Genomic DNA, 55397 nt, shown 5'->3' on the forward strand with positions numbered 1-55397 from the left:
CGCCCTGCCGCAGTGGCATGGGAGCGGCGGAGAGGCCGGCATTGCCCGGAACAGGGCGTAGGGCGCGTGCATTCATGGCGTTCCGACTCCAGACGGCGGTGCGCGTCGCGCGATGACTCCTCCTATGCGGGTGCCCTGCGGCGGTGGATCGGCGTCTTGATGGCAGGAATGGGGCCTGAAGGCGTGACCCATCCCGGGCGAGGGGCTAGAACCGCCGCTTGCACCCCCAACGGAGACCGCCCCGCCATGGGTATCGCCATCGAGATCGGCGTGATTTTGCTGCTCGTCCTGCTGAATGGCGTCTTCGCGATGAGCGAGCTGGCGATCGTCTCCTCGCGCCGCGTGCGGCTGCTTGGCCTGCAGCGGAGCGGACGGGCCGGCGCCAGCACGGCGCTGGAACTGGCGGAGGATCCGCAGCGCTTCCTGCCCACGGTGCAGGTCGGCATCACGCTGGTCGGCGTGCTGGCGGGCGCCTTCGCCGGGCAGGGGCTGGCGCAGCGGCTGGGCGGGCTGCTGGCGCAGATCCCGGGGCTCGAGACCTATGCCAGCCAGATCGCCCTCGGACTGGTGGTGCTGGGCATCACCTATCTCTCGCTGATCCTGGGCGAGCTGGTGCCGAAGCAGCTGGCGCTGCGCAACCCGGAGGCGGTGGCGGTGCTGGTGGCGCGGCCGATGTCGCTGCTCTCCCGCGTCGCGGCGCCGATGGTTTGGCTGCTCTCCCGCTCCTCGGCGCTGGTGCTGGGGCTGCTCGGCGCCAGCAAGCCGGTCTCCACCACCATCACGGAGGAGGAGGTGCGCGCCGCCGTGGCCGAGGGGGCCGAGGCCGGCGCGCTGGAGCGCGAGGAGCACCACATGATCGAGCGCGTGCTGCGGCTGGCCGACAAGCCGGTACGCGCGTTGATGACGCCGCGCACCGAGGTGGAGTGGATCGACCGCAATGCCGGCCCCGAGGAGGTTGCGGCGCGGCTGCGCGCCAGCACGGTGACGCGCTTCGTGGTGGCGGACGGGCGGATCGACAACGTGGTGGGCGTGGTGGCGGCGAAGGACCTGCTGGACCAGATCCTCACCGGCGCGCCGCTGGACCTGAAGGCCGCGCTGCGCCAGGCCTCCGTGCTGCCCGACGGCCTTTCGGCGCTGGACGGGCTGGCCCGGCTGCGCAAGGACCCGCTCGGCATCGCGCTGGTGATGGACGAGTATGGCAGCTTCGAGGGCGTGGTGACCGCGTCCGACCTGCTGGAGGCGATCGTGGGCGAGCTGGGCCCGGCGCCGGCGCCGCAGGCCGGCGGCGTGGTGGAGCGCCACGATGGCAGCCTGCTGCTCGACGGCATGATGGCCAGCGACGAGCTGCGCGCCCGCCTTGACCTGCCCGGCCTGCCGGGCGAGGGCAGCTACCACACCGTAGCCGGGCTGGTGCTGGCGCTGCTGCAGCGCGTGCCGCGCGAGGGCGACCGCATCGCCTGGGCCGGCTGGCGCTTCGAGATCATCGACATGGACGGGCGGCGGATCGACAAGGTGCTGGTCAGCCAGGACCCCTCCAGCACCGGCTGATCCAGCACCGGCTGATCCAGCACCGGCTGATCCAGCACCGGCTGATTCAGCGCCGGCTGATCCAGCTCTGGCTGATCCAGCACTGGCTGAGCGGGCACTGGCTGAGCGGGCACTGGCTGAGCGGGCACTGGCTGAGCGGGCATGAAAAAGCCCGCGCCTCCCGGGGGAGGCGCGGGCCGGGCCGTGGCCCCTCCGCCCGCGGGCGGAGGGGCGGGCCGGCTGTCAGAGGCCGGCCTGGGTGACGAACTTGGTGTTCAGGTAGGCCTCGATCGCCTCGGAGCCGCCCTCGGAGCCGTAGCCGCTGTCCTTGATGCCGCCGAACGGCACTTCCGGCAGGGCCAGGCCGAGGTGGTTGATCGTCATCATGCCGGTCTCGACCTGGCTGGCGATGGCGTTCGCCGTCTTGGCCGAGCGGGTGAAGGCATAGGCGGCGAGGCCGAAGGGAAGGCGGTTGCTCTCCTCCACCACCTCGTCGAAGTCCTTGAAGGGCACCATCAGCGCCAGCGGGCCGAACGGCTCCTCGTTCATGGCGCGCATCTCGCGCGTCAGGCCGGTGATCACCGTCGGCTCGTAGAAATAGCCCTTGTTGCCGATGCGGTTGCCGCCGGTGCGGACCTCGGCGCCCTTCTGCCGGGCATCGGCCACCAGCGCCTCCATGGCGGGGATGCGGCGGTCATTGGCCAGCGGGCCCATCTGCACGCCATCCTCCAGCCCGTTGCCAACCTTCAGCGACTTGGCATAGGCGGTGAACTTGTCGACGAACTGGTCGAACACCTTCTCCTGCACCAGGAAGCGGGTCGGCGAGACGCAGACCTGGCCGGCATTGCGGAACTTGCTGCCGGCGAGGGTCTTGCTGGCGTGGTCCACATCGGCGTCGTCGAACACGATGGCGGGGGCGTGGCCGCCCAGCTCCATCGTCGCGCGCTTCATGTACTTGCCGGCCATCTCGGCCAGATGCTTGCCCACCGGGGTGGAGCCCGTGAAGGTCACCTTGCGGATGGTGGGGTGCGGGATGAGGTAGGAGGAGATCTCCGCCGGCACGCCATAGACGAGGCCGACCACGCCCTTCGGCAGCCCGGCATCGATGAAGCAGCGGATCAGCTCGGCCGGCGAGGCCGGTGTCTCCTCCGGCGCCTTGACGATGATCGAGCAGCCGGTGGCCAGCGCCGCGGAGAGCTTGCGCACCACCTGGTTGATCGGGAAGTTCCACGGCGTGAAGGCGGCCACGGGGCCGACCGGCTCCTTGATGACGAGCTGGTACACGCCCTCGGCGCGCGCCGGCACCACGCGGCCATAGGCGCGGCGGGCTTCCTCGGCGAACCAGTCGATGGTGTCGGCGCCGGCCATCACCTCCATCTTCGCCTCGGGCAGGGGCTTGCCCTGCTCCAGCGTCATCAGGCGGGCGATGCTGTCGGCGCGCGAGCGCAGCAGGTCGGCGGCCTTGCGCATCAGTTTGGAGCGGTCGAAGGCGGAGACCTTCTTCCAGGTGGCGAAGCCCCGCTCGGCGGCGGCCAGCGCCTCGTCGAGGTCGCTCTCATTGGCGTGCGGAACGGTGCCGATCTGTTCCTCGGTGGCCGGGTTCAGCACGGGGATGGTGCGGCCGCCGGTCGCGGCGCGCCACTGGCCGTCGATATGGAGCAGGACGTCCTGGTACATCTACAGCGTCTCCTCAACTGGTCGGGGTTGGGGCGAATGTGGACCCGCGAAACGCGAAGCACCACCCCTTGACCCGGAGTTTTCGGCCGCTCGTCGGATGATCCTGCAACGGGGTATCGAGGGGCGATCAAAAAAGGCCGGGACTTCCGCCCCGGCCTTCGTTCCGTCCGCCGAGCCGTGGCTCAGCCTTCCTGCAGCACCGCCACGCCCGGCAGCGTCTTGCCTTCCAGCCACTCCAGGAAGGCACCGCCGGCGGAGGAGACATAGGTCATCCGCTCCGCCACCCCGGCATGGCGCAGCGCCGAGACGGTGTCGCCGCCGCCGCCGATCGTCTTCAGCCCGGCCGAGGTGGTGAGCCCCGCGGCCATCTGCGCCACCTGCACGGTGGCGGTGTCGAAGGGCGGGATCTCGAAGGCGCCGAAGGGGCCGTTCCACACCAGGGTGGAGGCGCGCTTCAGGCGGCTCTCGACCGCGGCCACCGTGCCGGGGCCGACATCGAGCGCCATCATGCCCTCGGGCACCTTGTCCGCCGCGACGGTGCGGTGCGGGGCGTTGGCGGCGAAGGCCTCGGCGACGACGAGATCCTCCGGCAGCAGCACCTCGCAATTGGCGGCCTTGGCCTCGTCGAGGATGCGGAGCGCCGTCTCGTGCATCTCCGCTTCCTGCAGCGACTTGCCCATGGACATGCCCTTGGCCGCCAGGAAGGTGTTGGCCATGGCACCGCCGATCACCAGCACGTCCACCTTGCGCGACAGGTTGCCGAGCAGGTCGAGCTTGGTGGAGACCTTGGCGCCGCCGACGATGGCCACCACCGGCCGCGCCGGGGTGCCGAGCGCCGCGTCCAGCGCCTCCAGCTCGGCCTGCATCAGCCGGCCGGCATAGCTGGGCAGCCTGTGCGCCACGCCCTCGGTCGAGGCATGGGCGCGGTGGGCGGCGGAGAAGGCGTCGTTGACGAAGACGTCGCCGAGCTTGGCCAGCGCCTCCGCCATCGCCGGGTCGTTCTTCTCCTCGCCGGCGTGGTAGCGGGTGTTCTCCAGCACCAGCACCTCGCCATCCTTCAGGGCGGTGACGGCGGCCTCGGCCACGGGGCCGATGCAGTCATCGGCGAAGGCGACGGGGCGGCCGAGCGAGCCAGCGAGCGCCTCCGCCATCGGCTTCAGCGACATCTCCGGCACCCGCTTGCCCTTCGGCCGGTCGAAATGGCTGCACACGATGACGCGCGCACCCTTCTCCGCCAGCTCGCGGATGGTGGGGGAGAGGCGCTCGATGCGCGTGCGGTCGGTGATCTGACCGTCGCGCACCGGCAGGTTGAGGTCGGCGCGCAGCAGGACCCGCTTGCCGGCGGGGTCGAGCTGATCGAGCGTCCGGAAACGGGCCATCGCCGCGCCCTCCCTCAGAGCTTGCCGAGATAGGCGGCGGTGTCCGACATGCGATTGGAGAAGCCCCACTCGTTGTCGTACCAGCTCATCACCCGCACCAGCCCGCCATCGACCACCTGGGTCTGGGTGGCATCGAAGGTGGAGGAGTGCGGGTCATGGTTGAAGTCGATGCTGACCAGCGGCGCGGTGTTGTAGCCGAGGATGCCCTTCAGCGGGCCGTTCTCGGCCGCCTCCTTCATCACGGCGTTGATCGCCTCCTTGGTCAGGCCCTCGGTGCGCTCCGGCACGAAGTCGAGGCTGACGAGCGAGACGTTCGGCGTCGGGATGCGGATGGCGGTGCCGTCCAGCTTGCCCTTCAGCTCCGGCATCACCAGGCCCACGGCCTTGGCGGCGCCCGTCGAGGTCGGGATGGCCGAGACCGCCGCGGCGCGGGCGCGGTGCAGGTCCTTGTGCAGCGTGTCGACGGTGTTCTGGTCGCCCGTGTAGGCGTGGATGGTGACCATGTAGCCGCGCAGGATGCCGAACTTCTCGTGCAGCACCTTGGCGACGGGCGCCAGGCAGTTGGTGGTGCAGGAGGCGTTCGAGACGATCTTGTCCTCGGCCGTCAGCGTCGTGTGGTTCACGCCGTAGACGATGGTCTTGTCCGAGTTCTCGCCGGGGGCCGAGATCAGCACCTTGCGCGCGCCGGTGCCGAGCAGCACCTGCGCCTTCTCGCGCGCGGTGAAGATGCCGGTGCACTCGGCGGCGATGTCGACGCCGTCCCACTTCAGCTTCGTCGGGTCGCGCTCGGCCGTCACCTTGATCGGGCCCCAGGTCTTGCCGTGGGCCTTGATGGTGATGCTGTCGCCCTCGACGATCACCTCGCCGGGGAAGCGGCCATGCACGCTGTCGTAGCGGAAGAGATGCGCGTTCGCCTCGACCGAGCCCAGGTCGTTGATGGCAACGAACTCGACATCGTCGCGCCCGCTCTCGCAGGCGGCGCGCAGCACCAGGCGGCCGATGCGCCCGAACCCGTTGATCGCGACCTTAACAGCCATGGTGTCTTCCCTTGTCTTTCCCGATTGGTCTTGAAGCGTCTTAGCCCAGCTTGCGCCGGACTGCCGTCACAACCGCCTCGGCCGTGATGCCGAAGTGGCGGTAGAGATCCTCGGCCGGTGCCGAAGCGCCGAAACCCGTCATGCCGATGAAGGTTGCATCACGGCCAAGCCAGCGCTCCCAGCCGAAGCCGAGCGCCGCCTCGATGCCGATGCGCAGGCCATCGCCCAGCACGGCGGCGCGGTAGCTCTCGTCCTGCAGCGCGAACAGCTCCCAGCAGGGCAGGGAGACGACGGCGGTGGGGATGCCCTCCGCCTCCAGCGTGGCGCGCGCCGTCATGGCGAGTTGCACCTCGGAGCCGGTGGCGATCAGGGTCGCCTTGCGGGCGCCGGAGGCCTCGGCCAGCACGTAGCCGCCGCGGGCGGAGCGGTTCTCGCCCGCCTCCTCGCGCAGGGCGGGGAGGTTCTGGCGGGAGAGCGCCAGCACCGAAGGGCCGTCGGCGCGGGCCACCGCCAGCTCCCAGCACTCCGCCGTCTCCATCGCGTCCGCCGGGCGGAACACATGGAGGTTGGGGATGACGCGCAGGCTGGCCAGCGTCTCCACCGGCTGGTGGGTCGGCCCGTCCTCGCCGAGGCCGATGCTGTCATGCGTCAGCACATGCACCACACGGGCGCGCATCAGCGCGGCGAGGCGGATGGAGGGGCGCATGTAGTCGGCGAAGACGAGGAAGGTGCCGCCATAGGGGATGACGCCGCCATGCAGCGCCATGCCGTTCATGGCGGCGGCCATGCCGTGCTCGCGGATGCCCCAGTGCACGTAGCGCCCGCCCATGTTGGACGGCGAGAGCACGGGGATGCCCTTGACGTTGGTGTTGTTGGAGCCGGTGAGGTCGGCCGAGCCGCCGATCATCTCGGGGATGGCCGGCACCAGCACCTCCAGCGCGCGCTGCGAGGCGACGCGGGTGGCGATCTTCGGCTTGTCCTCGGCGAGCTTGGCGCGGTAGGCGGCGGCGGCCTCGTGCCAGCCCTCCGGCAGCTTGCCGGCCATGGCGCGCTCGAACTCGGCCTTCTGCGGGTGGTTGGCCAGGCGCTTCAGCCAGGAGCGGCGGGCGCCGGCGCAGCGGCGTCCGGCGGCCTCCCAGGCGGCCTTGATGTCCTCCGGCACCTCGAAGGGGCCGCTGGTCCAGCCCAGCGCCTGCTTGGCGGCGGCGGCCTCGGGGCCGCCCAGCGGGCTGCCATGGCTGCCGGCCGTGCCGGCCTTGGTGGGGGCGGCGAAGCCGATGATGGTGCGGCAGGCGATGATGGTCGGGCGGGTGCTGCGGGTGGCGCCTTCCAGCGCCTTCTCCACCGCCGCCGCGTCATGCCCGTCCACCCGCTTCACCGCCCAGCCATAGGCGGCGAAGCGCTTCAGCACGTCGTCGGAGCTGGCCATGTCGACCGCGCCGTCGATGCAAATGCCGTTGTCGTCCCACAGCACCGTCAGCTTGTTCAGCTTGAAGTGGCCGGCGATGGAGGCGGCCTCGTGGCTGATCCCCTCCATCAGGCAGCCATCGCCGGCGATCACCCAGGTGCGGTGGTCCACCAGGCTCTTGCCGAAGCGGGTGGCGAGGTGCCGCTCGGCCAGCGCCATGCCGACGGCGTTGGCCAGCCCCTGGCCGAGCGGGCCGGTGGTGGTCTCGATCGCCGGGTGCTCGCCATATTCCGGATGGCCGGCGGCCACCGAATGCAGCTGGCGGAACTTCCGCAGGTCGTCCATCGCCATGCCGGCATGGCCGGAGAGATGCAGCCAGGCGTAGAGCAGCATCGAGCCGTGGCCGGCCGAGAGCACGAAGCGGTCGCGGTCCGCCCAGCGCGGGTCGGCGGCGTCGTGCTTGAGGAACTTGCTGAACAGCACGGTCGCGGCGTCGGCCATGCCCATCGGCATGCCGGGATGGCCGGACTTGGCCTGCTCGACGGCGTCGATGGCCAGGGCCCGGATCGCATCGGCCATCCGCCGCGTCTCGGTCACCGGCAGAGCCAGGATCTTCTGCTGCGCCGCGATGGCGGGGTTGGCGGAAGCGTCGGGAAGGGGGGCGATACTGGCCAAGGTCAAGAACCTCTCTGGCGTCGGGACGGCTATAGAGGGGCGGGGAAAAAGCGGCAACCCAACGGGCCTTCACGCCCGCATAAGCCCTGCCGGATCATAAATGATGCGCTCCCTTAGCCCGGCGGCGCCCCGCAGGCCAGCCCCGGATCACGCGGGCCAGCCCCGCTGGAGGTGCCACCGGGCGCCGGAAAAAGCTTCGCCCGAGGATCGTTCCGGCGGCAGGTTCCTGTTGCGGCGCAGCGCGGGGCGCGCCAGATGTTCGGCGCCATGAAGCTCCCTCTCGCCCTGCCGCGCCACCGTCCCGGCTTCCGGGAGACGGCGCTGTTCCGCCCGCAATCGGTGGTGCTGCTGGCCGACCCGGCCTTGCCGGAATCCGGCATCCTCGCCCGCAACCTCGCCACGGGCGGCTTCGCCGGGCCGATTCACGCCATCGGCCTCGCCGCCGAGGGGCTGCTGCCGGCGGAGGCTCTGGAGGCGCTGCCCGCGCCGCCCGACCTCGCCGTGCTCTGCCTGCCGCCCGGGGCGCAGGAGGCGGCGATGCGGGCGCTGGCGGCGCGGGGCTGCTTCGCCGCCATCGTCCCGGTGGCCGGGCCGGACCTCGCCGCTTTGTCGGAGAGGACAGGCGTGCGGGTGCTGGGGGCGCACAGCTTCGGCCTCTGCCTGCCGCGCATCGGGCTGAATGCCAGCCTGTCGCACATCGCGCCGCGCCCGGGGCGGCTGGCGCTGCTCTGCCAGTCCGGCGCCATGGCGCGCGCCGTCATCGACTGGGCGGAGGGGGAGGAGCTGGGCTTCAGCCACATCGTCGGCATCGGCACCAACCAGGGGCTGGGCTTCGCCCTCGCCCTGGACTGGATCGCGCGCGACCCGGAGGCGGGCGCCGTGCTGCTCGACCTGCGGCGGATCAAGAACCGCCGCCTGTTCATCTCCGCCGCCCGCGCCACGGCCCGCACGCGCCCCGTGGTGGCGATCCGCCCCGGCGGGCGGCAGGCCGATGCCTCCGGCCTCGCCGATGCGGTGATGGAGGCGGCGCTGCGCCGCGCCGGCGTGCTGCGCGTGGGCGGGCTGGAGGACCTGCTGGCGGCGGCCGAGACGCTGGCGCGGGTGCGCCCGGCGCCGCGCGGCGGGCTGGACGCGCTGGCCGGCGACCGGGTGGCGATCGTCGCCAACGGCCAGGGGCCGGCGCAGCTGGCGGCCGATGCCGTGCTGCAATCCGGCGGCCGCCTGGCCGCCTGGAGCCCGGCGGCGCAGGAGGCGTTCTCGCTGGCGCTGCCGCAGGCGGCCCCCGGCAACCCGCTGCTGCTGCCGCCGCAGGAGGGGCACCGCCTGGCCGAGGCCGCCAGCCTGCTGGCCGCCCTGCCGGAGGTGGATTCGGTGGTGGCGGTGCACGCGCCCGCGCCGGGGCAGGACCAGGAGGTGGCGGCCAGCGCCCTCGCCGCCGCCGCGCGGGCGACGCGCGGCGCCCCGGTGCTGGTGGGCTGGCTGGGCCAGGCGCCGGCCGCCGCCGCCGCGCGCCGCCGTCTGGCGCTGGCCGGCCATGCCGTCTTCGCCACGCCGGAGGCCGCGGTGCGCGGCGCCCTGCATCTGGCGACCGACCGCCGCAACCGCGCCGCCGCCGCCGAGCTGCCGCCGCGCGACATGCTGGAGCTGGCGCCGGACCGCGCCGCCGTGCGCGCCGTGATCGACGCCCTGCGCGCCGAGGGGCGGCTCGGCTTCACCGAGGCGGAGGCGCTGCGCATCCTGGAGGCCTACGGGCTGCCGGCGGTGCCGGGGCAGGCGGTGCCGGATGTCGATGCCGCCATCGCCGCCGCCATGCGCCTCGGCTTCCCCGTGGTGCTGAAGGTCCTGAGCCCCGACCTGCCGCGCAAGACCGAGGTGGGGGGCGTGGTGCTGGGGCTGAAGGACGTGGCCGGGCTGCGCGCGGCGGCGGCGGCCATGGTGGCGCAGGTGCGCGCCGCCCGCCCGCAGGCGCGGATCGACGGCTTCCTGGTGCAGCGCCAGGCCGGCGCCACCGGTCCGCTGCGCCCCCATGAGCTGCGCCTGCGGCTGGGCGACGACCCGATGTTCGGCCCCTGGATCGGCTATGGCCGTGGCGGGACCGCCTCCGACTTCGAGCCGGACGTGGCCTTCGACCTGCCGCCGCTGAACCGCACCCTGGCCCTGGCGCTGATCCGCCGCACCCGCGGGGTGCGGCTGCTGGAAGGCTTCCGCGACCACGCGCCGGTAGACCTGACCCTGCTGGCCGACGCGCTGGTGCGCCTCTCCCAGATCGCCATCGACTTCCCCGAGATCGAGGGGCTGATCGTCAACCCGCTGCTGGCGGACGGGAAGGGGCTGCTGGCGCTGGATGCCTCGGGCGGGCTGCGGCCGCCGGGGCAGCGCTCCATGCTCTCCGTGCCGCCCTATCCGGCCGAGCTGGCGCGGGAATGGACGGCGCGGGATGGCCGCCGGCTGCTGGTGCGCCCGATCCGCCCGGAGGACGCCGCCGCCCATGCCGAGGCCTTCCGCAACCTGGCGCCGGAGGATGTGCGCTGGCGCTTCTTCAGCCAGATCAAGGAGCTGCCGCCGGCGCAGCTCGCCCGCATGACGCAGATCGACTACGACCGGGAGATGGCCTTCGTGGCGGTGGACAGCAGCGGCGAGGGGCCGCCGCGCACCGTGGGCGTGGCGCGGCTGATCCGCGAGCCGGGCGGCGCCCCCGGCGACCCGGCGGTGGGCGAGTTCGCGGTGGTGACGCTGCCGGGCTGGAAGGGCCAGGGCCTGGCCCGGCACCTGATGGAGCGGCTGCTGGAGTGGGGCCGGGGGCAGGGGCTGGAGCAGGTTGTCGGCCAGGTGCTGGCCGACAACCAGCCGATGCTGGGCTTCGTCCGCTCCCTTGGCTTCACCCTGCGCCGCTCGCCGGAGGATGACGAGGTGATGGAGGCGCGGCTGGCGCTGTAGGGCGCGTCCGCGCCGCGCCTCAGCGCGGCGCGGCCTCCTGCAGCAGCTCCCGCAGGCGGCTGGCGGCGGCGGGGCCCTTCAGCGCGTTGCGCCAGGCAGCCTCGGCCACGCGCTGGTGCACCGACACCGCCTCGTCCGCCGCCGTGATGGTGCCGACGCCGATGGCCGGGCTGGCGGTGAGGTCGGCGGGGAAGGGGCTGGTGCAGACATGCGCCCGCTCCCGCCCGCGCAGCACCATGAAGCTGCCCGCCGGCTCGGTCGGCAGCAGGCCGATCTGCAGCCCGATGGGCACGCTCTCCATCAGTGTGGCGATGCTCTCCACCTCGTCGCGCGCCGCCTGCCGGCACCGGTTGCGGGTGCGCTCCGAGAGGGCGAGGCTGCCCGCCACGCCTTCGGCCAGGAAGCCGCGCAGCGCGGTCTCCGACAGCATGGCGATGATGTTGGCGCGGCGCGACTGGTGCAGCTTCTTGCGTGCCGTCAGCAGGCCCATCGCCTGGTCGGCGGCGGCACGGGCGGGGATGCGCTCGGGCGCCGCATCGGCCGCCTCGGCCCAGGCCTCCGCCAGGGCGCCGTCGAAGGCCTCCGTGGTGGTCTGGTAGCAGAAGGCGCCGCCGACCTGCAGGATCTGGTCGGACTGCTCCTCGACCTGGCGCAGCCGCTCCTGGAAGGCGATGGGGCGGGAGAAATACTCCACCCCGATCCCGAGCAGGGAAAGGGGCGAGATCTTCAGCAACTCAGCCAGCCGCCGGATCGTGTCCAGCTTGATGACCTCGCCCTTCTCGTAGCGATACAACGCGGCCCGGGACACGCCCAGCCGCGCCGCGATCTCCTCGGCCCGCAGGCCGGACTCAAGACGGTAGGCCCGCAATTGCTGGCCGATATCGGCGAAACGCATGACACCTCTTGTCGATATCAACCGGTTCATATTCGTCTGCGGCGAAAAATCTCGCCGGACGGCGCTAGGACAGAAAATGCGGCCGGGGCGGCCTTCTGGCAACGGATAATCGCGAGATGATAAGAATCTTTCTCAAAACGAAGTGCCCTGGCGGGCCGGAATCGGCCCGCCAGGGGCCGGCCAAGCCTCAGCTTCCGGAGACTTTATGCGCCGCAAGCATTTCAAGAGCCTGAACCAAACCGGAGTGATCCCACTGCCCCCCGCCAGCGGCCGCGCAGGCCGAGAATAGCTGCTGAGTCGAGGCTGTGTTGGGCAGCGCGACCCCGAGCTCCTTCGCCGACTGCAACGCGAGGTTGAGATCCTTCTGGTGCAGGGCGATGCGGAAGCCGGGCTCGAAGGTGCGCTTGATCATGCGCTCCCCGTGCAGTTCAAGGATGCGCGAGGTCGCCAATCCGCCCATCAGGGCCTGCCGCACCTTGGCGGGATCGGCCCCGGCCTTGCTGGCGAAGACCAGCGCCTCGCCCACCGCCTCGATGGTCAGGGCGACGACGATCTGGTTGGCCACCTTGCAGGTCTGCCCGGCGCCATTGGCCTCGCCCACCAGGGTGATGTTCTTGCCCATCGCCTGGAACAGCGGCAGGGCGCGGTCGAAGGCTGCCTGCGGGCCGCCCACCATGATGGTCAGGCTGGCCTGCTTGGCGCCCACCTCGCCGCCGGAGACGGGGGCGTCGAGATAGTCGCAGCCCTTCTCGTTGACGCGGCGGGCGAAATCCTTGGTGGCGGTCGGGCTGATCGAGCTCATGTCGATCACCAGCTTGCCGGGGGAGAGGCCCTCGGCCACGCCCTTCGGGCCGAACAGCACGGCCTCCACATCCGGCGTGTCCGGCACCATCAGGATGACCACCTCGGCCGCGGCGGCGATGGCGGCCGGGTCGGGCAGCACCTCGGCCTGGGCGCGGATCTCCTCCTTCAGGCTGGCGCGGTCGGGCACCAGCAGCGTATGGCCCGCCGACTTCAGGTGCAGCGCCATGGGATGGCCCATGATGCCGAGGCCGATAAAACCGATTTTCATCTTTGGACGTCTCCTCCGGGAAGTGCGGGCCTGGTCAGGCGGCCTTGTAGGGGGCGAACCAGCCGAGGCCGGCCACCGTCTCGCCCGCCGGCCGGTACTCGCAGCCGATCCAGCCACGGTAGCCCAGCGCGTCGATGCGATCGAACACGAAAGCCCAGTTCACCTCGCCGGTGCCCGGCTCGTTGCGCCCCGGCACGTCCGCCACCTGCATGTGGGCGATGATGGCCAGGTGCTTCTCCACGCGCTTGACGATGTCGCCCTCGCTCACCTGGCAGTGGTAGAGGTCGAACTGCAGGCCGAGCCTGTCCTCGCCCACGGCGGCGATGATGTCGGCGCCCTGCTGCATGGTGGTCATGAAGATGCCGGGGATGTCGCGCTGGTTGATCGGCTCGATCACCGCCTTCACTCCCGCCTTGGCGCATTCCTCGGCCGCCCAGGCCAGGTTGGCGCCATAGACGGCCGTCAGCGTGTCATGCGCCACGCCGGCGGGGCGCAGGCCCGGCATGATGTGCAGGCGCGGGCAGGAGAGGGCGGCGGCGTAGTCCAGGGCCTGCTTCAGCGCCTCGCGGAACTCGGCCTGGCGGCCGGGGATGCAGGCCATGCCGCGCTCGCCCGCCGCCCAGTCGCCGGGCGGGGCGTTGAACAGCACCTGCTGCAGCCCGTTGTCCTTGAGGCGGGTGGCGATCTCGGCGGCGGGGAAGTCGTAGGGAAAGAGGAACTCCACCGCCTCGAACCCCGCCGCGCGGGCGGCGGCGAAGCGGTCCAGGAAGGGCAGTTCCTGGAACATCATGGACAGGTTGGCGGCGAAGCGCGGCATGCGGGATCTCCGGATATCGGTGGGAGCGCGGCCTCGCGCCCCGGTGCTGGCGCGGCACGCTAGAGGGCTGGGCGCGGAGTGCAAGCCCTTGTCCGACAAGCTGCCGTGCGCATCCGGCGCGCCGCTGGCGGCGGCGCCGCGGCTCAGGCACATTCCCTGCCATGAGCTCCTCCTCCTCCCCGGGTGACCGGGCGTTGCGGCCGGCCCGGATTCTGGGGCTGGCGGCCCTCTCCGCGCTGCTGCTCGGCTGTCTGCTGGTATTGCGCCCGTTCATCTCGGCGCTGCTGTGGGCGGCCATCCTGGCCTTCTGCACCTGGCCCGCCTACCGCACCCTGCGGGACCGGCTGCGCCTCTCCCCCGGCCTCGCCGCCCTGGTGATGGTGACGCTGGAGATGCTGCTGGTCGGCCTGCCGCTGCTCTTCGCCGCGCCGATCCGCGCCGAGGATGTGGAGGGGCTGCGGCGCAACGTCGAAGGGCTGGTGGCCGGCGGCTTTCCGGCGCTGAGCGACAAGCTGGCCGCCATTCCCTGGATCGGCGCCTCCCTCGCCGAGCGTTGGGACGCGCTGCAATTCGACTTCAGCCCGCTCACCAGCCTGCTGCAGCCCTATGCCGGCGTCATCGCCCAGCAGGCGCTGGCGCTGCTGCTGGCGGTGCTCTCGGGCCTGGCCGAGCTGGTGCTGGCCATCCTGCTCTCCTTCTTCTTCTACCGCGACGGGCCGCGCATGGCGGCGGGGCTGGAGGCGCTGGTGGGCCGCATCGCCGGGCCGCAGGCGCGGCGGCTGGTGCAGCTGACCGCCAATGTCACCATCGGCGTGGTCTATGGCCTGCTCGGCACGGCGGTGGCGCAGGGGGTGCTGACCGGCCTCGGCCTCTGGATCGCCGGGGTGCCGCAGCCGGTGCTGCTGGCGGTGGTGGCGGGCGCCCTGTCGGTGCTGCCGGTCGGCGCGCCGCTGGTCTGGCTGCCGGCGGCGCTCTGGCTGTTCGGCCAGGGCTCCACCGGCTGGGGCATCTTCCTGCTGGTCTACGGCGCCTTCGGCATCAGCAGCGTGGACAACGTCATCCGCCCCTGGCTGATCAGCCGCGGCGCCGACCTGCCGCTGCTGCTCACCATCCTGGGCGCGCTGGGCGGGGTGCTGGCCTTCGGCTTTCTCGGCCTGTTCCTCGGGCCGGTGCTGCTGGCGGTTGGCTTCACCCTGCTGCGGGACTGGGCGGAGGAGGAGCCGGAAACCCTGCGGTGAGGCGGCGGGCGCCGGGGCTGGCTTTCCTTCCGTCCCTCGCGCTTCCCTTCCGTCCCTCGCGGTGGTTGATTGCGCGGCTTGACCAGGAATGCGCCGGCCTCCTAGGGACGGGACCCGAAGGCCGGGTTTGGGGACGAAAAGGTTATGTGGAACGGAAGGGCCGTGGCGCACGCCGCCACGGCGAGGTTTGCTCGCGCGGCCGCATGGGGCGGCCGCCGGATGCGCGGGGCCGGCTGAGCGATGCCCGCCTTCATCCTCTCCCGCCTGTTGCAGGCGATTCCGGTGCTGCTGGTGGTGGCGCTGATCAGCTTCGCCATGTTCGCCTATGTCGGCGACCCGGTGGCGATCATGCTGGGCCAGGACTTCACCGAGGCGCAGCGCCAGGCGCTGGTGGCCAGCCTGGGCCTCGACCAGCCCTTCTTCGTGCAGTTCTTCAAGTTCGTGGTGAACGCGGCGCAGGGCGAGTTCGGCCTCTCCTACCGCCTCTCCCGCCCCGTGGCGGAGCTGATCGCGGAACGCGCGCCCGCCACGCTGGAGCTGGCCTTCGTGGCCGCCGCCATCGCCATGCTGGTGGGGGTGCCGATGGGGGTCTATACGGGCCTCTACCGCAATTCCTGGCTGTCGCGCTTCTTCCTGACCTTCAGCCTCATCGGCGTCTCGCTGCCCACCTTCCTCATCGGCATCCTGCTGATCCTGGTGTTCTCGGTGCTGCTGGGCTGGCTGCCGAGCTACGGCCGGGGCGAGGTGGTGCAACTCGGCTGGTGGAGCACCGGCCTGCTCACCGCCGATGGCTGGCGGGCGCTGATCCTGCCCGCCATCACCCTCGGCCTGTTCCAGCTGACGCTGATCATGCGGCTGGTGCGGGCCGAGATGCTGGAGGTGCTGCGGACGGACTACATCAAGTTCGCCCGCGCCCGCGGGCTGCCTGACCGCAGCGTGCATTTCGGCCATGCGCTGAAGAACACGCTGGTGCCGGTCATCACCATCGCCGGCCTCCAGCTCGGCTCCATCATCGCCTTCGCCATCGTGACGGAGACGGTGTTCCAGTGGCCCGGCATGGGGCTGCTCTTCATCCAGAGCGTGGGCTCGGCCGACATCCCGGTGATGGCCGCCTACCTGATGCTGACGGCGCTGATCTTCGTGGTGATCAACCTCGTGGTGGACATCCTGTACTACATCGTGGACCCGCGCCTGCGCGCCGGGCGCGGGGGGCACTGAGCCATGGCGAACGCCCTGTCGCGCGCCCTCGATTCCGACCTCTGGTATTCCTTCAGCCGCTCGCCGGTCACGGTGGTCTCGGCGGTGGTGGCGCTCGTCTGCATCCTGGGCGCCGTGCTCGCGCCCTGGATCGCGCCGCACAACCCGTTCGACCTCGCCAGCCTCAACCTGATGGACGCCTTCAACCCGCCGGCCTGGACGGAGGAGGGCAACGCTTCCTTCCTCCTCGGCACGGACGACCAGGGGCGGGACGTGCTCTCCGCCATCATGTACGGCGCGCGCGTCTCGCTCATCGTCGGCCTCTCGGCGGTGGTGTTCTCCACCGTGGTGGGGGTGGGGCTGGGGCTGCTGGCCGGCTATCTCGGCGGCACGGTGGATGCCGTGCTGATGCGCGTGGCCGACATCCAGCTCACCTTCCCCTCCATCCTGGTGGCGCTGCTGATCGACGGCATCGTCCGCGCCGCCCTGCCGCCCGAGGCGCATGAGGCGATCGCGCTCTATGTCGTGGTGTTCGCCATCGGCGTCAGCAACTGGCCGCAATTCGCCCGCACCGTGCGCGGCTCCACCCTGGTCGAGCGCAACAAGGAATACGTGCTGGCTGCCCGCGTCATCGGCCTCTCCAAGCTGCGCATCATGCTGACGCATGTGCTGCCCAACGTGCTGGGGCCGGTGCTGGTCATCGCCACGCTGAATCTCGGCTTCGCCATCCTGGCGGAGGCCACGCTCTCCTTCCTGGGTGTCGGCGTGCCGCCGACGCAGCCCTCCCTCGGCACGCTCATCCGCATCGGCAACGACTTCCTGTTCAGCGGCGAGTGGTGGATCACCCTGTTCCCCGGCATCGCCCTGGTGGCGCTGGTGCTCTCCGTGAATCTCCTGGGCGACTGGCTGCGCGACGCCCTGAACCCGAGGCTGCGCTGATGAATCCTGTCCCTGCCGCAGCCGCGGCGCCGCTTCTCGAAGTCCGCAACCTGCGCGTCGAGTTCCCGACCCGGCGCGGCACGCTGACGGCGCTGGACGACGTCTCCTTCTCCATCCGCGCTGGCGAGGTGCTGGGGGTGGTGGGCGAATCCGGCGCCGGCAAGTCGATGACGGGCGCTGCCATCATCGGCCTGCTGGAGCCGCCCGGCCGCATCGCCCGCGGCGAGATCCTGCTGGACGGCCAGCGCATCGACAACCTCCCGCGCGAGAAGATGCGGCGCATCCGCGGCAAGCAGATCGGCGCCATCTTCCAGGACCCGCTGACCACGCTGAACCCGCTCTACACGGTCGGCCGCCAGCTGCAGGAGACCATCCTCACCCACCTGCCGATGACGCCGGCCCAGGCCCGGGCGCGCGCCATCCACTGGCTGGAGGAGGTGGGCATTCCCGGCGCCGCGCAGCGCATCGACAGCTACCCGCACGAATTCTCGGGCGGCATGCGGCAGCGCGTCGTCATCGCGCTCGCCCTCTGCGCCGAGCCGCGCCTGGTGGTGGCGGACGAGCCGACCACGGCGCTCGACGTTTCGATCCAGGCGCAGATCATCGCGCTGCTCAAGCGACTGACGCGCGACCACGGCACGGCGGTGATGCTGGTGACGCACGACATGGGCGTCATCGCCGAGACCGCCGACCGCGTGGCGGTGATGTATGCCGGCCGCGTCGCCGAGATCGGCCCGGTGCGGGAGGTGGTGAAGGCGCCGAACCACCCCTACAGCGCCGGCCTCATGGCCTCCATCCCGCCGCTGGACCGCAAGGTGGAGCACCTGGCGCAGATCGACGGCGCCATGCCGCGGCTGACCGCCATTCCGCGCGGCTGCGCCTACAACCCGCGCTGCCCGCACGTCTTCGACCGCTGCCGCGTGGAGCGGCCGGACCTGCTGGACGCCGGCACCACCCGCGCCGCCTGCTGGCTGCACGACCCCGCCTCCGAGAAGAGGGCTGCCCATGTCTGAGAACGCCGCCGGCCAGCCGCCGATGCTGGAAGTGCGGGACGTGGCCCGCTACTTCGACGTCTCCCGCCCCCTGCTGCAGCGCCTGCTGGCGCGCGAGGGCCGCCGCACCCTGCGCGCCGTGGACGGCATCTCCTTCGACGTGCCGCGTGGCACCACCCTTTCGCTGGTGGGGGAATCGGGCTGCGGCAAGTCCACCGTGGCGCGGCTGGCGGTCGGCCTCTACGGCACCACGCGGGGCGCGGTGCTGTTCGACGGCAACGACCTCTCCTCCGCCCGCGCCGACGCCGCGCAGCGCCGGCGGATGCAGATGATCTTCCAGGACCCCTATGCCAGCCTCAACCCGCGCTGGCGGGTGCTGGACATCGTGGCCGAGCCGATGCGCGCCTTCGGCCTGGTATCGGACCGGGCGGCGCGCGAGAAGCGCGTGGGCGAGCTGCTCACCCAGGTCGGCCTCTCCCCGGCCGACGGGCAGAAATTCCCGCATGAATTCTCGGGCGGGCAGCGTCAGCGCATCTCCATCGCGCGGGCGCTCTCCTCCAACCCTGAGTTCCTGGTCTGCGACGAGCCGACCAGCGCGCTCGACGTCTCCGTGCAGGCGCAGATCCTCAACCTGATGAAGGATCTCCAGCGCCGCATGGGGCTGACCTACCTCTTCATCAGCCACAACCTCGCCGTGGTGCGGCAGGTCTCGGACCGGATCGGGGTGATGTATCTCGGCCGGCTGGTGGAGCTGGCGCCCTCCGAGACGCTGTTCGAGGCGCCGCGCCACCCCTACACGCGGGCGCTGATGGAGGCCATCCCGGACCTCGACATGACGGGGCGGGAGCGCATCCCCGTCGGCGGCGAGGTGCCGAGCCCGATCAGCCCGCCCTCCGGCTGCGCCTTCAACCCGCGTTGCCCGCTGGCCAATGACCGCTGTCGGCGGGAACGGCCGGAGATGACGCCGGTTGGGGCCACGCTCGTTGCCTGCCATGCCGTCGAGGAAGGGCGGGACAGGCAGTAGGTAGAAGGAAGGCCGGGGGAAGGAATTCCCCCGGACCCCCATCTTCCTTCTGTCAGTTCAGGACAGGATGTCCTCGATGCGCAGGGGCAGCTTGCGCACGCGGATGCCGGTGGCGTGGAAGATGGCGTTCGCCAGGGCAGGGGCGGTGCCGGTGATGCCGATCTCGCCAAGGCCCTTTGCACCGATCGGGCCGATCTTGTCGTCCCGCTCCTCCAGCATCTCCACATCCAGCGCGGGAATGTCGGCATTCACCGCGATGTGGTACTCGGCCATGTCGGCGTTGACGAAGGAGGCGTGGTTGCGGTCCACCTCGCTCGCCTCCAGCAGCGCGTTGGAGAGGCCCCACACCATGCCGCCCATCAGCTGGCTGTGCGCCGTGCGCGGGTTGAGGATCTTGCCGCCGGCATAGACGCCCACCATGCGCGGCACGCGGATGGTGCGGGTGCGCGGGTTGATCCGCACCTCCACGAACTGCGCGCCGAAGGCCAGGGCCGTGAAGCTCTGCATGTCCGGCCCGCCCTGCGGCGAGCCGGCACGCCAGAGCATCTTGCTCTGCTTCGCGGGCATCTCGGGATGCGCCCACTGGTCGGTGGCCTCGACCTTGCCGCGCGGCAGGCTGGAAACCGCCTCGGCCAGGCTCTGGGTCGCGTTGCCGGCGCGCACCGTGCCCTCGCTGAGCGAGAGGCTGGCGGGGGCCATGCCCTTGAAGGGGCCTTCCTCCACCTCGGTGAGCGCCTGGAACAGCGCGGCCCGCGCCTGCTCGGCCACCTTGCCCACGGCATTGCCGCTGGCCAGCGCCGTGGTGCTGCCGCCGGCCACGTTGGCGGGGTCGAAGGCGCTGTCGCCGAGGCGCACCGTCACCTTGTCCGGCGTCAGCCCCAGCCGGTCGGCGGCAATCTGCGCCAGGATGGTGTAGGTGCCGGTGCCGATGTCGGAGGCCGAGCAATGCACCTCCGCGCGCCCTTCCGAGGTCAGCCGCAGCGTGGCCGAGCTGGTGCTGATGAAGGTGGGATAGACCGCCGTGGCGCAGCCCCAGCCGATCAGGTCGCCATCCCGCGTCATGCTGCGGGGCGCGTGGCTCCGCTGGCTCCAGCCGAACAGCTCGGCGCCGCGCTCGTAGCAGCGCAGCAGCGAGCGGCTGGACCAGGGCAGGCCCTTCACCGGGTCCTTCGCCGGCTCGTTGCGGCGGCGGAACTCCACCGGGTCCATCCCCAGCGCCACCGCCATCTCGTCGATGGCGCTCTCGAAGGCGAACACCGCCGGCGTCTCGGCCGGGGCGCGCATGAAGCCGGGTGCGTTCACATCCGTCCGCACCAGCCCCTCGCGGATCTTCATGCCGGGGATGTCGTAGAGCCGCGCCAGGATCTCGCCGCCGGGGAAGGAGACGTTGTCGAAGCGGCAGGTCTGGTTCTCGGTGATGTAGTGGAAGGCGCGCAGCTTGCCCTCCGCCGTGGCGCCGAGGCGGATGTGCTGCCGCGCCGCCGGGCGGAAGGAGGAGGTGGGGAAGCCCTGCTGGCGGGAGACCTGCAGGATCACCGGCCGCCCGGCCAGCTTCGCCGCGGCACAGGCGAGCAGGGTGGTGCCCAGCACCGTCGCCTTGCCGCCGAAGGCGCCGCCGATATAGGGCGAGACCACCCGCACCTTGTCCGCCGGCATGCCGAAGGACTTGGCGATGCCCGCGCGCATGCCGCCCGCCCACTGGCTCGGCACATGCACCGTCAGGCCCCCCATCGGGTCCCATTCGGCCAGGCAGCCATAGAGCTCGATCGGGTTGTGGTGCTGCGCCGGCTCCTCGTAATCGGCCGTGACGCGCACCGCGGAGGCTTCCCACTCGGCATCGGCGTCGCCGACATCGAGGCTGCCGACCTCCTCCTCGGAAGGCGCGCCCTCGGGCAGATGGGCGACGGCGCCCGCCCGGGCCTCGTAGCGCACCGGCAGGATGCCGGCGGCATATTCGGCCTGCTCGCGCGTGTCGGCCAGCACCACGGCCACGGGCTGCCCGTGGTAGCGGATCTCGTCGCTCTCCAGCGGCCGGAAGGAGGCGTGCGCGTGGCCGCCCTCCTGCATCGGCTTGTCCTCCTCCAGCTTCGGCATGGTCCGGTGGGTCATCACCAGGCGGATGCCGGGCAGGGCCGAGACCGCCGCGTCATCGATCGCGGCGACGCGGCCGAGCGCGACGGGGGAGAGCACCAGCGCCGCGTGCAGCATGCCGGCGCGGCTGTTGTCGAGCGCGTAGCGCGCCGCGCCCGTCACCTTGGCCGGGCCGTCGAGGCGCGGCTGCGGCGTTCCGATGATGGCGTTCATGCGGCGTCTCCTTCCTCGGCGCGGCGGGCGGCGCGCAGCAGCGCGTCCTCCACGGTGCGGCGGCCCAGCTCCACCTTGAAGGCGTTGCCGGGGCGTGGGTCGGCGCCGTCCATCGCGCGGGCGGCCGCCTCCTTCATGCTGGATTCGTCGAGGCTGCGGCCGCGCAGCAGGGCTTCCGCCGCCGTGGCGCGCCACGGGGTGGTGGAAAGCCCGCCCAGCGCGATGCGCGCCTCGGCCACGCGCCCGCCTTCCATCCGCAGCGCCACGGCGGCTGAGCTGATGGCGAAGGCGAAGGATTCGCGGTCCCGCACCTTGGCGTAGCAGGAGGTCCGGCCGGCCCGGTTCGCGGGGACCAGGATGGCCGTCAGGATCTCGCCGGGGCGCAGCGCCGTCTCGGCCTCGGGATGCTCGCCATAGGAGATGTGGAAGCTGTCGATGGGCATGGTGCGGCGTCCCTGCGGCCCGGCGATCTCCACCGCCGCGTCGAAGGCGGTGAGCGCCACGGCCCAGTCGCTCGGCATGGTGGCGATGCAGTGCTCGGAGCCGCCCAGCACCGCGTGCTGCCGGTTGACGCCGTCGAGCGCCGCGCAGCCGCTGCCGGGGCTGCGCTTGTTGCAGGCCTGGTAGCGGGTGTCGCGGAAATACATGCAGCGGGTGCGCTGGAGCAGGTTGCCGCCCACCGTCGCCATGTTGCGCAGCTGCGCCGAGGCGGCCAGCAGCAGGCTCTCCGCCAGCGCCGGGTAGTCCTGCCGCAGCACGATGTCGTCCGCCACCTCGGCCATGCTGGCCAGGGCGCCGAAGCGCAGCGTCTCGCCGCCGGTGTCGAAGCCGCGCAGCTCCGCCACGTCCCGCAGGTCGATCAGCCGGTCCGGGCGCATCACGCCGATGCGCATCAGGTCCACCAGCGTGGTGCCGCCGGCGAGGTAGGAGGCGCCCTCCATGGCGCCATGCCGCAGGGCATCCTCAAGGCTGCTCGCGCGGTGATAGGCGAAGGGCTGCATCACGCGCCTCCCTTGGCGGCGACGTCCTGCACCGCCTTGACGATGTTCGGATAGGCGCCGCAGCGGCAGAGATTGCCCGACATGAACTCGCGGATCTCCTCCGCGCTGCCGGCGTGGCCCTCGCGGATGCAGGCCACGGCCGAGATGATCTGCCCCGGCGTGCAGTAGCCGCACTGGAACGCATCGTGGTCGATGAAGGCCTGCTGCATCGGGTGCAGCGCCTCGCCCTCGGCCAGGCCCTCGATGGTGGTGATCTCCTGCCCCTGCGTGGCCACCGCCAGGGTCAGGCAGGCATTCATCCGCTTGCCGTCGATCAGCACCGTGCAGGCGCCGCAGGCGCCCTGGTTGCAGCCGGGCTTGGCGCCGGTGAGGCCCAGATGGTCGCGCAGCGCATCGAGCAGGGTGGTGCGCGTGTCCATGGCCAAGCGGTGGGCCTGGCCGTTGACGCGCAACGTCAGGGTCGCGATCGGCCAGTCGCCGTCGGGCGCCGGCGGCACGGCGCGGGGGGGCGCCGCGGCCGGGTGGTGGGCTTCGCTCATTTCCGTCTCCGCTTGTTGGGGATCCCGCATTTCGCGAAATCAACGCGCCGGAGACGGAGGAGGTGCGTTCACAGGGCCGTGCCACGGAGCCACGGCACGAGAGCGGAGAGGACCGGGGCGCGGCGCCCGGCCCGGCGGGCCTAGGGCAGGGTGGCGACGAAGTTCTGCTGCTCGAGGAAGTTCAGCCGCGCGGCATGATCGTCCAGCCGGCACAGCATGAAGCCGGACAGGCCGACGCCGACCCGGCGCGTATCCGCGGCGCCCAGGCGCGAGAGGTCGATGCCCTCGCCGGTATCCAGCTCCACATCCAGCGGGCCCGCATGATCGACGGGCGGTAGGTCGAGCATCAGCGTCGGGTGCTGGCCGGGCTCCACCGTCACCTCGAACTGGGCGACGGGCCTTCCCTGGCTGTGGCAGCGCAGGTTGAGGGTCAGCGGAACCGGCGGCGAATGCATCTGGAGGTAGAGGCGCAGCGCCGCGCCGCCGGCCTCCGGCGGCAGGGCCAGCCTGAGCGTGCTGAGGCCGCCACGGCACCACACGCCCCACTCCTCCAGCGGGTACCAGCCCGGCCCGTGCCGGGCCATGTCCGCCACGGCGTAGTGCAGATCGGGGCGGGTGAGCGCGCGGCGGCGGCTGAGGTAGCGCTGGCCAAGGGCAAGGCTGGCACGGGCTTCCGGCGGCTGTGGCGGCAGCGCCGCCAGCGCCTGCAACGCGCTGAACACCTGGTCCTTCACCGCGCTCCAGCTGCGTGGCCGGCCCTTGTCGAGCACCACCGCCTCCCGCTCGGCGCGGAAGGCGTCGTCGAACATCACCCGCTCCAGCAGGGCCTCCAGCTCGGGCATGTTCTGCGGCGTGAAGTAGAGTGCCGCCTCGCCGCCCGCCTCGGTCAGCGCGGAGTGGCGCGGCGTGACCACCACCTTGCCATGCGCCAGCGCCTCGGTGATGGGCAGGCCCCAGCCCTCGTAATGGCTGTTGTAGACGGTGAAGGAGCAGCGCTCGTAGAGCGCGTCCAGCTCCAGGTCGGAGATGCGCGAGAGCAGCACGACATGGCGCTGCAGCTCGGGCGCGTTCTGCAGCAGGTTCAGCGCCGCCTCGGCGTGCCAGCCGGCCTTGCCCACGCAGACCAGGCGCGGCACCCGGGAGGGGCCGTGCCGGCGCAGCAGCTGCAGCCAGGCGCTGAACACCAGCAGGTGGTTCTTGCGGCTCTCGATGGTGGAGACGAACAGGGCGAAGCGCTCGCCCGGCCGCAGCACGCGCAGCGCCGGCATCGACATGTCGCCCGACAGCGCGGCGACGCTGCGCGGGTCCGCGTCGAGCCGCACCACATGGCCGGGCAGGGTGAAGCCGGGCTGCAGCCGCGACATCTGCTCGGTCACGTCGCGCAGCGTGTTCTCGGAGTTGCACAGCAGGCCGTGCGCGTGCAGCCCCAGGGCGGAGAACCAGCGCGCGTAATCCTGCACCATGCTCTGCAGGCAGTGCTCGGGCACGATCAGCGGCACGCAGTCATGCACGAAGGGCACGTAGCGGACGCCGTCGCGCTCCTGCACGGCGCGCAGGGCGCGGAAATACTCCGCGAAGCCGAAGGAATTGCCGAGATTGACCAGCAGCGCCCCGGGCGCGAAGGCGATGGGCGGGGCCTTGGCCACCTTCTCGCGCAGCGTGTCGCGCGCCTCGGTCCAGTCCGGGTCCTCCGTGTCTGAGCCGGAGGCGGAGAGGGCGCAGAGCGTGGCGAAGGCCGCGCCGTCCACCGGGTGCCAGTTCAGCTCCGCCGGGTCGAAGGCGGCGAAGGACAGCTGCAGCCCCTCCGGCGGCGCCTCGGCGATGGCGCGGTTGACGATGCCGATCTGCACCCGCTGGATGCCCGTCGGCGTCCGCGCGCCGTTGAAGTAGTCCAGCACGTCGCTGACATCGAGCGCCACCGAGACGGCCGCCCCCGGCGGCGAAGACGCGGCCGCCGCCGGGGGGGGCGCCTCCGTGGCATCCGCCGCGGCGGAGGCTGTGGGCGCGGGGAGGAAGTCCGCAGGAGGCGAGACCGCGCCGCCGGGCGGGGGCTGCGCCAGCCAGGCCTCGCTGGCCCGGGCTTCACGCTGGGCCTCCGCATGGCCGGGGTCCAGCGCCAGGGCCCGCGCATAGGCCAGCGCCGCGTCCCGGCGCTGGCCCAGCAGCTTGTGGGCATGGCCGATCTGCAGCTGCAGGTCCGCATCCTCCGGCGCCTGCCGCTCGGCGTCCCGGTAGCGGTCCAGCGCGGCCTCGACCTTTCCGGCCTCTTTCAGGCAATGGCCTTCCTGCACCCGCAGGGGCCATGCCTCCGGCCGCAGCAGCACGACGCGTGCATAGAATTGCGCGGCCTGCAGCCATGCGCCCTGGTCGCGCCGGCTGTCGGCGGCGGCCAGCAGCTGGTCGGCATCGTCGGAGTTAAGCTCGGCGTCTGATGTCATTGTGTCCGGTTTCGTAATCCACGCTTCGGGGGGAAGGCAACCTCGTGTCGGCGGCTCAACGATACCATCGGCCTTAATGTTCCGGCAGGGCGCCACCACCGCGCAGCACGGCCTCGGCGGCGGCGGACCAGCCATCCCCCTCGTGCAGCACCAGCCCGGCCTGGATCTGGTCCGGCCCCCGTCCCAGCCGGTGGCCGCGCAGGAGCACGCGCCGCGCGGCCTGCCCCGCGCGTGGCCAGAAGGGGATCAGCACCACCTCGGCGCAGCGGGCGGCGCGCAGCGCGGCCGCGGCCTCGGCGAAGCGCGCCGCCGGCAGGATCAGGCTGAGGCTGCCCCGCCGCTCCAGTGGCGCCGCCAGGGCGCGGGTCCAGGCGGCGAGGTCCGGCCCGGCGCCGGCATGGGTGGCGCCGGCGCGCATCGCCTCGGGCGGCGGGCTGCCGCCGGGCCAGTAGGGCGGGTTGGCGAAGGAATGGTCCAGCCGGGGCAGGGCACGCCGAAGGGCAGGGTCGGCGATGTCGCCCTCCAGCACCGTCACCTGCGCGGCCACGCCGTTGAGCGCGGCGTTGCGGCGCGCCAGCGCGGCCAGGGCGGGCTCGCGCTCCACCGCGAAGACGCGCAGCCCCGGCACGCGCGCCATCAGGCACAGGAACACCGCGCCGCTGCCGCAGCCGCCCTCGAGCACCGTCTGCCCCGGCCGGGCCGGGATGCCGGCGGCCAGCAGCACCGCGTCCAGCCCGGCGCGCAGCCCCTGGCGCGGCTGCAGCAGGCGCACGCGGCCATCCAGCAGCCGGTCCTCGGCCAGTTCCTCCGCCGCCGCGAGGCTCATGCCGGGGCCTCGCCCGCCTGCCGCAGCACGGCCAGGGCGCGGCGATGATCCTCCTCCAGCACCGCCAGCCGGCGCGGGAAGGCACCGATGCCGCCATGCAGGGCGCTGACATGCGCGTCGAGCTGCACCGCCGTGATGCCCGCATCCGCCAATAGCGCCACCAGGAAGGAGAGACGGACCGGATCGGGGCTCTCAACCAGGACGCGCATCGGGTGTGGATCTCCGGCATGGGGCCATGGGCCGCTCGGCCGGCGCCTTGCTGCCCGGGAACCCGGTGGGTATGGTGCGCGCCCCAGCACAGAGGTCAATGGCCGCGTGAGCTTTCCCGCCGCGCCGATGCGCACCGCGCCCGATACGATGCCCAGCACCCCCCCACGCCCGGATGCCGAGGATGCGCTGACCGCCCTCATCGGCCTGGTGCGGGAGGATCTGGAGGCCTGCAACCGCCTCATCCTCGAGAAGATGCAGAGCCCGGTGCAGCTGATCCCGCAGCTGGCGGCGCATCTGATCGCGGCCGGCGGCAAGCGGCTGCGCCCGCTGCTGACCCTGGCCGCCGCCCGCCTCTGCGGCTACCGGGGCGAGCGGCATGTGGGCCTCGCCGCCTGCGTCGAGTTCATCCACACCGCCACCCTGCTGCATGACGACGTGGTGGACGAGAGCGACCTGCGCCGCGGCCAGGCCAGCGCCAACGCCGTGTTCGGCAACCAGGCCAGCGTGCTGGTGGGCGACTTCCTGTTCGCCCGCGCCTTCCAGCTGATGGTGGCGGATGGCTCGCTCGAGGTGCTGGACATCCTCTGCTCGGCCGCGGCCACCATCGCCGAGGGCGAGGTGCTGCAGCTCGTCATCCAGAACGACACCTCCTCCACCGAGGCGCAGTACCTGGACGTGATCGAGGGCAAGACCGCCGCCCTCTTCGCCGCCGCCACCCGCGTCGGCGCCGTCGTCGCCGACCGGCCGCGCATCGAGGCGGAGGCGCTGGACAGCTATGGCCGCAACCTCGGCATCGCCTTCCAGCTCGTCGACGATGCGCTGGACTACTCGGCCGAGCAGGAGCGGCTGGGCAAGACGGTGGGCGACGATTTCCGCGAGGGCAAGATTACCCTGCCGGTGCTGCTGGCCTTCGCCCGCGGCGACGAGACGGAGCGCGCCTTCTGGCGCCGCGTGCTGGAGGAGCGGGAGCAGGGCGAGGACGACCTTGCCCATGCGCTGGCCCTGATGCAGCGCCACCGCGCCTTCGAGGACACCATCGCCCGCGCCCGCCACTATGGCGACCAGGCCCTGGCGGCGCTGCAGGGCTTCCCCGACTGCGCCGAGAAGCAGGCGCTGATGGATATCGTCGAGTTCTGCATCGCGCGGGCGCGCTGAGGCGGGGGAGGGGAAAGCCTCTCCGGCTCCACGCATCCCCGAGAAGCCCCTGGGCGCTGCCACCGCAGCGCCCTTTTTTATGCCTTGCGGCGCAGGGTGCCTGCCTTCTATCGTTGTGACATGTCAGTGACACTAAAAGAGACCTGTCATGTCGATGCTGCTGCCCGTGGAGATGCCGCCCTCGCTCACCGAGCAGGCCGTCACGGCACTGCGGCGTGAGATCCTGACCACCCGGCTGCGCCCCGGCGAGACGCTGAGCGAGACCGCCGCCGCGCAGATGCTGGGGCTCGGCAAGGCACCCGTGCGCGCCGCCCTCGCCCGGCTGGCCGAGGAGGGGCTGGTGCAGGCGGTGCCGCGCCGGGGCTGGATCGTCTCCCTCGTCACCATCCGCGACATCCACGAGGTGTTCGGCCTGCGCCTGCTGCTGGAGCCCGAGGCGGCGCGCCGCGCCGCCGGGCGGGTGGATGCCGAGGCGCTGCGCCGGCTCGACGCCGTCTGCGCCTGCGGCTACCGCCCGGAGGACGAGGAGAGCACCCACGCCTTCCTTGACGCCAACAAGGCCTTCCACGTCGCCGTGGCCGAACTGTCGGGCAATGGCAGGCTGGCGCGGCAGATCGACCGGCTGCTGGACGAGAGCACCCGGATGCTGGCCCTCGGCCTGCGCCGGCGGGACCGCACGGGCGAGATGGCGCATGAGCACCACGCCCTGACCGAGGCGCTGGCCCTCGGCCGCGCCGAGGAGGCCGCCGCCATCATGCACGAGCAGGTCGCCGCCTCGCAGGCCATGGTGCTGGCGGCGCTCACCGCCCCCGATTCCGCCACCGTCATCTGAAGGCCGCGCGCCCATGTCCTTCATCGCCCCGAATCCCGCGCCGCTGGCCCCTCCCTTGGCCGCCATGCTGGCCGACATCGCCGCCGCCGCCCGCGCGCCGGAGGCGGAACGGCCGGGCCGCGTCGCCGCCGCCCTCGCGCCCTACCTGGCGGTGCCCGACCTGCTGGCGCCGGGGGCCTGCCCCTGCAATCCGGAGCGCTATGTGCGCCACCTGCTGCACGCCGACCCGGCCGGTGGCTACGCGGTGGTGGCGCTGGCCTGGCGGCCTGGGCAGATGAGCCCGGTGCACGCCCACCGTACCTGGTGCGCCCTGGGCGTGTACCGTGGCACGCTGACGGAAGGGCACTACGCCCCCGGCCCCGGCGGCACCCCCCGCCAGACCGGCAGCGTGCTGCGCCCGCGCGGCGCCACCTGCCACGGCCCCGCCGACCCCGCGCTGATCCACCGCCTCGCCAATCTCAGCGGCGAGGAGGCGGTCTCCATCCATGTCTATGGCGTGCCCTATGAGCGCTTCGGGGCGGATGTGAATCTGGTCTACGCCGATTGATGGGAGCAGTCTGGACGGCAGACCGATAGCCGGAAGGAAGCCCCGCCTTGGCCGAGACCGCCGCCGACCTGCCCCCCAGCCTCTGGGCATCGAGCGCCCCGCCGCCGCCGCCCTCGGCCAGGTGCAGCGCGGCGGAGAGGCCGGTGAAGCCGCCGCGCTGCACCTGGCCGAGGGCGGCGCCGACACGGTGCTGCTGGAGGCGGCGCAGATCGGCTTCGGCGCCTCGGGCCGCAACAACGGGCAGGTCATCCCCAACCTGTCGCGGCTGGACCCGGACGACATCGTGGCGGGCGTGAAGCCGGAGCATGGCGGGGCGGAGAAGGGGGAGCAGCTGGTCGCCCTGATCCGCGACAGCGCCAGCCTCGTCTTCGACCTGATCCGCCGGCACGGCATCGCCGCCGAGGCGGTGCAGAATGGCTGGTTCCAGCCGGCGCACCGCCCCTCGCGCATGAAGGTGGCGGAGCGGCGCGTGGCGCAATGGGGCCGGCGCGGCGCCCCGGTGCGCCTGCTGGGGCGGGAGGAGACGGCCCGCCTCGCCGGCAGCGAGTTCTGGCATGGTGGCTGGGAGAACCCGACCGGCGGCCGCATCAACCCGATGGGCTTCGCGCGTGGCCTCGCCGCCGCCGCCATCGCCGCGGGGGCGCGGGTGCACACCGGCAGCCCCGCCACCGCCATCGCCCGCACGGAAGCGGGCTGGCGGGTGGAGACGCCGCGCGGCGCCGTGCTGGCGCAGCGCCTGATCGTCGCCACCCATGCCTACACGCCGCCCGGGCTGTGGCCGGGGCTGGAGCGCAGCCTGGTGCCGGTGCGCTCCTACCAGATGGCCACCACGCCGCTCTCCGACAACGTCCGCAAGACCATCCTGCCCGAGGGCCACGCGCTCTCCGACACCCAGGGCGACCTGCACTTCTTCCGCTTCGACGCCTCGGGGCGGCTGATCACCGGCGGCGGGCTGATCCTGCCCTTCGGCTGGGACGGGCGCATCCGCGCGCGCATCCGGGCCCGGCTCCGGAGCGTGTTCCCGCAGATCGGCGATTTCGACTTCACCCATGCCTGGTGGGGCTACATCGCCGCGACGGACGACAAGGCGCCGCATCTCTACGAGCTGGCGCCGGGGGTGCTGGCCTGGACGGGGTGCAATGGCCGCGGCGTGGCGCTGGCCACCGCGCTGGGGCGGGAGATGGCGCGGGCCAGCCTGGGAAAGCCGCTCTCCGAGATCGCGGCGCCGGTGGAGACGCTGCGGCGGATCGCCGGCCACGCTTTCGCGCCGCTCGGCGTCGCCTGGAACCAGGCGCTGTTCCGCTGGAAGGACCGGCGCGACTGAGGGGCAGGGCCGGGGAAGCGCCCCGGCCCCGGCCGCGTCACGCCGGGTGCTGGTCCGGCGCCGCGTCGCTGTTGAGGGCGATGTACTTGGGCAGGCCGATCTGGCGGATCAGCTCGAACTGCGTGTCCACGAAGTCTGCATGCTTCTCCTCGTCGATGAGGATGCGGACGAACAGGTCGCGGGAGACGAAGTCGCGCGCGCTCTCGCAGTAGGCGACAGCCTCGCGCAGGTCGGCGATGGCCTTCTCCTCCAGCTTCTGGTCGCAGCGGAGGACTTCCTCGACATTCTCGCCGATCAGGATCTGGTTCAGCCGCTGCACATTGGGCAGGCCGCCGAGGAAGAGGATGCGGTTGATCAGCTCGTCCGCGTGCTTCATCTCCTCGATCGATTCGGCGTATTCGTGCCGGCCGAGCTTGGTGACGCCCCAGTTCTCCAGCATGCGGGCATGCAGGAAGTACTGGTTCACGGCGGTCAACTCATTGGTGAGCTGGGTGTTGAGGTGCTCGATTACCTTGGGGTCGCGCAGCATGGCGGCTCTCCGTCACGAAATGTCCGGACGACAGAGTGGCCGCGCGGCCGGAAACCGTCAAGTTGTTGTATTTCCTTGAAAACGCGAGTGAGAGACGATCTCAGTCGCCCACCGCCACCTGGCTGGCGCCGGCCGGCTGGTCGCGGATGATGGACAGCATCGTGCCGGTGCAGCAGCCGCATTGCGCGTTGCAGTTGCAGGCGGCGTAGACCTCTTTCGGCCGGCGCGCGCCGTCGGCGATGGCGTTGCGGATCTGGGTGTCGGTCAGGCCGTTGCAGAGGCAGACATACATGAAGGGCACCGCGTCGGAAGGGACGACGCGGTTGATAGCCATTCGCACTTCCAATTGCAAGTCAGTCGCAATCTCGGAGCGTGTCGAGAACGGCCCGCCCGTAGCGCTCCAGCTTGGTGGCGCCGACGCCGGGGATGGTGCCCAGCGCCGTCAGGCTGTCCGGCCGGCTGGCGGCGATCTCGGCCAGCGTCCGGTCCTGGAAGATGACATAGGCCGGCACGCCCTGGGCGAGGGCGGTGCGGCGGCGCCAGTCGCGCAGCGCGGCGAAGCACGGGTCGCCCGCGCCGGCCGCGACGGCGGCATCTGCGGCGCGGGCGCGGGGCACGGGGCGGCTCGCCGGCGCCACCAGCTCCTCGCGGAACATCACCGGCTGCTCGCCCTTCAGGATCGGGCGGGCGGCGTCGGTCGGCACCAGCTCGCCATGGTTCTCCACCGCCACGTCCAGCGCGCCCTGCGCCACGAGCTGGCGGGCGATGCCTTTCCACGCCGTCTCCGTCAGGTCGCGCCCGACGCCGAAGGTGGGCAGCTGGTCGTGCCCGAACTGCGCCACCTTGGCCGTGGTCTTGCCCTGCAGCACGTCGATCAGGTGGCCAAGGCCGAAGCGGCGGCCGGTGCGCAGCACCGCCGAGAGCAGCTTCTGCGCCGCCACCGTGCCGTCGAACAGGCGGGGCGGGTTCTGGCAGATGTCGCACTGGCCGCAGGGCTCGGGCGCGTCCTCGCCGAAGCAGCGCAGCAGAAGCTGGCGGCGGCAGGTGGCCGCCTCGGCAATCGCCACCATGGCGTCCAGCCGCTGCCGCTCCACGCGCTTCTGGTCGTCGCCCGCGCTGCTCTCGCCGATGCGGTGGCGGGCCAGCGCGATGTCGCCCGCGCCGTAGAGCAGCAGCGCCTGGGCCGGCAGCCCGTCGCGCCCGCCGCGGCCGATCTCCTGGTACCAGCTCTCCGGGCTGCGCGGCAGGTCGGTGTGCGCCACCCAGCGCACGTCGGGCCGGTCGATGCCCATGCCGAAGGCGATCGTGGCGGCCATCACCACCGCGTCGCCGCGGGCGAAGCGGCGGTGCGCCTCACGCTTCTCGCCCGGCTCCAGCCCGGCATGGAAGACGAGGGAATCGTGGCCGTCGGCGCGCAGCCACTCGGCGGTCTGCTCGGCCTTGCGGCGGCTGCCGCAATAGATCAGCCCGGCGCCGGTGCCGTCGCCGGCGCGGCGGATGAACTGGCGGATCTGCGTCCGCTCCTGCTCGCGCGGCTGGGCGGCGATGAAGATGTTCGGCCGGTCGAAGCTGGCGCGGAAGAGGGGGCTGTCCTCCAGCCGCAGCTGCCGCTGGATGTCCTGCACCGTGCGCGGGTCGGCGGTCGCGGTCAGCGCCAGGCGCGGCACGGCGGGGAAGCGCTCGGCCAGCACGGTCAGGCCGCGGTACTCGGGGCGGAAGTGATGGCCCCACTGGCTGACGCAATGCGCCTCGTCGATGGCGAAGAGGGCGAGGCGCATCTCGTCGAGCCGCGCCAGCGTCTCCTCGTTCACCAGCCGCTCGGGCGAGACGTAGAGCAGCTTCAGCGAGCCGTCGTTCAGCGCGCGCCGTACCGCGCGCGCCTCGTCGGGGTCGAGGTCGGAGTGGAGGGCGGCGGCGGGGATGTCCTGCTGCCGCAGCGCCGCCACCTGGTCCTCCATCAGCGCGATCAGCGGCGAGACGACGACGCCAAGCCCCGGCCGGCACAGCGCCGGCACCTGGAAGCACAGGCTCTTGCCGCCGCCGGTCGGCATCAGCACCAGGCCGGAGCCGCCCGCCACGGCATGGCGGACCACCTCCTCCTGCATGCCGCGGAAGCCGGTGTGGCCGAAGACCCGGTGCAGGACCTCCAGCGGCTCTTGCGTCTCCCGCATGAAGTCTCCGTTCAGCGCGAAGTCTCCGTTCAGCGCGCCGGGGCCTGCCCGCCCAGCACGATCTCCACCCGGCGGCTTTCCAGCGGCATCATCTCGAAGGGCACCGGGCCGCGCGGCGCCACGCTGATGCGCGCGGCCGGTACGCCCTGATCGCGCAGGGAGTTCGCCACATGCTCGGCGCGGGCGGCGGAGAGGGCGCGGTTGTAGGCCCGCCCGCCATCGGGGTCGGCAAAGCCCATCACCCGCACCGCCAGGCTGGCATCGGCCTGCGCCTTGCGGGCGGCGTCGGCCACCACGGCCTGCGCCGCCTCGTCCAGCGCGGCGCTGTCCTCGGTGAAGAACACGACATGGACGGGCTCCTGCGATGCCTCGCCGCCGGGCATGGCGCAGCCCGCGAGCAGCGGCAGGGCGAGGAGGCCGAGTAGGAAGGGGCGGCGCATGCGCGCGTTCTCCGGTGGGGAGTCGATGGGGACGGCGCAGAGATGCGCGGCGGGCGGCGCAACGTCAACCGCGCGCCCGGAAAGGGCTGGCCTGCGCCGCGGCCACGCACTAGGTTCCGCGCCTTTCACGCAGGGGAGGGGCGGATGGCGCCGTTGTCGCTCGGCATCGTGGGCTTCGGGATCATGGGGGAGCGGCTGGTGCGCACCGCCTTCCCGCATCCGGAGATGCGGCTGGCAGGCATTTGGGATCCTTCGCCCGAGGCGGCGGCGCGGCTGGAGGCGGCGGCGCCCGGCGTGCCGATGCTGGCCGACGCGGCGGCGGTGATCGCGGCCTGCGACGCGCTCTACATCGCGGCGCCGCCGGCCGCGCACATCCCGCTGGCGCGCGCCGCGCTGGCGGCCGGCCGCGCCGTGTTCCTGGAGAAGCCGCTGGCCACCGGGCTGGAGGAGGCGGAGGCCTTCGTGGCCGAGGCGGAGGCCGCCGGCGCGCGGGCGGCGGTGAACTTCCCCATGGCCTCGTCGCCGGCGGTGGCGCAGCTTTCCGCCTGGCGGCAGGCCGGGGCGGTGGGGGCGCCGCAGCGGCTCGAGATCGTCACCGAGTTCGGCCGCTGGCCGCGCGGCTGGCAGAGCGACGCGGCGGGCTGGCTCGCGCGCCGTGCCGAGGGCGGCTTCACCCGCGAGGTGATGTCGCATTTCCTGTTCCTGACGCGCCGGCAGCTCGGCCCGCTGGTGCTGCATTCGGCCCGTGTCACCTATCCGGCCGGCGACGGCGCCGAGACGGCGATCGAGGCGGAGCTGAGCGCCGGCGGCGTGCCCGTGACGCTGCGGGGCGGCGTCGGCCGCATCGCGGAGGACGAGGCCAACAGCTGGACGCTGACCGGCGCGGCGGGGGCGATCCGCCTGCGCAACTGGTCGCTGGCCGAGAAGTTGGAGGCGGGCGGCGAATGGCGCCAGGCGCCGGATGCGCTGCCCAACGAGGCGATGCGCCCGATGGTGCTGCGCGGGCAGGTGGAGAAGCTGGCCGCGCTGACCCGGGGTACGCCGCAGAGCCTCGCCACGCTGCGGGAGGCGCTGGAGGTGCAGCAGGTTGTGGAGACGCTGTTGCGCTCCTGAAAATTTCACGGCTGCGGCGCGGGAAACTTCCACAAAAGCTTCTTCATTTCGGTTTCGGACACGCTTGAGTTGTGATATACCTTTGGTTGCGCGCAACGGCTCCGCTTCCCGTGCCAGGAGGGAAACAGAGCCGGCGCGCCACCTGCCGGAGAGGGACGGCAGGCGGCGTTGTGGCGGGGGGCATGATGCCAGTGCGACTGCTCCACACGGGAATGTGGTTCAACGATGCAATCTGGTTACGATTCGTGGCTCGACATGAAGCGGGGTCGTTGCGCATCACAGGGCGACACGCTTCCACCGGGCCGCATGGCTTCCGGTTCAGCCTTCTCGGCGGGCCGGAAGGTCCGGAGGGAGGCCTGGAGCTAGGGGCTTTTCCGAAAGCTTTGCGGGCGCTGCATGTCCGCCTCCCTAACTCCACTCTGGCGACAAAATAAGCGGGATCGTATCGAAACCATAGCCATCCCGCTCCGATTAAGCCTCCCGGAACGACCGTTTCCTGGATTGCCGGCCGGCATGCGGCCGATACCGTTTCCAATCGCTCTGTCGGGCCCGTCAGCCGGGCGGGCAAAGCCTGTTGAGGACATAAACCTGAAATGCCTGTTCATAACGCTCCGGATCAGTTGATCGGTATTCTGCGCGATACCGTTGTCGCCTTGGTGCGGCGCGATGGGCACGATCTTTCCGCGCGGCAGCTGGGCGTCTTCCTGACCGTCTACATGGGCGAGGGGCCGCACACCGTGCGTGGCCTGGCGGCGACGCTGAACGTCTCCAAGCCGGCGATCACCCGTGCGCTGGACCGCCTGGGCGAGCTCGATCTGGCGCGCCGCAAGACCGACCCGCAGGACCGCCGCAGCGTCCTGGTGCAGCGCACCGTCAAGGGCGCCGCCTTCCTGCGGGAGATCCGCGGCATCATGGTCGAGGCGGACAGCGTGGCGCATGCCGTCTCGCCCTCCGAGCCCGCCAACACCGAGAGCGCCGCGCGCCGCGCCGGCTGAAGGCCGTCTCCGGAACCGCCTGCCGCTCCGGCACCAAGGCCGGCAGCGCGGGCGGTTCTCCGCGCATTCCGCGTGGCATCTCCCTTCGCGGTGCCCGGCCTGTAGCGCCGGCCCGGCGGATCGTCCGGAGAGGAGGGGGGTCGCGCGTCAGGCAGGATGCTTCTAGGCTGGCGGTGCTGTCATCCGCTGCCACGGAGCGTCCCGCATGCCGGATTCCCTGCCCGTCGACCCCAGCCGCCTGAAATTCGGCATCGGCCAGCCTGTGCCGCGCAACGAGGACCCGCTCCTGCTGCGCGGCCAGGGCCGCTATACCGACGACCTCCAGCTTCCCGGCCAGCTCTGGTGCGTGATGGTGCGCAGCCCCTACGCCCATGGCGTGCTGCGCGGCCTCGACACCAGCGCGGCGAAGGAGGTGCCGGGCGTCGTCGCCGTGTTCACCGGCGAGGATCTGCAGGCGGCCGGCTACGGCACGCTCCGCTGCACCATCTCGCTGCCGGGGCTGACCAATATCGAGCGCCCGGTGCTGGCCACCGACAAGGTGCGCTTCGTGGGCGACCCGATCGCCTTCGTCGTCGCCGAGACGAAGGAAGCGGCGAAGGACGGCGCCGAGGCGGTGCTGCCCGACATCGACCCGCTGCCCGCGGTGACCGAGGCCTCCGCCGCCGCCGCGCCGGATGCGCCCCAGCTCTACGACCACGTGGCCGGCAACCAGGTGCTCGACTTCCACTATGGCGATGCCGCCAAGGTGGCCGAGGCCTTCTCCGGTGCCGCGCATGTCACACGGCTCTCGCTGCGCAACAACCGCGTGGTGGTCTGCGCGATGGAGCCGCGCAGCGCCATCGGCGTTTATGACGCGGAGGAGGGGCGCTACACGCTGCATGTCGGCAGCCAGGGCGTGTTTGGCCTGCGCAACCAGATGGCGGGCGACCTGCTGAAGGTGCCGGTCGAGAAGCTGCGCATCCTGACAGGCCATGTCGGCGGCAGCTTCGGCATGAAGGCCTCCGCCTATCCGGAATATCTCTGCCTGCTGCACGCGGCGAAGGTGCTGGGCCGCCCGGTGAAGTGGACCGACGAGCGCACCGGCAGCTTCCTCTCCGACCAGCACGGCCGCGACCATGAGGTGAATGCGGAGCTGGCGCTCGATGCCGAGGGCCGCTTCCTGGCCGTGCGGCTCACCAGCTTCGCCAATATGGGTGGCTACCTCGCCACCGTCGGTCCGCTGATGGGCACGCTGAACTTCACCCGCAACGTCCAGAGCAACTACGCCACGCCGCTGATCGAGGTGGCGACGCGCTGCCTGGTGACGAACACCACGCCGGTCTCCGCCTATCGCGGCGCCGGGCGCCCCGAGGGCAACTACTTCATGGAGCGGCTGATCGAGACGGCCGCCGCCGAGATGGGCCTCGACCCGATCGAGATGCGCCGGCGCAACCACATCCGCCCCGAGCAGATGCCCTACGCCGCCGCCTCCGGCTCCAACTACGATGGCGGCGAGTTCTCCGCCGTGCTGGAAGAGGCGATGCGCGCCGCCGACTGGGAGGGCTACGAGGCCCGCAAGGCGGAGAGCACCGCGCGGGGCTTCCTGCGCGGCCGCGGCGTCGGCAATTTCCTGGAGTGCACGGCGCCGCCGGCCAAGGAGATGGGCGGCCTGCGCTTCGGCGAGGATGGCAGCGTCACCATCGTCACCGGCACGCTGGATTACGGCCAGGGGCACTGGACGCCCTTCGCCCAGGTGCTGCACCAGACGCTGGGCATCCCCTTCGAGCGCATCCGGCTGGTGCAGGGCGATTCCGACCAGCTCATCGCCGGCGGTGGCACGGGCGGCTCGAAGTCGCTGATGGCCTCGGGCGCCGCCATCGTCGAGGCCTCGGCGCTGGTGGTTGAGAAGGCCCGCGCCGCCGCCGCGCATGTGCTGGAGGCGGCGGTGGCGGATATCGAGTTCGAGCCGCATGCCGAGGGCGGCGCGCGCCTGTCCATCGCCGGCACGGATCGCGGCATCGGCCTGCTGGAGCTGGCGCAGCGCCTGCGCACCGAGACGCACCTGCCGGACGGCGTGCCGGAGACGCTGGATGTCTCGCACATCTTCGACCAGGCGCCGATGGCCTTCCCCAATGGCTGCCACATCGCCGAGGTGGAGATCGACCCGGAGACGGGCGTCACCCGCATCGACCGCTACGTCACGGTGAACGATTTCGGCGTCATCGTGAATCCGCTGCTGGTGCAGGGGCAGGCGCATGGCGGCATCGTGCAGGGCATCGGCCAGGCGTTGATGGAGCGTACCGCCTACAGCGAGGATGGCCAGCTCCTCTCCGGCTCCTATTCCGACTACGCGCTGCCGCGCGCGGTAGACGTGCCGAGCTTCGAGTTCATCAGCCATGCCGTGCCGGCCAAGACCAACCCTCTCGGCGCCAAGGGCTGCGGCGAGGCGGGTTGCGCCGGGTCGCTGCCCGCGGTGATGAACGCCGTGGTGGACGCGCTCTCCGCGCGTGGCGTCACGCATATCGACATGCCGGCGACGCCGGAGACCGTCTGGCGCGCGCTGCACGCGCACGCCTGATTCCTTGCCTGCCACCCATACGGGAGAAAACATGCCCAACCCCCCCATCGGCTTCGCCCCCGGCATCAGCCTTTCCGTCGCCTCCCGCATCGGCGAGGCGGCGCTGGCCAAGGGGCGTGAGCTGAACCTCGCGCCGCTGACCGTGGTGGTGCTGGACCAGGCGGCGCAGCCGAAGCTGCTGCTGCGCGAGGACGGCGCCAGCCTGCTGCGGCCCGAGATCGCCACCGGCAAGGCCTTCGGCGCCATGGCGCTGGGCTTTGGCGGCCGCGAGCTGGCGCGCCGCTCAGCCAAGATGCCGGGCTTCATGAACGCCTTCTCCGACCTGTGCGGCGGCCGTGCCGTGCCGGTGCCGGGCGGCGTGCTGGTGCGCGATGCGCAGGGCACCGTGCTCGGCGCCGTCGGCATTTCCGGCGATGCCTCGGACAAGGACGAGGTCTGCGCCGTGGCTGGCATCGAGGCGGTGGGCCTGGTGGCCGACACCGGCGACCCAGAGTGATGAACTAATAGAAAAAAGACGGGGGTCCGGGGGAATTCCTTCCCCCGGCCTTTTTGCCTTTCAGTCCTTCCCCAGCCCCAGGTCGCGCAGCAGCTTCCTGTTGGTTTCGCTCTCCGCCTGGAAGCGCTTGTGGAAGGCGCGCCCGGTGAGGAAGGTGGGCACGGCGTTCAGCCGCTCCGCCGCCAGCCGGAAGGGCTCGCTGGTCACCGCCAGGCGGCAGGCTTCCTCGATGGCGTTGGCCGCCTCGTCTGGGATGTCGGCCGGCGCCACCAGCCCGCCAGCCGAGGTGCCCGCCACCGGCAGCCCCATCTCCTCCGTGGTCGGCACGGCCGGCAGGCCGGGCAGGCGCCGGCTGCCGAACACCGCCAGCACCGGCAGCCCCGTTGCCGCGGGAATCGAGGGGCTTTCCACGAACACCATGATCTGCCCGCCCAGCGCCCCCTGGGCCATCGGGCCGGCGCCGGTATAGGGCACGTGCAGCCCGTCGGCCCCGGCCATGCGGAGGAGCGCGGCCAGCAGGATGTGCTGGGTGCTGCCCTGGCCGGGCGAGCCGAAGACCAGCGCCTCCGGCGCGCTGCGCGCCAGCGCCACCATGCCCTTCAGGTCGCGGAAGGGCATGTCGCGGCTTCCCACCAGCACCTGCGGGTTGTCATAGACCATGCAGAGGTAGCGGAAGCTGTCCACGCTGTAGGACAGGGATTGCAGGTGTGGCTGCGCCGTCAGCGGGTTGTTGGGCGACATGCCGATGGTGTAGCCATCCGGCCGGGCGCGGGCGACCTCGGCATCGCCGATGGTGCCGGCCGCGCCGCCGCGGTTGACCACCACCACCGGCTGGCCGAGCGCGCGTGCCAGCTCCTGCTGCAGCGCGCGGGCCATCAGGTCGGTGTTGCCGCCGGGCGGGTAGGGCACGACCATCTGCAACGGCCGGCTGGGGAAGCGCTCCTGCGCCCGCGCCGGGAGATGGGTGGCCGCCAGCAGGGCGCCGGCGGCCAGGGCCAGCGCGAGGGCGCCGCGGCGTCGTGTTCTGCGCATGGCGCGGCCGTGCTCGGGCCGGCTCAGCCGCCGACGCGGGCGGGCTGGGGGAAGAACTCGGCGGGGCGCATCAGCGAATTGAGCTGGCTGACCAGGTAGCCGGCCTCGGCGCTGCGGCGCATGAACTCGATCCATTCCGGGTCCGCCTGCATGGCGGCGCGGCGGCGCTCGCGGTCGGCGGCGTTCTCATAGGCCCAGATATGCACGTAGCAGTTCACGTCGCCGGTCTCAGTGACGAGGTAGGCCACCGGCATGCCCAGGTGCCGCGTCTGCGCCGCCAGCCCGTATTCCTGGTACAGCGCCAGCTGCTTGCGGATGGTTCCCGGGCGGCAGACGTAAGTGCGGTGGTCGAGCAGCATGGTTCGTTTTCCTCCGTTGCCGGAGCAGCATGATCCGGGCGCCGGCCCAGAGCAACCCATGTGGCAACCCATGTGGCAACCCGGGGTGGGCCGGGGTGTTGCCCCATGGGCGCCGGCACGGCGGCGGCCTGGCATTCATCGACACGGACAGGGCGGGGTTGAGTGATGGCGGAAGGCAAGGTGCGTTACGCGGTGGTGGGCGGCGGCTGGATCTCGCAGGCGGCCTTCATGCCGGCGGTGGCGCGGACGCGGAATTCCACCCTCGCCGCCATCGTCACCGGCGATGCCGAGAAGCGCGCGGCGCTCGGCGCCCGCTACGGCATCCCCGCCTATGACTATGGCGATTACGACCGGCTGCTGGCGTCCGGCGACATCGACGCGGTCTATCTCGCCACCCCCAACTGGCTGCACCGGGAGGGCACGGAAAAGGCGCTGGCGGCCGGCATCCATGTGCTGCTGGAGAAGCCGGCGGCGGCCAGTCTGGAGGATGCGGAGGCGATCCGCGATGCCGCCGCCCGTGCCCGCGCGAAGCTGATGGTGGCCTACCGGCTGCATTTCGAGCCCGCCACCCTGGCGGCGCTGGAGGTGGTGCGCAGCGGCCGGCTGGGGCAGGCGCGCCTGTTCTCCTCCGCCTTCGCGCAGATCGTGGCGCCCGGCAACCACCGCAGCAAGCACGGCTACTGGGCCGGCCCCGTGGTGGATATGGGCCCGTACCCGATCAACATGGCGCGGCACGTCTTCGGCGAGGAGCCGGTGGAGATCGCTGCCATCGGCACGCGAGACCCGGCGCTGGAGATGAATTTCGACGACACCGTCTCGGTGTCGATGCGCTTCCCCGGTGGCGGGCTGGCGCAGTTCTCGGTCAGCTATGCCGGGCGGCCGGTGGACCAGTACCGCATCCTCGGCAGCGCGGGCGATCTGGCGGTGGAGCCCGGATTCACCTTCGGCACAGGGCTGCGGCACCGGCTTTCCCTGCCGGGCGGCGTGCAGGAGGAAGGCTTCGCCGCGACCGACCAGTTCGCCGGAGAGCTGGAATATTTCTCGGATTGCGTGCTGCGCGGGCTGGACCCGGAGCCGGATGGCGAGGAAGGCTGGTGCGACATGCGCATCCTCGATGCCATCGAGCGCGCCCTGGCGCAGGGCGGGCGGGTGGCGCTGCCGCCCTTCCAGCGGCGCGCCCGGCCAGTGGCCAGCCAGCGGCGGGAGATCCCGCTGGACGCACCGCCGCCGCCCCTCGTCAACGCGCACGCCCCCGGCGAGGGATGAGCGGCGCGGCGCGGCTCAGGCCGGCACCGCCGCCGGCCGTGCCGCGTCGCGGATCGGCAGATGCACCAGCGCGGCGAACACGCCGGCCAGGATGCTGATGATCCACATCAGGTCGTAGCTGCCGGTGCGGTCGAAGATGAGGCCGCCCAGCCAGGCGCCGGTGAAGCCGCCGATCTGGTGGCCAAGGAACACCAGGCCGAACACCGTGGCCAGCCAGCGCATGCCGAAGTTGCGGGCGCACAGCGCCACGGTGGGCGGCACGGTGGAGAGCCACAGGATGCCCATGACGGCCGAGAAGGCCAGCACCGTGCCGGTGGTCTTGGGCGCCAGGAAGAAGATGGTCATCAGCACGGCGCGGCTGGCGTAGATCGCCACCAGCAGCTCCCGCCGCCGCCATTTCTGCGTCAGCTCCCCCGAGATCAGCGAGCCCGCCACGTTGAACAGGCCGATCAGGCTGATGGCGCCGGCGCCGACATAGCTGGGCAGGTGGCAGCTCGCCACGAAGCCCGGCAGGTGCACCGCCAGGAAGCTGACATGCAGCCCGCAGACGAAGAAGCCGAAGAACAGGCACCAGAAGGAGGTGCTGCGGAAGGCACGGCGCAGGGTCTGGCCCGCCGTCTCCTCGGCCGCCGCGGCGGCGCGGCCCGCGGCGGTGGTGGGCGGGGGCGCGGGGCGGTCGTTCAGCGGCAGGGCCAGCGGCACCATCAGCAGCGCCGCGCCCGCCATGACCAGCAGCGCGCCCTGCCAGCCGAAGCCGGCGATGCCGAAGCCCGCCAGCGGCACCACCAGGAACTGCCCGAAGGAGGAGCCGGCGGTGCCGAGCCCGGTGGCACGGCCGCGCTGCGATTCCGGCAGCAGCCGCGTCATGCTGGCCATGATCACCGGCATGCCGGCGGCCGAGACCGCGACCCCCATGACCAGCCCGGCGAAGAAGGTGAAGAGCGGCAGCCCGTCGGACAGCGCCATGCCCAGGATGCCCAGCATGTAGAGCACCGCGCCGCCGATGATGACGTTGCGGCCGCCGATCCGGTCCGCCAGCTGCCCGCAGAGCGGCTGGGAGATGCCGTTGACCAGCACCTGCAGCGCGATGGCGAAGGCGAAGCCGCTGGCGGTCCAGCCATTGGCGGCGGTCATCGGCGCCAGGAACAGGCCGAAGGATTGCCGCAGCCCCATGGCCAGGGCGGCGGCGCCCACGCCGCAGAGCACCAGGATCATCATGGGGGAGAGGCGGCGCCCGGGTAGGGCGCCGGGGCTGGCCCCCTGGGCTGCGTTGGGTTCGGGCGGCATGGTGCTTCCTCGCGGGCGTCGTTGCGCGAGGATGTCGCCCTCCGCGCGGGGCGGCAAGCCCGCCGCCGGCATGGCTGGGCGGGTTGCCCCGGCGCTGGCGGCATGGGAGAGGCAGGCGATGCTGCGCGCCCTGTACGACCGCATCCTCGCCCTCGCCGGCCACCGCCACGCGGAGCGCTGGCTGGCCGCCGTCTCCTTCACCGAGAGCAGCGTGTTCCCGGTGCCGCCGGATGCGCTGCTGCTGCCCATGTGCCTGTCCCGGCCGGAGCGCGCCTGGCGCTACGCGGCCATCTGCACCGTGGCCTCGGTGCTGGGCGGCCTGGCCGGCTACCTGCTGGGCTTCTTCCTCTACGAGACGCTGGCCGAGCCGCTGCTGCGCGCCTACGGCCAGGAGGAGGCGCTGGCGAATTTCGAGGCATGGTTCAGGGAATGGGGCGTGGTGGCGGTGCTGGTGATGGGGCTGACCCCCATCCCCTACAAGGCGGTGACTATCGCCGCCGGGGCCGCCGCCTTCAGCCCCGCTGCCTTCATCCTGGCCAGCCTGGTGGCGCGCGGGCTGCGCTTCTTCCTGCTGGCCGGGCTGCTGCGCCGCTACGGCGCGCCGATGCGCGACTTCGTCGAGCGCCGGCTGGCGCTGCTGACCACGCTTGCGGCGGGGTTGCTGGCCGGCGGCGTGCTGGTGCTGCGCGGGGTCTGAGCCGGCGGCGGGGCGGCCGGCGGAGAACCGGCCAGGCCCCGCGCCCAGCCGCGCCTCGTATCTCAGCCCAGCGCCTTCGCTGCCTCCATCACCGCCTTGGCGTGGCCCGGCACCTTCACCTTGCGCCAGACCTTCGCCACGCGGCCGTCGCGGCCGATCAGGAAGGTGCTGCGCTCCATGCCCATGTAGGTGCGGCCATACATGGATTTCTCGACCCAGGTGCCATAGGCCTGTGCCACCGTCTTCTCCGCGTCCGAGGCGAGGGGGAAGGCGAGGCCGTACTTCTCGGCGAATTTCTCGATCGGCTTCATCGGGTCCGGCGAGACGCCGATGACGGCGAGGCCGAGGCCCTGGAGCGCCGGCAGCGCCTCCTGGAAGTCGCAGGCCTCCTTCGTGCAGCCCGAGGTGTCGGCCTTGGGATAGAAATACAGCACGAAGGGCTGCCCCTTCATGGCGGCGAGCGAGACGCTGCGCCCGCCGCTGGCCGGCAGCTCGAACGCCGGGGCGTCCATGCCTTCCTCGATGCTCATCCAGTTCCTCCTGCGAGCCGGCCGAGGCGGCGCTCGAAAATGTCGCGCACCTGCTCGGCCTGGATGCGCATCTGCTGGCGGAAGGCCGGAAGGTCAACCGCGCCTGCATCGACGCCCGCCTGGCCCAGCAGCGGCGCCGTGGCGCGCAGCAGGGCGGCGGCGGTGGGGGCGGGCAGCGCCTCCTGCCGCCAGCGGCCGAGCGTCAGCCGCAGCAGGCCGAGGGTGGTGCGCCACAACCGGTCGGCGGCGATCAGCGTCTCCGCCTCCGCCGCCGGCAGCAGCCGGGCGCGGGCGAGGTTGGCCAGGGCCAGCCGCGTGGTGGGTGCCAGCACCTTCGGCTGGCGCGCCGCATGGGCGAGCTGCAGCGCCTGGGCGATGAACTCCACCTCCACCATGCCGCCCGGCATGGCCTTGATGTCCCACGGGCCGTCCACCGGCAGGTCGCGCAGCATGCGGGCGCGCATCGCCACCGCGTCGGCGATCGCGGTCTCGCCCGCATGGGCGATGATGGCGCCGCGCACCGCCTGCCCGATGCGCCGCCGCAGCGCCGGCGGCCCCGCCACGCAACGGGCGCGGGTGAGCGCCATGCGCTCCCAGGTCCAGGCGCTCTCGGCATGGTAGCGGGTGAAGGCGGAGAGCGAGGTGGCCACCGGCCCCTTGTTGCCCGAGGGGCGCAGCCGCATGTCCGCCTCGTAGAGCTTGCCTTCTGCGCCGGGGGCGGTGATGGCGCCGATCACCTGCTGCGCCAGCCGGCTGAAATAGACGCTGGGCGGCAGGGAACGCGGCCCGCCGCGGCTTTCCTCGGCATCCTCCGGGTGGTCGTAGATCAGCACCAGGTCGAGGTCGGAGCCGGGCAGCATCTCCTGCCCGCCCAGCTTGCCCAGCGCCACCACCGCCAGCGCGCCGCCGCGCACCTTGCCGAAGCGGGCGGCGAATTCCCGCGCGACATGCGGCAGCAGGGCGCCGATGGCGGCATCCGCCAGGGCGCTGCGCGCGGCGCCGGCGGCATCGGCGTCGAGCACGCCCTCCAGCGCCGCGGCATCGATCTCGAACTTGCCTTCGGTCACCATGCGGCGGGCGCCGTCCAGCGCCTCCTCGAAGTGGCGCGCCTGCTTCAGCAGGGCGGGCAGCACGGCGGCGGCGGCGCCGGGGTCGTCGCCGCCGCCGCCGGCCAGCAACCCGTCGAGCGAGGCGGGGTTGTTGGCGAGATGGTTGGCCAGCGCCGGCGCCGCGCCGAGAATGCCCGCCACGCGCCGCAAGAGTGCCGGGTTGCGATGGAACAGCGACAGCATCTGCACCCCCGCCGCCATGCGCGAGAGCACGGTGTCGAACCGCGCCAGCGCCGCGTCCGGCTCGCGCTGCGCGGCGAAGGCGGCGAGCAGCGTCGGCATCAGCTGGGTCAGCAGCTCGCGCGCCCGCTCGCTGCGGGTGGCGCGCAGCCGGCCGTGGTGCCAGCCGCGCACCATTCCGGCCACCTGGGCGGGCTGCGCGTAGCCCATGGCGGAGAGGGTGGCGAGGGTCTCCGGGTCGTCCTGCGCCCCGGTGAAGACGAGGCTGCCGCCGGCCCCCTCCGCGCCCGTGTCGTGGCTGAGCGCCGGCTCGCGCTCGAACATCTGTGCGTAGTGCTGCTCCACCCGGTTGAGATGGCCGGTGAGGGTGGCGGCGAAGCTGGGCGTGTCGGCGAAGCCCATGAAGCTGGCGATGCGCGCCAGCCCCTCCTCATCCTCCGGCAGGCGCTGGGTCTGGCGGTCCGCCACCATCTGCAGCCGGTGCTCGACATCGCGCAGGAAGACATAGGCATCGGCGAGGTCGGCGGCGGCGCGGCGTTCGATGCGCCCGGCGGCGGCCAGCGCCGCCAGCGCGCCGAGCGTGGTGGGGTCGCGCAGCCCCGGGTCGCGCCCGGCCCAGATCAGCTGCAGCACCTGGGTGGTGAACTCGATCTCGCGGATGCCGCCGCGGCCGAGCTTCACGTCGTGCCCGGCCACGCGCACCTCCGCATGCGCGCCGCGCGCGCCATGCGCCACGTGGATCTGCCGCTTGATCGAATGGATGTCGGCGATCATCGCGAAGTCGAGGTGGCGGCGCCAGACGAAGGGGCGGATCTCGCTCAGGAAGTGCTCGCCCAGCGCCCGGTCGCCGCCGACGGGCCGGGCCTTGATCATCGCCGCCCGCTCCCAGTTCTGGCCGAGCGATTCGTAGTAGGAGATGGCGGTGGCGATGTTGACGGCGAGCGGCGTGGCCGCCGGGTCGGGGCGCAGCCGCAGGTCGGTGCGGAAGACGTAGCCACCCGCCGTGCGCTCCTCCATCAGCTTCACCAGGTCGCGGGCGATGCGGACATAGAGGCCGCCGGCACGCTCGGCGTTGCAGGCGGCGGCCATGGGGTCGTAGAGGACCATCAGGTCGATATCGGAGGAGTAGTTGAGTTCGCCGCCGCCCAGCTTGCCCATGCCCAGGATGACCAGCCCCGAGCCGCGCGCCACCCCGCGCGAATCGCGGGCCCCCGCGCGCGGCAGACGCAACTCCCCACGCCCGGCCGCCTCGCGGAGCAGATGCGCGCAGGCATAGTCGATCGCCGCCTCCGCCAGGGTGGAGAGCGCGCCCGTCACCCGGTCCAGCGGCCATTGCCCGGCCAGGTCGGCGGCGGCGATGATCAGCGCCGCCTGCCGCTTGGCCTGGCGCAGCAGCGCCGCCACGGCCGGGCGCGCCGCATCCGGGTCGGCGCGGCCGAGCGGGTCCAGCGCCAGGGCGAAGGCGTCGTCCGGCCCGCGCTCGGCATGGCGCAGCAGGGTGGCGCTCTCCCGCTCGGCCAACTCGGCCAGATAGGGGCTGTGGCCGCCCAGCGCCGCCAGCAGGGCGGCGCCGGCGGGGGTGGCGGCATAGGCGCGTTCGGCCGCGCCGCGTTCGGCGAAGGCCTCCAGCAGCCGTTGCGCGGCCATCCGGTCGTGCGGGGCGGGCAGGGTTCGGGCGGGGAGAGTCGCGGGGCGCATGGCAGGAGAGCCAACCCATGCGCCGGCTGAGCGGTCAAGCCCTGCGTTGCTGCGGCTGGCTCGGCGGCTGGCTGGGCCGCACCCTGCTGGCGCTGCTGCTGGTCTCGGGCCTCGGCCTCGCGGCGCTGTCCTGGCGGCTGTCGCAGGGGCCGCTGCACCTGCCCGTGCTGGCCTCGGTGCTGGAGGACATGGCGCCGCGGCTGGGGCTGGAGGAGGCGCTGGAGGTGGAGGACGTCGCCATCGCCTGGTCCGGCTTCCGGCAGGCGGACCGCTCTCCGCTGGAGTTGCGGATCAGCGGCGTGCGGCTGCGCGACGCCGCGGGCGCGGTGCGGCAGGAGCTGCCGGATGCCACCGTGACCCTGGCCTTCGGCGAGCTGCTGCGCGGCACGGTGATGCCGCTGCGCATCGCCGTGCAGAAGCCGAACGTGGTGCTGGAGCGCGCCGCGGATGGCAGCGTCACCCTGGCCCTCGGCCGCACCCCGCCGCAGCCCTCGCCCGAGGCGCCGGCCACCCCCTCCGCCGAGGGCGGCGATTTGCTGCGCGGCCTGATCGGGCCGGAGGCGGAGGACACGCCACTCGGCGCGCTGCGGCGGCTGGACCTCGCCGATGGGCGCCTGACCATCCTCGACCGCCAGCTGAACCTGGTCTGGCGGCTGGAGGCGGTGAATCTGGCGCTGCGCCGCCTGCCGGGCGGCGGGGCGGAGGGCGAGGGCAGCGCCGCGCTGCGCCTGCCGGATCATGGCGCGCCGCTGCCGGTGCGCCTCGCCGGCCGGGTGGAGGGCGCCCTGGAGCGGCTGGAGGGCAGCCTGTCCCTGCCGGCGCTGGAGCCGGCCCGCATCGCCCGGCTGATGCCCGCCCTGGCGCCGCTGGCGCTGTTCGACGCGCCGGCCTCGCTCGAGATCTCCGGCCGGCTGGACGGGCGGCAGGCGGGCGCCCTGCCGCAGCTTGACCTGAAGCTGGAGGCAGGGCCGGGCGGCATCGTCCATGCCGGGCGGCGCATCGCCTTCGCCGGCCTGTCGCTGGCGGCGGAAGGCAACCCGGCGGCGCTGGAGCTGCGCCGGCTGCGCCTCGCCCTGCCGGCGGTGGCGCGGGAGAACGGCGGCGCCACCCCGGCGCCGCCGGTGATCGAGGCCAGCGGCCAGGCACGGCTGGAGGGCGGGCGCTGGCGCGCCGGGCTGGACCTCTCCCTGGCCACGCTCGCCGCCGCCGATCTCGGCGCCTACTGGCCGGAAGGGGTGGTCCCCGGCGCCCGGAAGTGGGTGGTGGAGAACGTCACCGGCGGTGCCTTCCAAGGTGGCCGGTTCGCGCTTGCCGCCGAGGCGGCGGCCGATCTTTCGGGGCTGCGCGTCACCGCGCTGGACGGCACGCTGGGGCTCGAGCAGGGGGTGGTGCACTGGCTGCGCCCCATCCCGCCGCTCGAGGCGGTGGCGGCCACGGCGCGCTTCGGCCTGAAGGAGATCCGCATCGAGGCCGCCACGGCGCGGCAATCGGGCACGGCGCTGAGCAGCCCGGGCGCGGTGATCCGCTTCCACGGGCTGGACGGCAGCCAGGAGCAGGCCGAGATCGAGGCGAAGCTGCGCGGCCCGGTGCCGGAGGTCGTGGCGCTGATCCGCCACCCGCGGCTGAAGCTGTTCGAGAAGCGGCCGCTCGACCTGAAGGAACCGGGTGGCCAGATGGAGGGCACGCTGCGCCTGGCCTTCCCGCTGCTGGAGGACATCCCCTCCGAGGTGCTGCGGGTGCAGGTGCAGGCGAGGCTGACCCAGTTGCGCCTGGCCGATGTGGTGCTGGGCAAGCGGCTGGAACGCGGCACCGCCGAGCTCAGCGTGACCAACAGCACGCTGAAGGCCAGCGGCAACGCGCAGCTCGACGGCATCCCGACCCAGCTCAGCGTTGAGATGGATTTCCGCCCCGGCCCCGCCACCCAGGTGGTCGAGCGCATCCGCGCCGAGGCGAGGCCGGATGCCGCCCGCATCGCCGATTTCGGGCTGGACCTGGAGGGCTTCGTGGCCGGCCCGGTCGGCGTGCAGGCGGTGATGGAGAAGCGCCGCGCCGGCGACATGCGCGTCAGCATCAATGGCGACCTGCGCGAGAGCCGCATGACGCTCACCCCCTTCGCCTGGAGCAAGCCGCCCGGCCAGCCCGCCACCGCCCAGGCCGAGCTGCGGGTGGAGGGGGAATCGCTGCGGGCGGTGGAGAGCTTCCGCGTCACCGCGCCCTCGCTCTCGGCGCGGGGGCGGGTGGGCTTCGCCGCCGCCAGCCGGCCGGAGCGGGTGGATGTGACGGAAGCCGCCATCTTCGCCGGCCGCTTCGCCGCGCAGGCCTGGCCCCCGGCGCGGCCCGGCACGCCCTGGCGCTTCCGCCTGGAGGGGCCGGTGCTGGACCTCGGCCCGGCGCTGGCCGCGCAGGACGCCGCCGGTGGCGACGCGGCCGGCGGCGACGGCCCGCCCGTGGCGGTGGAAGGCCGGTTCGACCAGGTGCGGCTGGGCGAGGGGCGCGTACTGGCCGGTGTCTCCGGCCGTGCGCTGGCCGATGCACGCGGCGTGCTGCGCGAGGCCCGCTTCACCGGCCAGACCGGCCCGGGCGGCGGCTTCGACGTGGCGGTGACGCCGGATGGCGCGGGCCGCGCCCTGCGCCTGCACGCCGAGAATGCCGGCGACCTGCTGCGCGCCTTCGACGTGCTGCGCACCGTGCAGGGCGGGCGGCTGGCGGTCACCGGCCGCTGGCCGGGCAACGCTCCGGGGGCGACGCTCGGCGGCACGGCGGAAATGGAGAATTTCTCTGTCAGCGAGGCGGAGGGGATCGGCAAGCTGCTGCAGGCACTCACCGTCTATGGCGTGTTCGACGCGGTGCGCGGCCCGGGCCTCAGCTTCTCCCGCATGGTGGCGCCGTTCCGGCTGACGCCGGAGACGCTGTTCGTGCAGGAGGCGCGCGCCTTCTCCGCCTCGCTCGGCGTCACGGCGAAGGGCAGCATCCCGCGCCATGGCGGCGCGCTGGATCTCGAGGGTACCATCGTGCCCGCCTATGTCCTCAACTCGCTGCTGGGGCAGATCCCGCTGCTCGGGCGGCTGTTCAGCCCGGAGCAGGGAGGCGGGCTGTTCGCCGCCACCTGGCGGATGCGCGGGCCGGTGCAGGACCCCGCCGTCTCGGTGAACCCGCTGGCGGCGCTGACGCCGGGCTTCCTGCGCGGGCTGTTCGGCGGCGGCGCCGCGCCGGGGCAGCAGCCGGCGCCACCCGCGGAACGCTGACGCGGAACCCGGCGCGGGCCGGGTTCCGCACCGGTCAGGCGGCCGGGCGCACCAGCACGTGGCGCTTGCGGCCGGCGGAGAGCTTGGCCGCGCCGTCGCGCAGGTCGGCCGCCGAAACCTCCAGCGCCTCGTCGGTGATGGCGGCGTCGTTCAGCCGCAGCCCGCCCTGGCGGATCAGCCGGCGCGCCTCGCCCTTGCTGGCGGCGAAGCCCGCCTGCACGGCGAGGTCGATCGCCGGCGCCGGCAGGGGTGCAGCGATCGAGGGCAGCGTCTCGGCCGCCTGGCCCTCCTCGAAGGCGCGGCGCGCCGTCTCGGCGGCAAGCGTGGCGGCTTCCCGCCCGTGCAGCAGGGCGGTGGCCTCGGTGGCCAGGATCTTCTTGGCCTCGTTCACCTCCGAGCCGGCCAGCGCGCCGAGGCGGCGCACCTCCTCCATCGGCAGCTCGGTGAACAGCGCCAGGAAACGGCCGACATCCGCGTCCTCCGTGTTGCGCCAGAACTGCCAGTAATCGTAGGGCGCCAGGCGGTCGGGGTTCAGCCACACGGCGCCGCCGGCGGTCTTGCCCATCTTGGTGCCGGAGGCGGTGGTCAGCAGCGGCGTGGTCAGGCCGAACACCTCGGCGCCGTCGCAGCGCCGGTTCAGCTCGACGCCCATGATGATGTTGCCCCACTGGTCGGAGCCGCCCATCTGCAGCGCCACCCCGTGCCGCCGCCGCAGCTCCAGGAAGTCGTAGGACTGCAGCAGCATGTAGTTGAACTCGAGGAAGGAGAGCGGCTGCTCGCGGTCCAGCCGCAGCTTCACGCTGTCCATCGTCAGCATGCGGTTGACGCTGAAGTGGCGGCCGATGTCGCGCAGGAAGGGGATGTAGAGGAGCTGGTCCAGCCAGTCCTTGTTGTCGACCATCATCGCGTCCGTCGGACCCTCGCCGAAGGACAGGACGGCGGCGAAGGTCTTGCGGATGCCGGCCTTGTTGACCTCGATCTGCTCGTCGGTCAGCAGGGGCCGGGCCTCGTCGCGGAAGGAGGGGTCGCCGATGCGGGTGGTGCCGCCGCCGAGCAGCGCCACCGGCCGGTGCCCGGTCTTCTGCAGCAGCCGCAGCATCATGATCGAGAGCAGGTGGCCGACATGCAGGCTGTCGGCCGTGCAGTCGAAGCCGACATAGGCGGGAAGCGGCCCCTGCTTCATGCGCGCGGCCATCGCCGCCTCGTCCGTCACCTGGTGGATGTAGCCGCGCTCGCGCGCGACATGCAGGAACTCGTCCATCGTCGCCTTTGTCCGCTTCATGTCCCAGCCCGGCCCCAAGAGTTGTTCCCCGGGGGACTTCCGCTGGCGCTGCGCCCCTAGCACAGTGCGCGCCATGCTGCGAACCATTGGTCTGATGAGTGGCACCTCGCTGGATGGCGTGGATGCCGCGTGGGTTGAAACCGACGGAGACCGGATCGGCCGGGTGGGGCCGAGCCTGACGCTGCCCTACGAGCCGGAACTGCGGCGGGACCTGCGGAAGCTGCTGGACATGGCGGGCGACCTGCCGTCCGACGACCCCTTCCTGCTCGACTGCGAGCGGCGCGTGACGGAGCGCCACGCCGAGGCGGTGATCCGCCTCGGCCAGCCGGCCGAGCTGCTCGGCTTCCATGGCCAGACCATCCTGCACCGCCCGGCGGCGGGCCGGCCGGGCGAGGGCCGCACCTGGCAGATCGGCGATGCGGCGCTGCTGGCGCGCGCCACCGGCCTCCGCGTCGCGCATGATTTCCGCAGCGCCGACGTGGCGGCGGGCGGGCAGGGGGCGCCGCTGGTGCCGATCGTCCATGCCGTGATGGCGGCCGACCTGCCGAAGCCGCTGGCCATCCTGAACCTGGGCGGCGTCGGCAACGTCACCTGGATCGGCGCCGACCACCGATTGGTGGCCTTCGACACCGGCCCCGCCAACGGCCCGCTGGACGACTGGGCGCGCCGCGCCACCGGCGCTGACTATGACAAGGATGGCCGGCTGGCGCTGGCCGGGCAGCCGGATGGCGCGGTGCTGGGGCGGCTGCTGGCGCACCCCTACCTCGCCGCGCCGCCGCCCAAATCGCTCGACCGGCTGGATTTCGACCGCGCGCTGCGCGAGGCGGGCGCGGCCGAGCTCTCCCCGGCCGATGGCGCGGCGACGCTGGTGGCGTTCTGCGCCTGCGCCGTGGCGGCGGCGGGGCGTCACTTCCCCGAGCCGCCGCGGCAATGGCTGGTGGCCGGCGGCGGCCGGCGCAACCCGGCGCTGATGCGCGCCCTGGCCAGCGCCCTGGCCGAGCCGGTGCGCCCGGTGGAGGTGGCCGGCTGGGATGGCGACGCGCTGGAGGCCCAGGCCTTCGGCGTGCTGGCGGCGCGGGTGGCGAAGGGCCTGCCGCTGACCTATCCCGGCACCACCGGCACGCCGGAGCCGCTGACGGGGGGGCGCCTGACCGCCTGACTCCGTGCCGCCCCCTCCGGGGCCGCGCGGCTCAGGCGCCGCGCGGCCGCAGCCGGGCGCGCATCGCCGCGTGCGCGGCGAGGAAGCGGGTGGCGGCGTCGGGCGCCGCGTTCCAGGGCAGCGAGACGCGGATGGCGCAGGCCGCGTCGGCCTCCAGCCCCATGGCGCGCAGCACCGGGCTCGGCCCCACCTTGCCCGAGGAGCAGGCGGCGCCGGAGGAAACCCGCACCCCGGCGAGATCCAGCGCGATTACCTGCGTCTCGGCGGGCACGCCGGGCAGCACCAGGCAGGCGGTGTTGGGCAGGCGCGGCGCCGCGCCGCCCGCCACCGGCAGGCCGGCGCCGGCCTCGATGGCGTCCCGCAGCGCGGCGAGGCGCCCGGCCTCCTCCGGCTCGAGCGCCGCCACGGCGGCGGCGAAGCCGGCGATGGCGGGCAGCGCCTCGGTGCCGCCGCGCCGGCCGCGCTCCTGCCCGCCGCCCGGCAGCAGCGCCGGAATATCCAGCCCCGGCCGCAGCAGCAGCGCGCCGGCCCCCTTCGGCCCGCCCAGCTTGTGGGCGGAGAGGGCGAGCGAATCAGCGCCCAGCTTTTCCAGCGTCACCGGCAGGCGGCCGGCGGCCTGCACCGCGTCCACATGCAGCAGCGCGCCATGGGCGCGGCACAGCGCCGCGGCCTCGGCCAGCGGGTGCAGCACGCCGGTCTCGTTGTTGGCGGCCATCAGGCAGACCAGGGCGGGGCCGCCCGTGGCCAGGGCGGCCTCCAGCGCGGCGAGGTCCAGCGTGCCGTCGGGCCGCACGGGCAGGGTCTCCACCGCCGGCCCGGCGCGCAGGATGGCCGGGTGCTCGGTGGCGCCGGCCAGGATGCGCCGGCCGGCGCCCAGCCCGTGCAGCGCCAGGGCATTGGCCTCGGTCGCGCCGGCGGTGAAGACGAGGTCCCGCGGCCGGCCGCCGAAGCGGGCGGCGATGGTGGCGCGCGCCTGTTCCAGCAGCTGCCGCGCCGCGCGGCCCTCGGCATGGATGGAGGAGGGGTTGCCGGTCAGCTCCAGCGCCGCCAGCACGGCCTGCCGCGCCTCGGGGCGCAGCGGCTCCGTGGCGTTGGCATCCAGGTAGAGGGAGGGCGCGCTCATGCCGGCTTCGAGGGGGCTTCCGGGGCCGGGGGGATGGCGCGGCCGCAGACCCGGCCCTCCACCACGTCCAGCAGGGTGGTGTGCTGGAGGAAGAGGCGGATCTGCTCCCCCAGCTCGTGCCACAGATCGTGCGTCAGGCAGCGCTTGCCGGCGAGGCAGCCGGGCGAGCCTTCCTCGCAGCGCGTGGCGACGATCGGCTCGTCCACGGCGTCGATGATGGTGCCGATGGCGATGCTCTCCGGCGCCAGGGCCAGGCGGTAGCCGCCCCCCGGCCCGCGGGCCGAGGCGACCAGCCCGGCGCGCCGGAGCCGCGCGAAGAGCTGCTCCAGATAGGCGACCGAGAGGCATTGCGCCTGGGCTATCTCGGACAGGCTGACGGGCCGCTCCCGGGCCGAAATGACATCTGCGCCTGCCGCATGGCTGTCATCCACCGGGGGCTGGCCTCGCGCGCGCGCGGCCAGCTCGACCATTGCCATGACAGCGTATCGTCCACGTGTAGACAGGCGCATCAATCGGTTCTTCCTGTCTGAACCGGATCGGGCCGCTCAGGGGCGGCTAGCAAGAAAGCCACACCGGGCTGATGCCCATGACATGAATTCCGTTATGAAAGCGACGATGTGTTGCCTATATTGATCGCGTCGCGGGGAGCGGAAGCCTGCCCCGGGACGACAAAGGCATGACGGACGCCAGACGCCCACGGCGCACTTGCCGTGGAGAGGGAAGCTATTGATCCCGACTGTGCGAGTCAACATTGGCCGCCGGAAGGGTGAGCCCGGTCTGTGCTGAACAGCCCCCTGTGGGGGCAGTGCCTTTGGCCGGCCCGGCCGCCCTGCGGGGACCGACGGGCCATCATGGTTTCCCAACCGGGCGCTGCCGCGCCCACCGCACTGGATGCAAGGGGACGATGCCTGAGGTGATGTTTGCCGGGCCTGATGGCCGGCTGGAGGGTCGTTACCACCACGCGAAGCAGCCCAATGCCCCTGTGGCGCTGGTACTGCACCCGCACCCGCTGCATGGCGGGACCATGAACAACCGGGTGGTGCATGCGCTCTATACGCGCTTCCAGAATATGGGTTTCTCCACCCTGCGCTTTAACTTCCGCGGCGTGGGCCGCAGCCAGGGCCGCTACGATGGCGGCATCGGCGAGATCTCGGACGCCGCCGCGGCGCTCGACTTCCTGCAGGCGGTGAACCCGAACGCCTCGATGCTGTGGGTGGCCGGCTATTCCTTCGGCTCCTATGTCGGCATGCAGCTGCTGATGCGGCGGCCGGAGATGGGCGGCTTCGTCTCCATCTCCACCCCGGCCAGCCACTACGATTTCGGCTTCCTTGCGCCATGCCCCTGTTCCGGGCTGATCCTGCACGGGGCCGAGGACGAGCTGGTGCCGGAATCCTCCGTCCGCAAGCTGGTGGACAAGCTGAACACGCAGCGCGGCATCGCCATCGACTACCGCGTGCAGGAAGGCGCCGGGCACGTCTTCACCGCCGAACAGACGGAGAAGGTGGCCAACGCCGCCGAGGACCATGTGCGCACCATGCTGAACCGCGCCCGGATGGCCATGGCGGCCGACTGACCGCCCGGCCTCGACAACGCTGCAAAGCCCGCAAAGGGGCCGGATGGCACAAGCCTCCGGCCCCTTTTCGTTGTGGCCCGCCGGGGCTCAGGCCGCGCGCAGGGCGGGGATGAGGGCCTCCTCCACCAGCGCGTGCAGCGCGCGCGCATGGCCGCCGGCACCGCCCGAGGGCTGGTCCGGGTCTGAGGTCATGACGATGCTGGCCTCGAGCCCCGGCAGCACATGCGCCATCTGCCCGCCATAGCCCCAGGCATAGGCGCGCTCCTCGCCGCCGGGCTGGTCGAGGAACCAGCCATAGCCATGCGCGTCGCCGGTGAAGACGGAACGGGTGCGCGGTGTCCAGCAGGCCCGCACCCAGGCCTCGGGCAGCACCTCGGCACCCTGCCAGCGCCCGCCCTGGCGGTGCATCTCGGCGAAGCGCAGCAGCGCGCGGGGCGAGAGCAGCATGTCGTTGCCGCCGAAATAGATTCCCTGCGGGTCGCGCGGCCAGGGCGGGATCTCGATGCCGAGCGGCCCGCCGAGCCAGTCCCGCGCCAGCGCCAGGGTGCTGCGCCCGGTGCGCCGCG

46 protein-coding genes (1 of these 46 running past the window's edge) are annotated in these 55397 nt (G+C 72.5%); 20 read left to right on the forward strand and 26 right to left on the reverse strand.

Features of this window, described 5'->3' with window-relative positions; all coding sequences use genetic code 11:
- Positions 1 to 246 precede the first annotated feature (246 nt).
- Positions 247 to 1548, forward strand: a complete 1302-nt coding sequence (locus ACZJYS_RS02010) for a hemolysin family protein (RefSeq protein WP_109515361.1) — start codon at positions 247 to 249, stop codon at positions 1546 to 1548.
- Between the two features lie 222 nt (positions 1549 to 1770).
- On the opposite strand, the gene ACZJYS_RS02015 is transcribed toward ACZJYS_RS02010, so the two are convergent.
- From ACZJYS_RS02015 to tkt, 4 genes are all read right to left on the reverse strand, one after another.
- Positions 1771 to 3204: an NAD-dependent succinate-semialdehyde dehydrogenase gene (locus ACZJYS_RS02015; protein ID WP_109515362.1), complete on the reverse strand. Its 1434-nt coding sequence runs from the start codon at positions 3202 to 3204 to the stop codon at positions 1771 to 1773.
- A gap of 182 nt (positions 3205 to 3386) precedes the next feature.
- Positions 3387 to 4583: a phosphoglycerate kinase gene (locus ACZJYS_RS02020; RefSeq protein WP_493175444.1), complete on the reverse strand. Its 1197-nt coding sequence runs from the start codon at positions 4581 to 4583 to the stop codon at positions 3387 to 3389.
- A gap of 14 nt (positions 4584 to 4597) precedes the next feature.
- Entirely contained in the window at positions 4598 to 5620 is a 1023-nt protein-coding gene (gap, locus tag ACZJYS_RS02025) for a type I glyceraldehyde-3-phosphate dehydrogenase (RefSeq protein WP_109515364.1), read from the reverse strand.
- Positions 5621 to 5660: 40 nt separating this feature from the next.
- On the reverse strand, positions 5661 to 7694 hold the full coding sequence (gene tkt, locus ACZJYS_RS02030) for a transketolase (RefSeq protein WP_493175527.1): 2034 nt from the start codon (positions 7692 to 7694) through the stop codon (positions 5661 to 5663).
- 276 nt (positions 7695 to 7970) lie between these two features.
- On the opposite strand from tkt, the gene ACZJYS_RS02035 reads away from it, so the two are divergent.
- On the forward strand, positions 7971 to 10640 hold the full coding sequence (locus ACZJYS_RS02035) for a bifunctional acetate--CoA ligase family protein/GNAT family N-acetyltransferase (protein WP_493175446.1): 2670 nt from the start codon (positions 7971 to 7973) through the stop codon (positions 10638 to 10640).
- Positions 10641 to 10659: 19 nt separating this feature from the next.
- Here the strand turns inward: ACZJYS_RS02035 and ACZJYS_RS02040 are convergent, their stop codons facing one another.
- The 3 genes from ACZJYS_RS02040 to otnI all read right to left on the reverse strand — a co-directional run bounded on the left by ACZJYS_RS02040 (position 10660) and on the right by otnI (position 13424).
- On the reverse strand, positions 10660 to 11535 hold the full coding sequence (locus tag ACZJYS_RS02040; RefSeq protein WP_109515366.1) for a helix-turn-helix domain-containing protein: 876 nt from the start codon (positions 11533 to 11535) through the stop codon (positions 10660 to 10662).
- 187 nt (positions 11536 to 11722) lie between these two features.
- Positions 11723 to 12607, reverse strand: coding sequence for a 2-hydroxy-3-oxopropionate reductase (locus ACZJYS_RS02045; RefSeq protein WP_493175448.1), 885 nt, complete (start codon positions 12605 to 12607; stop codon positions 11723 to 11725).
- 34 nt (positions 12608 to 12641) lie between these two features.
- The gene (otnI, locus tag ACZJYS_RS02050) at positions 12642 to 13424 is read right to left on the reverse strand and encodes a 2-oxo-tetronate isomerase (protein WP_109515368.1); all 783 of its coding nucleotides are present in this window, start codon (positions 13422 to 13424) and stop codon (positions 12642 to 12644) included.
- A 161-nt stretch (positions 13425 to 13585) separates the two neighbouring features.
- On the opposite strand from otnI, the gene ACZJYS_RS02055 reads away from it, so the two are divergent.
- From ACZJYS_RS02055 to ACZJYS_RS02075, 5 genes are all read left to right on the forward strand, one after another.
- Entirely contained in the window at positions 13586 to 14662 is a 1077-nt protein-coding gene (locus tag ACZJYS_RS02055) for an AI-2E family transporter (protein ID WP_109515369.1), read from the forward strand.
- 240 nt (positions 14663 to 14902) lie between these two features.
- Positions 14903 to 15880: an ABC transporter permease gene (locus tag ACZJYS_RS02060; RefSeq protein ID WP_109515370.1), complete on the forward strand. Its 978-nt coding sequence runs from the start codon at positions 14903 to 14905 to the stop codon at positions 15878 to 15880.
- 3 nt (positions 15881 to 15883) lie between these two features.
- Entirely contained in the window at positions 15884 to 16798 is a 915-nt protein-coding gene (locus ACZJYS_RS02065; protein ID WP_493175451.1) for an ABC transporter permease, read from the forward strand.
- Positions 16798 to 17811, forward strand: a complete 1014-nt coding sequence (locus ACZJYS_RS02070; protein ID WP_109515372.1) for an ABC transporter ATP-binding protein — start codon at positions 16798 to 16800, stop codon at positions 17809 to 17811. Before ACZJYS_RS02065 ends, ACZJYS_RS02070 begins: the two co-directional genes overlap by 1 nt.
- Complete coding sequence (locus ACZJYS_RS02075) at positions 17804 to 18814, forward strand: ABC transporter ATP-binding protein (RefSeq protein ID WP_493175454.1); 1011 nt, start codon at positions 17804 to 17806, stop codon at positions 18812 to 18814. The genes ACZJYS_RS02070 and ACZJYS_RS02075 overlap by 8 nt, the downstream gene beginning before the upstream one ends.
- A 57-nt stretch (positions 18815 to 18871) precedes the next feature.
- Here the strand turns inward: ACZJYS_RS02075 and ACZJYS_RS02080 are convergent, their stop codons facing one another.
- The 6 genes from ACZJYS_RS02080 to ACZJYS_RS02105 all read right to left on the reverse strand — a co-directional run bounded on the left by ACZJYS_RS02080 (position 18872) and on the right by ACZJYS_RS02105 (position 26131).
- Complete coding sequence (locus tag ACZJYS_RS02080) at positions 18872 to 21118, reverse strand: xanthine dehydrogenase family protein molybdopterin-binding subunit (RefSeq protein ID WP_493175456.1); 2247 nt, start codon at positions 21116 to 21118, stop codon at positions 18872 to 18874.
- On the reverse strand, positions 21115 to 22119 hold the full coding sequence (locus ACZJYS_RS02085; RefSeq protein WP_493175458.1) for an FAD binding domain-containing protein: 1005 nt from the start codon (positions 22117 to 22119) through the stop codon (positions 21115 to 21117). The genes ACZJYS_RS02080 and ACZJYS_RS02085 overlap by 4 nt, the downstream gene beginning before the upstream one ends.
- A complete protein-coding gene (locus tag ACZJYS_RS02090; RefSeq protein ID WP_109515376.1) occupies positions 22119 to 22658 on the reverse strand; it encodes a (2Fe-2S)-binding protein in 540 nt (179 codons plus the stop codon). Before ACZJYS_RS02090 ends, ACZJYS_RS02085 begins: the two co-directional genes overlap by 1 nt.
- A gap of 140 nt (positions 22659 to 22798) precedes the next feature.
- A complete protein-coding gene (locus ACZJYS_RS02095; RefSeq protein ID WP_493175459.1) occupies positions 22799 to 25096 on the reverse strand; it encodes a glycosyltransferase family 4 protein in 2298 nt (765 codons plus the stop codon).
- 73 nt (positions 25097 to 25169) lie between these two features.
- A complete protein-coding gene (locus ACZJYS_RS02100) occupies positions 25170 to 25922 on the reverse strand; it encodes a tRNA1(Val) (adenine(37)-N6)-methyltransferase (RefSeq protein WP_493175461.1) in 753 nt (250 codons plus the stop codon).
- Positions 25919 to 26131 carry a putative signal transducing protein gene (locus ACZJYS_RS02105; RefSeq protein WP_109515379.1) on the reverse strand — a complete coding sequence of 71 codons (213 nt, stop codon included), beginning with the start codon at positions 26129 to 26131 and terminating at the stop codon, positions 25919 to 25921. The genes ACZJYS_RS02100 and ACZJYS_RS02105 overlap by 4 nt, the downstream gene beginning before the upstream one ends.
- Positions 26132 to 26258: 127 nt before the next feature.
- Between ACZJYS_RS02105 and ACZJYS_RS02110 the strand changes: the two genes are divergently transcribed.
- The 4 genes from ACZJYS_RS02110 to ACZJYS_RS02125 all read left to right on the forward strand — a co-directional run bounded on the left by ACZJYS_RS02110 (position 26259) and on the right by ACZJYS_RS02125 (position 29990).
- Positions 26259 to 27287: a polyprenyl synthetase family protein gene (locus tag ACZJYS_RS02110; RefSeq protein WP_493175528.1), complete on the forward strand. Its 1029-nt coding sequence runs from the start codon at positions 26259 to 26261 to the stop codon at positions 27285 to 27287.
- 148 nt (positions 27288 to 27435) lie between these two features.
- Positions 27436 to 28119, forward strand: a complete 684-nt coding sequence (locus tag ACZJYS_RS02115; protein WP_109515381.1) for a GntR family transcriptional regulator — start codon at positions 27436 to 27438, stop codon at positions 28117 to 28119.
- 13 nt (positions 28120 to 28132) lie between these two features.
- The gene (locus tag ACZJYS_RS02120) at positions 28133 to 28666 is read left to right on the forward strand and encodes a cysteine dioxygenase family protein (RefSeq protein WP_493175462.1); all 534 of its coding nucleotides are present in this window, start codon (positions 28133 to 28135) and stop codon (positions 28664 to 28666) included.
- Between the two features lie 121 nt (positions 28667 to 28787).
- Complete coding sequence (locus ACZJYS_RS02125; RefSeq protein ID WP_493175463.1) at positions 28788 to 29990, forward strand: NAD(P)/FAD-dependent oxidoreductase; 1203 nt, start codon at positions 28788 to 28790, stop codon at positions 29988 to 29990.
- A gap of 37 nt (positions 29991 to 30027) precedes the next feature.
- Here ACZJYS_RS02125 and bfr read toward each other — a convergent pair whose 3' ends face one another.
- From bfr to ACZJYS_RS02145, 4 genes are all read right to left on the reverse strand, one after another.
- Positions 30028 to 30519, reverse strand: a complete 492-nt coding sequence (gene bfr, locus ACZJYS_RS02130) for a bacterioferritin (protein ID WP_109515384.1) — start codon at positions 30517 to 30519, stop codon at positions 30028 to 30030.
- Positions 30520 to 30619: 100 nt separating this feature from the next.
- Positions 30620 to 30853 (reverse strand): (2Fe-2S)-binding protein, encoded by a 234-nt coding sequence (locus ACZJYS_RS02135; RefSeq protein ID WP_245906069.1) that lies wholly within the window; start codon positions 30851 to 30853, stop codon positions 30620 to 30622.
- A gap of 19 nt (positions 30854 to 30872) precedes the next feature.
- Positions 30873 to 32690, reverse strand: coding sequence for a DNA helicase RecQ (gene recQ, locus ACZJYS_RS02140; RefSeq protein ID WP_493175466.1), 1818 nt, complete (start codon positions 32688 to 32690; stop codon positions 30873 to 30875).
- Positions 32691 to 32719: 29 nt separating this feature from the next.
- Positions 32720 to 33130 (reverse strand): OmpA family protein, encoded by a 411-nt coding sequence (locus ACZJYS_RS02145; protein ID WP_493175468.1) that lies wholly within the window; start codon positions 33128 to 33130, stop codon positions 32720 to 32722.
- Positions 33131 to 33274: 144 nt separating this feature from the next.
- On the opposite strand from ACZJYS_RS02145, the gene ACZJYS_RS02150 reads away from it, so the two are divergent.
- The 4 genes from ACZJYS_RS02150 to ACZJYS_RS02165 all read left to right on the forward strand — a co-directional run bounded on the left by ACZJYS_RS02150 (position 33275) and on the right by ACZJYS_RS02165 (position 38291).
- The gene (locus ACZJYS_RS02150; RefSeq protein ID WP_493175470.1) at positions 33275 to 34243 is read left to right on the forward strand and encodes a Gfo/Idh/MocA family oxidoreductase; all 969 of its coding nucleotides are present in this window, start codon (positions 33275 to 33277) and stop codon (positions 34241 to 34243) included.
- Positions 34244 to 34836: 593 nt separating this feature from the next.
- On the forward strand, positions 34837 to 35238 hold the full coding sequence (locus ACZJYS_RS02155) for a MarR family winged helix-turn-helix transcriptional regulator (protein ID WP_379648321.1): 402 nt from the start codon (positions 34837 to 34839) through the stop codon (positions 35236 to 35238).
- A gap of 205 nt (positions 35239 to 35443) precedes the next feature.
- Positions 35444 to 37795 (forward strand): xanthine dehydrogenase family protein molybdopterin-binding subunit, encoded by a 2352-nt coding sequence (locus ACZJYS_RS02160; protein ID WP_493175472.1) that lies wholly within the window; start codon positions 35444 to 35446, stop codon positions 37793 to 37795.
- A 31-nt stretch (positions 37796 to 37826) separates the two neighbouring features.
- The gene (locus ACZJYS_RS02165; protein ID WP_109515390.1) at positions 37827 to 38291 is read left to right on the forward strand and encodes a GlcG/HbpS family heme-binding protein; all 465 of its coding nucleotides are present in this window, start codon (positions 37827 to 37829) and stop codon (positions 38289 to 38291) included.
- 60 nt (positions 38292 to 38351) lie between these two features.
- On the opposite strand, the gene ACZJYS_RS02170 is transcribed toward ACZJYS_RS02165, so the two are convergent.
- Positions 38352 to 39323, reverse strand: coding sequence for a tripartite tricarboxylate transporter substrate binding protein (locus ACZJYS_RS02170; protein WP_493175474.1), 972 nt, complete (start codon positions 39321 to 39323; stop codon positions 38352 to 38354).
- A gap of 23 nt (positions 39324 to 39346) precedes the next feature.
- Positions 39347 to 39682, reverse strand: coding sequence for an NIPSNAP family protein (locus ACZJYS_RS02175; protein ID WP_109515392.1), 336 nt, complete (start codon positions 39680 to 39682; stop codon positions 39347 to 39349).
- Between the two features lie 165 nt (positions 39683 to 39847).
- On the opposite strand from ACZJYS_RS02175, the gene ACZJYS_RS02180 reads away from it, so the two are divergent.
- A complete protein-coding gene (locus tag ACZJYS_RS02180; protein ID WP_379634403.1) occupies positions 39848 to 40948 on the forward strand; it encodes a Gfo/Idh/MocA family protein in 1101 nt (366 codons plus the stop codon).
- Between the two features lie 15 nt (positions 40949 to 40963).
- On the opposite strand, the gene ACZJYS_RS02185 is transcribed toward ACZJYS_RS02180, so the two are convergent.
- Positions 40964 to 42235: an MFS transporter gene (locus tag ACZJYS_RS02185; RefSeq protein ID WP_493175478.1), complete on the reverse strand. Its 1272-nt coding sequence runs from the start codon at positions 42233 to 42235 to the stop codon at positions 40964 to 40966.
- Positions 42236 to 42353: 118 nt separating this feature from the next.
- Here ACZJYS_RS02185 and ACZJYS_RS02190 point away from each other — a divergent pair, with 118 nt between their 5' ends.
- Positions 42354 to 42932 carry a YqaA family protein gene (locus ACZJYS_RS02190; RefSeq protein WP_493175480.1) on the forward strand — a complete coding sequence of 193 codons (579 nt, stop codon included), beginning with the start codon at positions 42354 to 42356 and terminating at the stop codon, positions 42930 to 42932.
- Between the two features lie 62 nt (positions 42933 to 42994).
- Here the strand turns inward: ACZJYS_RS02190 and ACZJYS_RS02195 are convergent, their stop codons facing one another.
- Together ACZJYS_RS02195 and ACZJYS_RS02200 are read right to left on the reverse strand one after the other, a co-directional pair.
- Positions 42995 to 43462: a peroxiredoxin gene (locus ACZJYS_RS02195; RefSeq protein ID WP_379634399.1), complete on the reverse strand. Its 468-nt coding sequence runs from the start codon at positions 43460 to 43462 to the stop codon at positions 42995 to 42997.
- Complete coding sequence (locus ACZJYS_RS02200; RefSeq protein WP_493175482.1) at positions 43459 to 46449, reverse strand: bifunctional [glutamine synthetase] adenylyltransferase/[glutamine synthetase]-adenylyl-L-tyrosine phosphorylase; 2991 nt, start codon at positions 46447 to 46449, stop codon at positions 43459 to 43461. Before ACZJYS_RS02200 ends, ACZJYS_RS02195 begins: the two co-directional genes overlap by 4 nt.
- A gap of 17 nt (positions 46450 to 46466) precedes the next feature.
- On the opposite strand from ACZJYS_RS02200, the gene ACZJYS_RS02205 reads away from it, so the two are divergent.
- Positions 46467 to 49694 (forward strand): YhdP family protein, encoded by a 3228-nt coding sequence (locus ACZJYS_RS02205; protein ID WP_493175484.1) that lies wholly within the window; start codon positions 46467 to 46469, stop codon positions 49692 to 49694.
- A gap of 34 nt (positions 49695 to 49728) precedes the next feature.
- On the opposite strand, the gene tyrS is transcribed toward ACZJYS_RS02205, so the two are convergent.
- Positions 49729 to 50955: a tyrosine--tRNA ligase gene (tyrS, locus tag ACZJYS_RS02210; RefSeq protein ID WP_493175530.1), complete on the reverse strand. Its 1227-nt coding sequence runs from the start codon at positions 50953 to 50955 to the stop codon at positions 49729 to 49731.
- A 97-nt stretch (positions 50956 to 51052) separates the two neighbouring features.
- Here tyrS and ACZJYS_RS02215 point away from each other — a divergent pair, with 97 nt between their 5' ends.
- On the forward strand, positions 51053 to 52135 hold the full coding sequence (locus tag ACZJYS_RS02215; protein ID WP_493175532.1) for an anhydro-N-acetylmuramic acid kinase: 1083 nt from the start codon (positions 51053 to 51055) through the stop codon (positions 52133 to 52135).
- 31 nt (positions 52136 to 52166) lie between these two features.
- On the opposite strand, the gene ACZJYS_RS02220 is transcribed toward ACZJYS_RS02215, so the two are convergent.
- Both ACZJYS_RS02220 and ACZJYS_RS02225 read right to left on the reverse strand, forming a co-directional pair.
- The gene (locus tag ACZJYS_RS02220; RefSeq protein WP_493175486.1) at positions 52167 to 53258 is read right to left on the reverse strand and encodes a cysteine desulfurase family protein; all 1092 of its coding nucleotides are present in this window, start codon (positions 53256 to 53258) and stop codon (positions 52167 to 52169) included.
- On the reverse strand, positions 53255 to 53734 hold the full coding sequence (locus tag ACZJYS_RS02225; protein WP_493175488.1) for an Rrf2 family transcriptional regulator: 480 nt from the start codon (positions 53732 to 53734) through the stop codon (positions 53255 to 53257). The genes ACZJYS_RS02220 and ACZJYS_RS02225 overlap by 4 nt, the downstream gene beginning before the upstream one ends.
- Positions 53735 to 54162: 428 nt before the next feature.
- Here ACZJYS_RS02225 and ACZJYS_RS02230 point away from each other — a divergent pair, with 428 nt between their 5' ends.
- Complete coding sequence (locus tag ACZJYS_RS02230; protein ID WP_109515402.1) at positions 54163 to 54831, forward strand: alpha/beta hydrolase; 669 nt, start codon at positions 54163 to 54165, stop codon at positions 54829 to 54831.
- A gap of 87 nt (positions 54832 to 54918) precedes the next feature.
- Here ACZJYS_RS02230 and ACZJYS_RS02235 read toward each other — a convergent pair whose 3' ends face one another.
- Positions 54919 to 55397: the end of a serine hydrolase domain-containing protein gene (locus ACZJYS_RS02235; RefSeq protein ID WP_493175490.1), read on the reverse strand. It continues 538 nt past the right edge of the window; only the last 479 of its 1017 coding nucleotides appear in the window; its start codon lies beyond the right edge, outside the window; its stop codon occupies positions 54919 to 54921.

This window comes from Roseomonas sp. TS2 (genome assembly GCF_058833935.1).

What these genes read in the sequence shown, in the direction of transcription:
- ACZJYS_RS02045 (WP_493175448.1), bottom strand. Translation starts at nt 12,607, where the DNA reads ATGAAAATCGGTTTTATCGGCCTCGGCATCATGGGCCATCCCATGGCG.
- ACZJYS_RS02020 (WP_493175444.1), bottom strand. Translation starts at nt 4,583, where the DNA reads ATGGCCCGTTTCCGGACGCTCGATCAGCTCGACCCCGCCGGCAAGCGG.
- ACZJYS_RS02010 (WP_109515361.1), top strand. Translation starts at nt 247, where the DNA reads ATGGGTATCGCCATCGAGATCGGCGTGATTTTGCTGCTCGTCCTGCTG.
- ACZJYS_RS02120 (WP_493175462.1), top strand. Translation starts at nt 28,133, where the DNA reads ATGTCCTTCATCGCCCCGAATCCCGCGCCGCTGGCCCCTCCCTTGGCC.
- ACZJYS_RS02100 (WP_493175461.1), bottom strand. Translation starts at nt 25,922, where the DNA reads ATGAGCCTCGCGGCGGCGGAGGAACTGGCCGAGGACCGGCTGCTGGAT.
- ACZJYS_RS02230 (WP_109515402.1), top strand. Translation starts at nt 54,163, where the DNA reads ATGCCTGAGGTGATGTTTGCCGGGCCTGATGGCCGGCTGGAGGGTCGT.
- ACZJYS_RS02170 (WP_493175474.1), bottom strand. Translation starts at nt 39,323, where the DNA reads ATGCGCAGAACACGACGCCGCGGCGCCCTCGCGCTGGCCCTGGCCGCC.
- otnI (WP_109515368.1), bottom strand. Translation starts at nt 13,424, where the DNA reads ATGCCGCGCTTCGCCGCCAACCTGTCCATGATGTTCCAGGAACTGCCC.
- ACZJYS_RS02040 (WP_109515366.1), bottom strand. Translation starts at nt 11,535, where the DNA reads ATGCGTTTCGCCGATATCGGCCAGCAATTGCGGGCCTACCGTCTTGAG.
- ACZJYS_RS02195 (WP_379634399.1), bottom strand. Translation starts at nt 43,462, where the DNA reads ATGAGCATCGAGGAAGGCATGGACGCCCCGGCGTTCGAGCTGCCGGCC.
- ACZJYS_RS02175 (WP_109515392.1), bottom strand. Translation starts at nt 39,682, where the DNA reads ATGCTGCTCGACCACCGCACTTACGTCTGCCGCCCGGGAACCATCCGC.
- recQ (WP_493175466.1), bottom strand. Translation starts at nt 32,690, where the DNA reads ATGCGGGAGACGCAAGAGCCGCTGGAGGTCCTGCACCGGGTCTTCGGC.
- ACZJYS_RS02035 (WP_493175446.1), top strand. Translation starts at nt 7,971, where the DNA reads ATGAAGCTCCCTCTCGCCCTGCCGCGCCACCGTCCCGGCTTCCGGGAG.
- ACZJYS_RS02220 (WP_493175486.1), bottom strand. Translation starts at nt 53,258, where the DNA reads ATGAGCGCGCCCTCCCTCTACCTGGATGCCAACGCCACGGAGCCGCTG.
- ACZJYS_RS02225 (WP_493175488.1), bottom strand. Translation starts at nt 53,734, where the DNA reads ATGGCAATGGTCGAGCTGGCCGCGCGCGCGCGAGGCCAGCCCCCGGTG.
- ACZJYS_RS02200 (WP_493175482.1), bottom strand. Translation starts at nt 46,449, where the DNA reads ATGCGCCCCGCGACTCTCCCCGCCCGAACCCTGCCCGCCCCGCACGAC.
- bfr (WP_109515384.1), bottom strand. Translation starts at nt 30,519, where the DNA reads ATGCTGCGCGACCCCAAGGTAATCGAGCACCTCAACACCCAGCTCACC.
- ACZJYS_RS02155 (WP_379648321.1), top strand. Translation starts at nt 34,837, where the DNA reads ATGCCTGTTCATAACGCTCCGGATCAGTTGATCGGTATTCTGCGCGAT.
- ACZJYS_RS02090 (WP_109515376.1), bottom strand. Translation starts at nt 22,658, where the DNA reads ATGAGCGAAGCCCACCACCCGGCCGCGGCGCCCCCCCGCGCCGTGCCG.
- ACZJYS_RS02190 (WP_493175480.1), top strand. Translation starts at nt 42,354, where the DNA reads ATGCTGCGCGCCCTGTACGACCGCATCCTCGCCCTCGCCGGCCACCGC.
- ACZJYS_RS02115 (WP_109515381.1), top strand. Translation starts at nt 27,436, where the DNA reads ATGTCGATGCTGCTGCCCGTGGAGATGCCGCCCTCGCTCACCGAGCAG.
- ACZJYS_RS02150 (WP_493175470.1), top strand. Translation starts at nt 33,275, where the DNA reads ATGGCGCCGTTGTCGCTCGGCATCGTGGGCTTCGGGATCATGGGGGAG.
- ACZJYS_RS02110 (WP_493175528.1), top strand. Translation starts at nt 26,259, where the DNA reads ATGCGCACCGCGCCCGATACGATGCCCAGCACCCCCCCACGCCCGGAT.
- ACZJYS_RS02070 (WP_109515372.1), top strand. Translation starts at nt 16,798, where the DNA reads ATGAATCCTGTCCCTGCCGCAGCCGCGGCGCCGCTTCTCGAAGTCCGC.
- ACZJYS_RS02075 (WP_493175454.1), top strand. Translation starts at nt 17,804, where the DNA reads ATGTCTGAGAACGCCGCCGGCCAGCCGCCGATGCTGGAAGTGCGGGAC.
- ACZJYS_RS02185 (WP_493175478.1), bottom strand. Translation starts at nt 42,235, where the DNA reads ATGCCGCCCGAACCCAACGCAGCCCAGGGGGCCAGCCCCGGCGCCCTA.
- ACZJYS_RS02180 (WP_379634403.1), top strand. Translation starts at nt 39,848, where the DNA reads ATGGCGGAAGGCAAGGTGCGTTACGCGGTGGTGGGCGGCGGCTGGATC.
- ACZJYS_RS02165 (WP_109515390.1), top strand. Translation starts at nt 37,827, where the DNA reads ATGCCCAACCCCCCCATCGGCTTCGCCCCCGGCATCAGCCTTTCCGTC.
- ACZJYS_RS02060 (WP_109515370.1), top strand. Translation starts at nt 14,903, where the DNA reads ATGCCCGCCTTCATCCTCTCCCGCCTGTTGCAGGCGATTCCGGTGCTG.
- ACZJYS_RS02055 (WP_109515369.1), top strand. Translation starts at nt 13,586, where the DNA reads ATGAGCTCCTCCTCCTCCCCGGGTGACCGGGCGTTGCGGCCGGCCCGG.
- ACZJYS_RS02160 (WP_493175472.1), top strand. Translation starts at nt 35,444, where the DNA reads ATGCCGGATTCCCTGCCCGTCGACCCCAGCCGCCTGAAATTCGGCATC.
- tyrS (WP_493175530.1), bottom strand. Translation starts at nt 50,955, where the DNA reads ATGGACGAGTTCCTGCATGTCGCGCGCGAGCGCGGCTACATCCACCAG.
- ACZJYS_RS02105 (WP_109515379.1), bottom strand. Translation starts at nt 26,131, where the DNA reads ATGCGCGTCCTGGTTGAGAGCCCCGATCCGGTCCGTCTCTCCTTCCTG.
- ACZJYS_RS02085 (WP_493175458.1), bottom strand. Translation starts at nt 22,119, where the DNA reads ATGCAGCCCTTCGCCTATCACCGCGCGAGCAGCCTTGAGGATGCCCTG.
- ACZJYS_RS02095 (WP_493175459.1), bottom strand. Translation starts at nt 25,096, where the DNA reads ATGACATCAGACGCCGAGCTTAACTCCGACGATGCCGACCAGCTGCTG.
- ACZJYS_RS02065 (WP_493175451.1), top strand. Translation starts at nt 15,884, where the DNA reads ATGGCGAACGCCCTGTCGCGCGCCCTCGATTCCGACCTCTGGTATTCC.
- ACZJYS_RS02145 (WP_493175468.1), bottom strand. Translation starts at nt 33,130, where the DNA reads ATGCGCCGCCCCTTCCTACTCGGCCTCCTCGCCCTGCCGCTGCTCGCG.
- gap (WP_109515364.1), bottom strand. Translation starts at nt 5,620, where the DNA reads ATGGCTGTTAAGGTCGCGATCAACGGGTTCGGGCGCATCGGCCGCCTG.
- ACZJYS_RS02135 (WP_245906069.1), bottom strand. Translation starts at nt 30,853, where the DNA reads ATGGCTATCAACCGCGTCGTCCCTTCCGACGCGGTGCCCTTCATGTAT.
- ACZJYS_RS02205 (WP_493175484.1), top strand. Translation starts at nt 46,467, where the DNA reads ATGCGCCGGCTGAGCGGTCAAGCCCTGCGTTGCTGCGGCTGGCTCGGC.
- ACZJYS_RS02080 (WP_493175456.1), bottom strand. Translation starts at nt 21,118, where the DNA reads ATGAACGCCATCATCGGAACGCCGCAGCCGCGCCTCGACGGCCCGGCC.
- ACZJYS_RS02015 (WP_109515362.1), bottom strand. Translation starts at nt 3,204, where the DNA reads ATGTACCAGGACGTCCTGCTCCATATCGACGGCCAGTGGCGCGCCGCG.